At 38.4% G+C, this 57,671-nt stretch carries 41 protein-coding genes and 1 pseudogene (1 of these 42 running past the window's edge); 39 read left to right on the top strand and 3 right to left on the bottom strand.

Annotated elements, in window-relative coordinates; genetic code table 11:
- From Q8M62_RS21515 to Q8M62_RS21460, 12 genes are all read left to right on the top strand, one after another.
- Window positions 1-253 carry the final stretch of an ABC transporter permease gene (locus Q8M62_RS21515; RefSeq protein WP_305668250.1) on the top strand. It extends 2,102 nt beyond the left edge of the window, so only the last 253 of its 2,355 coding nucleotides appear in the window; its start codon lies off the left edge, out of view; it ends in the stop codon at window positions 251-253.
- A gap of 226 nt (window positions 254-479) precedes the next feature.
- Window positions 480-2,858 carry an ABC transporter permease gene (locus Q8M62_RS21510; RefSeq protein WP_305668249.1) on the top strand — a complete coding sequence of 793 codons (2,379 nt, stop codon included), beginning with the start codon at window positions 480-482 and terminating at the stop codon, window positions 2,856-2,858.
- Between the two features lie 577 nt (window positions 2,859-3,435).
- The gene (locus Q8M62_RS21505) at window positions 3,436-4,368 is read left to right on the top strand and encodes a DUF4097 family beta strand repeat-containing protein (protein WP_304899561.1); all 933 of its coding nucleotides are present in this window, start codon (window positions 3,436-3,438) and stop codon (window positions 4,366-4,368) included.
- Window positions 4,369-4,481: 113 nt separating this feature from the next.
- Window positions 4,482-6,899, top strand: coding sequence for an ABC transporter permease (locus Q8M62_RS21500; RefSeq protein ID WP_304899560.1), 2,418 nt, complete (start codon window positions 4,482-4,484; stop codon window positions 6,897-6,899).
- Between the two features lie 163 nt (window positions 6,900-7,062).
- On the top strand, window positions 7,063-9,507 hold the full coding sequence (locus Q8M62_RS21495) for an FtsX-like permease family protein (RefSeq protein ID WP_305668248.1): 2,445 nt from the start codon (window positions 7,063-7,065) through the stop codon (window positions 9,505-9,507).
- Window positions 9,508-9,686: 179 nt separating this feature from the next.
- Window positions 9,687-12,164, top strand: coding sequence for an ABC transporter permease (locus Q8M62_RS21490; protein ID WP_304899558.1), 2,478 nt, complete (start codon window positions 9,687-9,689; stop codon window positions 12,162-12,164).
- A 130-nt stretch (window positions 12,165-12,294) separates the two neighbouring features.
- The gene (locus Q8M62_RS21485; protein WP_304899557.1) at window positions 12,295-14,706 is read left to right on the top strand and encodes an ABC transporter permease; all 2,412 of its coding nucleotides are present in this window, start codon (window positions 12,295-12,297) and stop codon (window positions 14,704-14,706) included.
- A gap of 328 nt (window positions 14,707-15,034) precedes the next feature.
- Window positions 15,035-15,694, top strand: a complete 660-nt coding sequence (locus Q8M62_RS21480; protein ID WP_304899556.1) for a DUF1080 domain-containing protein — start codon at window positions 15,035-15,037, stop codon at window positions 15,692-15,694.
- Window positions 15,695-15,824: 130 nt separating this feature from the next.
- Window positions 15,825-17,174, top strand: coding sequence for a Gfo/Idh/MocA family oxidoreductase (locus tag Q8M62_RS21475; protein WP_304899555.1), 1,350 nt, complete (start codon window positions 15,825-15,827; stop codon window positions 17,172-17,174).
- 314 nt (window positions 17,175-17,488) lie between these two features.
- On the top strand, window positions 17,489-19,888 hold the full coding sequence (locus Q8M62_RS21470; protein WP_304899554.1) for an ABC transporter permease: 2,400 nt from the start codon (window positions 17,489-17,491) through the stop codon (window positions 19,886-19,888).
- Window positions 19,889-20,070: 182 nt separating this feature from the next.
- Window positions 20,071-20,751: an ABC transporter ATP-binding protein gene (locus Q8M62_RS21465; RefSeq protein ID WP_304899553.1), complete on the top strand. Its 681-nt coding sequence runs from the start codon at window positions 20,071-20,073 to the stop codon at window positions 20,749-20,751.
- Window positions 20,732-22,075: a TolC family protein gene (locus tag Q8M62_RS21460; RefSeq protein WP_304899552.1), complete on the top strand. Its 1,344-nt coding sequence runs from the start codon at window positions 20,732-20,734 to the stop codon at window positions 22,073-22,075. Before Q8M62_RS21465 ends, Q8M62_RS21460 begins: the two co-directional genes overlap by 20 nt.
- A gap of 397 nt (window positions 22,076-22,472) precedes the next feature.
- Here the strand turns inward: Q8M62_RS21460 and Q8M62_RS21455 are convergent, their stop codons facing one another.
- The 3 genes from Q8M62_RS21455 to Q8M62_RS21445 form a co-directional block, all read right to left on the bottom strand.
- On the bottom strand, window positions 22,473-23,315 hold the full coding sequence (locus tag Q8M62_RS21455) for an OmpA family protein (RefSeq protein WP_304899551.1): 843 nt from the start codon (window positions 23,313-23,315) through the stop codon (window positions 22,473-22,475).
- A gap of 403 nt (window positions 23,316-23,718) precedes the next feature.
- Window positions 23,719-24,303, bottom strand: coding sequence for a DUF4136 domain-containing protein (locus Q8M62_RS21450; protein ID WP_304899550.1), 585 nt, complete (start codon window positions 24,301-24,303; stop codon window positions 23,719-23,721).
- A gap of 180 nt (window positions 24,304-24,483) precedes the next feature.
- A complete protein-coding gene (locus Q8M62_RS21445) occupies window positions 24,484-25,173 on the bottom strand; it encodes a DUF2490 domain-containing protein (protein ID WP_304899549.1) in 690 nt (229 codons plus the stop codon).
- A gap of 194 nt (window positions 25,174-25,367) precedes the next feature.
- On the opposite strand from Q8M62_RS21445, the gene Q8M62_RS21440 reads away from it, so the two are divergent.
- The 27 genes and pseudogenes from Q8M62_RS21440 to Q8M62_RS21310 form a co-directional block, all read left to right on the top strand.
- On the top strand, window positions 25,368-25,736 hold the full coding sequence (locus Q8M62_RS21440) for a DUF2116 family Zn-ribbon domain-containing protein (protein WP_304899548.1): 369 nt from the start codon (window positions 25,368-25,370) through the stop codon (window positions 25,734-25,736).
- Between the two features lie 204 nt (window positions 25,737-25,940).
- Window positions 25,941-26,750 (top strand): polysaccharide biosynthesis/export family protein, encoded by an 810-nt coding sequence (locus Q8M62_RS21435; RefSeq protein ID WP_304899547.1) that lies wholly within the window; start codon window positions 25,941-25,943, stop codon window positions 26,748-26,750.
- A 2-nt stretch (window positions 26,751-26,752) separates the two neighbouring features.
- Window positions 26,753-29,188: a polysaccharide biosynthesis tyrosine autokinase gene (locus Q8M62_RS21430; protein WP_304899546.1), complete on the top strand. Its 2,436-nt coding sequence runs from the start codon at window positions 26,753-26,755 to the stop codon at window positions 29,186-29,188.
- A 433-nt stretch (window positions 29,189-29,621) separates the two neighbouring features.
- Window positions 29,622-30,170 (top strand): hypothetical protein, encoded by a 549-nt coding sequence (locus Q8M62_RS21425; protein WP_304899545.1) that lies wholly within the window; start codon window positions 29,622-29,624, stop codon window positions 30,168-30,170.
- Window positions 30,171-31,186: 1,016 nt separating this feature from the next.
- The gene (locus Q8M62_RS21420; RefSeq protein ID WP_304899544.1) at window positions 31,187-32,131 is read left to right on the top strand and encodes a UDP-glucuronic acid decarboxylase family protein; all 945 of its coding nucleotides are present in this window, start codon (window positions 31,187-31,189) and stop codon (window positions 32,129-32,131) included.
- Window positions 32,132-32,599: 468 nt separating this feature from the next.
- Window positions 32,600-32,836: a hypothetical protein gene (locus tag Q8M62_RS21415; RefSeq protein ID WP_304899543.1), complete on the top strand. Its 237-nt coding sequence runs from the start codon at window positions 32,600-32,602 to the stop codon at window positions 32,834-32,836.
- Window positions 32,823-33,197, top strand: coding sequence for a PIN domain-containing protein (locus tag Q8M62_RS21410; RefSeq protein WP_304899542.1), 375 nt, complete (start codon window positions 32,823-32,825; stop codon window positions 33,195-33,197). Before Q8M62_RS21415 ends, Q8M62_RS21410 begins: the two co-directional genes overlap by 14 nt.
- Before the next feature lie 510 nt (window positions 33,198-33,707).
- The gene (locus tag Q8M62_RS21405) at window positions 33,708-35,018 is read left to right on the top strand and encodes a nucleotide sugar dehydrogenase (protein ID WP_304899541.1); all 1,311 of its coding nucleotides are present in this window, start codon (window positions 33,708-33,710) and stop codon (window positions 35,016-35,018) included.
- 73 nt (window positions 35,019-35,091) lie between these two features.
- Window positions 35,092-36,636, top strand: a complete 1,545-nt coding sequence (locus Q8M62_RS21400) for an oligosaccharide flippase family protein (protein WP_304899540.1) — start codon at window positions 35,092-35,094, stop codon at window positions 36,634-36,636.
- Window positions 36,629-37,219, top strand: a complete 591-nt coding sequence (locus Q8M62_RS21395; protein WP_304899539.1) for a DapH/DapD/GlmU-related protein — start codon at window positions 36,629-36,631, stop codon at window positions 37,217-37,219. The genes Q8M62_RS21400 and Q8M62_RS21395 overlap by 8 nt, the downstream gene beginning before the upstream one ends.
- A complete protein-coding gene (locus Q8M62_RS21390) occupies window positions 37,191-38,414 on the top strand; it encodes a hypothetical protein (protein ID WP_304899538.1) in 1,224 nt (407 codons plus the stop codon). The genes Q8M62_RS21395 and Q8M62_RS21390 overlap by 29 nt, the downstream gene beginning before the upstream one ends.
- Window positions 38,402-39,577 carry a glycosyltransferase family 4 protein gene (locus Q8M62_RS21385; protein ID WP_304899537.1) on the top strand — a complete coding sequence of 392 codons (1,176 nt, stop codon included), beginning with the start codon at window positions 38,402-38,404 and terminating at the stop codon, window positions 39,575-39,577. The genes Q8M62_RS21390 and Q8M62_RS21385 overlap by 13 nt, the downstream gene beginning before the upstream one ends.
- A gap of 110 nt (window positions 39,578-39,687) precedes the next feature.
- Window positions 39,688-40,776: an EpsG family protein gene (locus Q8M62_RS21380; protein WP_304899536.1), complete on the top strand. Its 1,089-nt coding sequence runs from the start codon at window positions 39,688-39,690 to the stop codon at window positions 40,774-40,776.
- Window positions 40,777-40,792: 16 nt separating this feature from the next.
- Entirely contained in the window at window positions 40,793-41,935 is a 1,143-nt protein-coding gene (locus Q8M62_RS21375) for a glycosyltransferase family 1 protein (protein WP_304899535.1), read from the top strand.
- A 13-nt stretch (window positions 41,936-41,948) separates the two neighbouring features.
- Window positions 41,949-42,962: a polysaccharide biosynthesis protein gene (locus tag Q8M62_RS21370; protein ID WP_304899534.1), complete on the top strand. Its 1,014-nt coding sequence runs from the start codon at window positions 41,949-41,951 to the stop codon at window positions 42,960-42,962.
- Between the two features lie 26 nt (window positions 42,963-42,988).
- Complete coding sequence (wecB, locus tag Q8M62_RS21365) at window positions 42,989-44,113, top strand: non-hydrolyzing UDP-N-acetylglucosamine 2-epimerase (protein ID WP_304899533.1); 1,125 nt, start codon at window positions 42,989-42,991, stop codon at window positions 44,111-44,113.
- On the top strand, window positions 44,101-44,970 hold the full coding sequence (locus Q8M62_RS21360) for an SDR family oxidoreductase (protein WP_304899532.1): 870 nt from the start codon (window positions 44,101-44,103) through the stop codon (window positions 44,968-44,970). Before wecB ends, Q8M62_RS21360 begins: the two co-directional genes overlap by 13 nt.
- 32 nt (window positions 44,971-45,002) lie before the next feature.
- The gene (locus Q8M62_RS21355; protein ID WP_304899531.1) at window positions 45,003-46,202 is read left to right on the top strand and encodes a glycosyltransferase; all 1,200 of its coding nucleotides are present in this window, start codon (window positions 45,003-45,005) and stop codon (window positions 46,200-46,202) included.
- Window positions 46,203-46,351: 149 nt separating this feature from the next.
- On the top strand, window positions 46,352-47,482 hold the full coding sequence (locus Q8M62_RS21350; RefSeq protein ID WP_304899530.1) for a hypothetical protein: 1,131 nt from the start codon (window positions 46,352-46,354) through the stop codon (window positions 47,480-47,482).
- 15 nt (window positions 47,483-47,497) lie between these two features.
- Complete coding sequence (locus Q8M62_RS21345) at window positions 47,498-48,637, top strand: N-acetyl sugar amidotransferase (protein ID WP_304899529.1); 1,140 nt, start codon at window positions 47,498-47,500, stop codon at window positions 48,635-48,637.
- A complete protein-coding gene (hisH, locus tag Q8M62_RS21340) occupies window positions 48,634-49,248 on the top strand; it encodes an imidazole glycerol phosphate synthase subunit HisH (protein WP_304899528.1) in 615 nt (204 codons plus the stop codon). The genes Q8M62_RS21345 and hisH overlap by 4 nt, the downstream gene beginning before the upstream one ends.
- A gap of 2 nt (window positions 49,249-49,250) precedes the next feature.
- Window positions 49,251-50,030, top strand: coding sequence for an AglZ/HisF2 family acetamidino modification protein (locus Q8M62_RS21335; protein WP_304899527.1), 780 nt, complete (start codon window positions 49,251-49,253; stop codon window positions 50,028-50,030).
- Entirely contained in the window at window positions 50,027-52,150 is a 2,124-nt protein-coding gene (locus Q8M62_RS21330) for a bi-domain-containing oxidoreductase (RefSeq protein WP_304899526.1), read from the top strand. The genes Q8M62_RS21335 and Q8M62_RS21330 overlap by 4 nt, the downstream gene beginning before the upstream one ends.
- A gap of 367 nt (window positions 52,151-52,517) precedes the next feature.
- Entirely contained in the window at window positions 52,518-53,798 is a 1,281-nt protein-coding gene (locus tag Q8M62_RS21325) for an alginate lyase family protein (RefSeq protein ID WP_304899525.1), read from the top strand.
- Window positions 53,795-55,012, top strand: coding sequence for a glycosyltransferase family 4 protein (locus Q8M62_RS21320; RefSeq protein ID WP_304899524.1), 1,218 nt, complete (start codon window positions 53,795-53,797; stop codon window positions 55,010-55,012). Before Q8M62_RS21325 ends, Q8M62_RS21320 begins: the two co-directional genes overlap by 4 nt.
- Before the next feature lie 137 nt (window positions 55,013-55,149).
- Window positions 55,150-56,664, top strand: coding sequence for a capsule assembly Wzi family protein (locus tag Q8M62_RS21315; protein WP_304899523.1), 1,515 nt, complete (start codon window positions 55,150-55,152; stop codon window positions 56,662-56,664).
- Between the two features lie 761 nt (window positions 56,665-57,425).
- Window positions 57,426-57,671 (top strand): annotated as a pseudogene (locus Q8M62_RS21310) (undecaprenyl/decaprenyl-phosphate alpha-N-acetylglucosaminyl 1-phosphate transferase); the annotation flags it as partial.

Raw genomic sequence — 57,671 nt, 5'->3', positions numbered from 1 at the left:
CGTGAAGGGATTGGTGCTTTTACTTTCCGGAGAATTTACCAAACTGGTGCTGATCGCCATGCTGATCGGTGTGCCCATTACTTGGTATGCCATGAGCGAATGGTTGGCAGGATTTGACTATCGGATTGAGCTAGATTGGAAGGTGTTCTTCGGGACAGCTCTTCTTGCGTTGTTGATTGCATTTCTAACAGTTAGCTCTCAAGCTATCAAAGCTGCCATGGTGAATCCGGCGAAGACACTGAAAAGCGAGTGAAGGAAAGTATCTAGTATCAAGACATCAGTATCAAGATTTTAGAAGCAAGAAGCTAGAGAAAGATAGCATGAGACAAGAATTTACGAATTACGAAATATGATTTACGAGGGCTTGAATAGATTTTGGCCCTTGACCAAAGGAAACCTTACAATTTTACCTCCTAACCGCTTTCCAATTCTAAAACTTTCAATCCGCGACGACGGATAAGTATTCCCAATTAGAAACCATGCTCAAAAACTATATCAAAATCGCCTGGAGAAATTTGCTCAAAAGTAAAGTTTTCTCTTTAGTCAATATGGGGGGATTGGCTCTTGGACTAACCTGCTGTATTCTGATCCTTTTGTATGTGAAAGATGAATTGTCTTTTGACAGATTTCAGGAAAATGGAAATGATCTCTATCGCATCAAAGTTACCATGGTTTCACCGAATGATTCAATGACTATTGCTAGTACCAATTCGATACATGGTTCCACTTTTAAGGAAGAAATTCCTGAAATCCGGGAGATTGTTCGGACTCAATCTCAGCCATTTGTCATCAAGAAAGGAGATGAATTACTTAATGCCACTGTGCTTTTTGCAGATCCTTGGTTCTTCGAGATTTTTTCATTGCCCTTGATCCATGGTAATCCCAAAACTGTCTTTTCCGACATCGGCTCAATTGTTCTGACAAAAGAAATGGCTGAAAACTATTTCGGTACCAGTGATGCCCTCGGCAAAGTGGTAGAACTTAAGGTCAATGATCAGTTTGAGTCATTTGTGGTAACCGGAGTTGTCAACACTATTCCGCAAAACTCCACCTTGCAATTTGATAGTATGATATCATTTGCCTGGCAAGAGGCACAAGGATGGACCTCCGACGAATGGTTGGGCTTTTACCTGAATACTTTTGTGTTGCTTTATCCGGACGCAGATCCGAATCAGGTTGGAGCAAAAATGACTCGAATTTTTGAAGGTAATGTGGCAGAAGAACTTGCCAATGCTCCCAGATTTGACCAAAAAGTGAGTTTCAGTTTACAGGCATTTCTTGATATTCATATGGATACCGGGCTGGATAGTGATCGGAATGGAATTACACGAACCAGCAATCCGATTTATTCCTACATTCTGGGTGGTATCGGGTTTTTTATCCTATTCATAGCCTGCATCAATTTTGTTAACCTTGCAGTTGCACGTTCCTTGAAACGGGCTAAAGAGATCGGGATCCGTAAGGTTATCGGAGGTCACAGAGGTCAGTTGATCTTTCAGTTTTTGACTGAATCATTCCTGATCACCTTGATAGCGTTTTTAATGGCACTTGTGCTTTGCCAGTTTGTGCTACCTGTATTCAATGTGCTTTCAGATAAGCAATTGTCATTGAGTTATCTAATGGATTTTGAGCTCATAGTAGCCTTTTTCGGTTTATTGATTGTGACTGGATTGGTAGCTGGATTTTATCCTGCATTGGTTCTTTCTGGTTTTGACCCTTATGAAACGATACAAAAAAGGGCTAAGCTTTTTAAACAAAACTTCTTAACCAAAGGCCTTGTAGTCTTCCAATTCACGCTTTCGATTTGCTTGGTGGTAGGTACAATTTTGATTTTCTCCCAATTCAATTTTTTGACATCCCTTGATTTGGGCTATGAGGACAAAGGCGTGATGAAGGTGAATGGATTTCGGGGAAATGCTGCTGCGCTAGATGCTGTCAAACAGGAGCTTCAAACTATGGCAGAAGTATCGTCTGTAGGTGCTTATAATGGCAACTATAACGGAACTTTGGCAAAAGTCAATAATGAAAATATTGAGTTTGGCTATATCGGGGTGGATGACAATTTCTTAAGTACCCTTGAGATCGAATTGGTCGAGGGGCGAAACTTTTCCTCCGCATTCAGCACAGATCCAGATGAATCCATCATTGTCAATGAGGCATTTTTGAAGCAGGTAGGTTGGGCAAGCGGAGAAGGTCAAGAGGTAGATTTTGACTGGAAAAACAAGAAAATGAAAGTGATTGGGGTGATCAGAGATTACCATTTTGCATCATTGAAGGAAAAAATCAGCCCCTTGGTGCTTACACAGGATCCACAATATCAGTTGGAGTCGCTTTTCATCAAGCTTAATGATGGGTATTCAGCAGAGACAATTAAAAAGATTGAATCGGTGTTTCGCACTCATGTTCCTTTTATGCCATTTGATTACAGTTTTGAAGAAGAAAGCAATCTGAAGCGCTATGAACGCGAAGCTAAATGGAAACAAATGATCACTGCGGGGGCATCGCTCTCCATCTTTGTCTCCTGCATAGGCCTGTTTGGACTGGCCGCTTTCAATGCTGAATCACGAGAAAAGGAGGTGGGTGTTCGCAAAGTGATGGGCGCATCGGTAAACAGTATCGTGAGGATGCTATCCTTGGATTTTGTTCTGCTGATCTTATTTGCCATGGTGTTAGCCATACCGATAGCCTATTTTTCAGGCACGATTTGGCTTAAGGAATTCGCCTACAAAGTGGAAATAGAATGGTGGTATTTCGGTATTGCCGGAGTCTTTGCCCTTGTCGTCGCAATCCTAACAGTGGGAATTGAGTCTTTCAAAGCAGCAATTAAGAATCCCGTAGAAACTCTTAAAAATGAGTAGCTGAAAGTGTCGAGTCTTATCTAGAGCCAAGATGAAAGTATCAAGGCAAGAAGTGAAACAAGGTGCAAGTATCTGGTGTCAAGACAGGAAACCGAAGTCGGACGACCGGAGAAGGACAACTCCCCATAGTCTACAGATTTCATTTTGAAAACGAATCTTCTTAAAAGGGTATAGAGGTGATTTTAGTAAAGGCTGGAGGTTTGATTTTAGTTACAAGACGTTAGACACAAGACAATAGAAAATTAGGTGATTGGTTACTTCAATGGTAAAATGTAAGAGTGGAATTTCGACCGGATCCATCAAGGATTGATACTCCGGTTCTTAAATGAAATTTAAAAAAATAGACTGCGGGAATTGAGGTTTAACAGGGTTAAAATTCTTGGGATGGCGGGTCAAGGAGACAATCACATTAAAAGCAGTGCCTACAGGGATCTAAACAATCCGCCCGTAATCGAACAAAAATGTCCGAGCTAACTAGCAGAAATTCTTAAAAAGTCCATTTAGAGTGGTCAATCCGCCTTTTTTAATGGCACAATAGTAGGTAAATAAATAAATAGAACCGAATAACTCCAACATTATGAATCTTCTGAAAACAACCTTCGTAATTACGCTCCTTGTTTTTCTTTCGCTGCAACTCACTGCTTTTGCAGCTGAGTTTAGAGTGGATCCCTACCTCACTAAGAAATTTACTCTCAATGGAGCCGGTAATCTCCATGTAGAAACCTCAGGATCTGCTTTCTCCGTCACTGGAGCAAGTGGCAATAGCGTCGTGGTGGACATGTATGTGAAACTGGACGGGAAAGAAATGGAGACAGAAAATGCCGCAGTAAAAAAGGAACTTGAAAACTATACCATCAATATCAGCCAAAGCGGCAATACTATTTCGCTGATTGTAAAAAGGAAAAATCACAGCATGCGAAGCAAAATTAACCTGTCCTTTAAAATCCAAGTGCCCAAAGAAATGTCTTCCAAATTTCAATCCAGTGGGGGGTCAATTGCGATAGCTGGACTGAAAGGGAATCAAGATATTGCGACGAGCGGTGGAAGTATCACCGTACTCAACAGTGAAGGGAATCTCAAAACCCGAAGTTCAGGGGGATCATTTCGAGTTGAAAACTTCATAGGTGGGGTAGAGGTGCAGACCAGTGGAGGTTCCACCAAAGTCGATGGACTTACCGGAGATTTGATAGTGGGAAGTTCGGGTGGAAGCGTAAATCTCGCAGCTATCAGAGGTAGTATCAATGTAAATTCCAGTGGAGGATCTATCAAAGCGGAGCTCTCCAGCGTCGAAAAATCACTGAGTATGAAGTCCAGCGGAGGCAGTATTACTGCAATCGTCCCCAAAGGATTGGGTATGAATCTAGACTTAAGTGGCGGAAGGGTAAACTCCTCGCTTTCAAATTTTGATGGAGAAATCAAAAAAGACCGGATTTTAGGCAAGATCAACGGAGGAGGGATTCCGGTGACAATGCATAGCTCCGGGGGCAGTATCAACCTCGAGTTTAATTGAAGGGACAAGATGCTAGATTCAAGAGCCAAGACTCAAGACACAAGATCTGATATTTTCAAATAACTAATAACAAATAACTTAATAACATTTACCCAATACCCTTCCAAACCCCCATGCTCAAAAACTACTTCAAAATCGCCTGGCGCTCACTTTCCCGAAGCAAATGGGTTGGGGCGATCAATATTTTGGGTCTGACTATCGGGATGACAGCAGCGTTGCTGCTTTTTTTGGTAGTATCATCCGAACTCAGTTTTGATAAGTTTCAAAGTAAATACGAGCAGGTCTATCGCATCTACACGCAGGATAAAACTCAAGATGGGTTGGAGTACACGCCGGGGGTGGCCAATCCATTTCCCGATGCACTGATGAGCGAAAAGCTCGGCTTCGAAAAGGTGGTACCGGTGATCGTCCACCATCAGGTGCAAGTCAATGTCCAACGAGACGGTAATTCCCAAACTCCCGAGAAACACCTCGCGGAAGACCTGTTTTTTTCTACTGCCGAATTCAAAGACCTGTTTGATTTGGAATTTATTTCAGGAAGTGAAAAAGCCCTAGATGAGCCCGATCAAGTCGTTTTGAAGCAAACTGCAGCCGAGCAATACTTTGGTAAATGGGAAAATGCCTTAGGTAAATCGATTGAATTGACCAACGGAATTTCACTTTTGGTAGGAGGTGTGGTGACTGACATTCCAGCCAACAGCAATTTTTATTTTGACCTGCTCGTATCGTATGTGACCATTCGGTCTCACCAGGATATTTTTGGATATGATCTCAAAGAGTGGGGGAGTACGGGGAGCAATTTCCAGGTCTATGTCTTGACTGATTCAAATGCCGATCTGACCATGCTGCAAAGGCAATTGGATGGATTTTCTAAAAAGCACTTTGAAGGCAGAGGGACCTCAATCAAATCCCACAGGTTGCAGCCGCTAAGCGAAATTCACTTCAATGCTGATTTGGAACCGCTGAGTGGCAGGACTGTTCGGAAGTCCACGATTCAAACTTTGGTCCTTGTTGGTCTATTCATTCTGGTCATGGCATCCATCAACTTTATAAATCTGACCACTTCCCTGGCTATAGGGAAAAGCAAGGAGATCGGCGTCCGCAAAGTGATGGGAAGTTCAAGGGCTCAGCTGATTATCCAATCCTTGGGAGAGACATTTCTTTCTGTGCTGATTTCGGCAGGTTTGGCCTTGATTTTGGCTAATCTGTTGTTGCCATTTTTGGACAAAATTGCTGATGTACCGGCTGAGGTCAATTTATTTCAGCCAGTGATGGCAGGATTTATAATTCTGCTTTTACTAGTCCTCACACTTCTTTCAGGTTTTTATCCTGCACTGATTATTTCGGGATTTAAACCCATTCAGGCATTGAAAAACAAGTTTCAGGGAGCAGAAATTGGCGGTGTTTCCGTTCGAAGAGGGTTGGTCGTCCTTCAGTTTGCGATCGCACAAATCCTCATGATCGGTACTTTGATCGCTGTGCGGCAGATGAACCTCGTTCAGGAAACTGATTTGGGATTCAATAAGGAAGCAGTCTATTACATGGAAGTGCCAAGTGATTCAAAGGAAAACCAAAGAATAGAGACTTTCAAGCAAGAATTGCTTCGGATTCCCGGTGTGATGACTGCGAGCATGCATTCGGATGTGCCTTCCTCAGACAACAACTCCGCTACAAACTTTTATTACGATCAGAAAAGCGAGGATATCCCTTTTCCCGCATTTCTCAAGTTCGCAGATGAAGACTATTTCATCCTCTACGAAATGGATTTTGTAGCGGGAACCGGATATCCAGCAAGTGACACCGTCCGAAATGTGGTGATCAATGAAACCATGGCTAAAAAACTTATGATTCCTTCCGCTGATGAAGCCATTGGAAAATTAATACGCTTGGGAAGTGGGCAATGGGTACCCATTACCGGAGTGGTCAGGGACTTTACGGTAAATTCCCTCCGAGAGGAAATAAAGCAACTGGTAATTACAAGTAGGAATTCCCAATACCGTCAAGTGGCAGTTCGCCTTGGCAAATCTGCCGGTCAGGCAACGCTAACTTCAATTCGGGAGCAATTTGAGTTGGTCTATCCGGAACAGATCTTAACAGCGACTTTCCTGGATGAATCGATTGCGCGATTTTATGAATCAGAACAGAAGCTCGCCTTGGTGTATAAGCTTTTTGCAGGTTTGGCACTGCTGATTTCCTGCATTGGGTTATATGGATTGGTGTCTTTTATGATCGGTCAGAAGGTAAAGGAAATCGGTATCCGTAAAGTGCTTGGAGCATCCGTTGGACAAATCACCTACCTGCTTTCCCGTGAATTTATCATCATGGTCTTTGTTGCCTTCGGGATAGCAATTCCCTTGGCGTATTTCATGATGAAAGACTGGCTGGAAACCTTTGCCTATAAAACCGAATTGTCCGCCGGTTTATTCCTACTGGTAATGTTTGCTTCGCTGGTTCTGACTATCCTTACTGTCGGTTCAAAAGCAATTCGGGCAGCTATAGCCAATCCGGTGGATAGCTTGAAGGATGAGTGATTTTAAAGTATCAAGTATCAAGACATAAGTATCAAGAAATGAGATGAAACGACAAGCAAATTTCGGAATTGGGATTTCGGAATCAATAACTAATAACTAATAACCTCCTGACTTCCCAACCTCCCAACCTCCTGACTTCCCAACCTCCTAACTTCCCAACCCCATGTTCAAAAACTACTTTAAAATCGCCATTAGGAACTTGACTAAGAACAAGCTTCATACAGGAATCAACCTAATAGGCTTGTCTTTGGGTCTGGGAGTCAGCATCCTGATTTTCTTTTTTGTACAATTTGAATTGAGTTTTGATGATTTCCATCAAGAGAGCGAACTGATTTATCGTGTTCAGCGCCATGAAAGGATTGATGGAGAAATAAATGATTCCTACTCTGTTCCAATAATTACTGCCCCCGCGTTGGTGGATGAATTCCCTCAAATCACTCATGTCACCCGCGTGATTGGGGGATCTGCACAAGCCTATTTGGATGAGTCGACAACCCAAAGTCAAAGCTATTTGATGGTTGGTCCTGATTTCTTCAAAATATTCGATTTTGAGCTAATCCAAGGAGATAAAGAGCAAGTGTTGACTGACAAATTTGGTGTAGTTATCACTGAAAAAGTAGCACAAAAATACTTTGCTGATGCAAATCCGATCGGGAAAAGTATCCGAATTCGAATGGGGGATAACTTTGAGGAGTACCAAGTGGTAGGCTTGTTGAAAAATCCACCTGCCAATTCCAGTATTCAGTTTGAAATGCTCATGAATGATCAAAACATGGACTTTTCAATTGGAAAGGAAATGCAAAATTCCTGGTACAATGTGTTTGGTGAAACCTATGTGAAAGTAACTAGACCGGATGTCAAATGGGAAATTGAGTCCGGAATTGATCCGATGATGAAGAAAGTTTTGGGTGAAAATTACGTAAAAGGAGACTACTTTTTTTCTTTGCATGCCATTACCACAATGCATATTTCGGATAATCCAAAAAATGGTATGGTGGAGACCACACGTCCCGATTTGCTTTTGATATTGGCAGGAATAGCTTTTTTGATTCTTCTAATAGCCTGTATAAATTTTACTACAATGGCAATTGGCAGGTCCACGACAAGAGCCAAAGAAGTCGGTGTACGCAAAACTATGGGCGCGGAATTCAGCCAGTTGGTTCTTCAGTTTCTGACCGAAGCCTTTCTGATTACTATCTCCGCAGCATTAGTGGGATTGCTTCTCGCTGAAGTTCTTCTTCCGACTTTCAATGACCTTTTTGAAAAGAAACTGGAACTCGTATATGGACCTATTCAACTTGGAATTTTAATCAGTTTGATACTGGTAATCACGGGATTGGCAGGAGCTTATCCAGCGTTTTTTATATCAAGTCTTCGTCCGATTAAAGTTTTGAAAGGAAATCTTTCGGTACGCTTTGGGAAGCAGGCCTTAAGAAAGGGACTGGTAGCATTTCAGTTCTTTATTTCCTTTTTATTGATTGCAACTACCCTGATTATGGTGAATCAAATGAGCGCCATTCGGGAATATGATCTTGGATTTGATCAGGAAATGGTAGTCTTGGTGGATATTCCCGATGTACCAAGCACCAGTTTTGTAAAGTCAATTTCGGAAGGGTTTCAGCAGGCAGAGAAGTTTAGACAGGCGCTGACAGGACGAATAGAAGTGAGTTCTGCAGCACTTACGATATCCATTTATGGAGATAATGCATTTTGGAATGCTGGTTTTCCGCTGGAGGATGGAAAGCAATTTAATTTCCGGGTAAACTTTGTGGGAGGAGATTACATCAAGACTTTGGGACTTGAAATAGTGGAAGGAAGAGACTTTTTAGTTGAACCTGGAGCAGATAGTAGCGCAATTTTGATCAATGAGAAATTTGCACAAGCGATGAACTGGACCGATGCCACAGCTCAAATGCTTCCGAACACAGATTTTAGTCCCCATCAAATTGTGGGAGTGGTCAAGGATTTTCACCACTCCTCTCTTTATCAGGAAATCGAACCGGTAATGTTGGCTAAAAGTCCTATGACTGTGTTCAGCGGAATCACAAATTTGAGCATTAGCTCGTCCACAAATCCAAAAGTGATGGTAAAGGGTACTGGGACGGATTTTGAAGCTTTCCGGTCCATGTTGGAGCAGGAGTGGGGGAAAGTTTTTCCATCTGAGGCTTTTAGTTTCAGTTTTATGGATGAAGCAGTGGAGGCTCAGTATCGAGCCGATGAAAGGCTCGGGAAAATGGTCTTTTTGGCAGCTGGAATTGCAATTCTGATCGCCGCGATGGGCTTGCTGGCAATGGCAGCTTTGAGTATCGCCGGTCGAACCAAAGAAATCGGAATCCGAAAAGTACTTGGTGCTTCGAGCCTGAGTATTTCTTGGATGTTCAATAAAGAGTTTCTGTTTATTACGCTTGCAGGAGTGCTGATTGCATTACCGTTAAGCTGGTATCTGATGCAAGATTGGATTGCTCAATTTGCTGTCCGAGAATGGCCATCATGGATAAGTTTCATTGTTTTGGCACTTGCTGGGATTGGATTTACACTGGCTATCGTCTCTGCTCAAGCATTCCGTGCAACTCAGATGAACCCTGTCACAACCCTGAAAGATGAGTAGTTGGGAAGTAGCAAGTATCAAGAAATTAGAAGCAAGAAGCGAGATACAAGAAGCGAGACAAGATTTTCGATTTGTGAAATACGATTTACCAGGGCTAAGATAGAGTTTGGATTTTGACCAAAGGAAACCCTACAACTTTACCAACTGACCACTTTCCAACCTCCCAAGTTCATAACCCCATGTTCAAAAACTACTTTAAAATCGCCTGGAGAAATCTGGTTAACCAAAAGCTAAATAGCTGGTTATACATCTGCGGGCTTGCTATCGCACTGATGTGTGTGCTGTTTATTGGAATTTATGTCCAGGATGAGCAAGGATACGATCAGTTTTTTGAAGGTTCTGAATATGTTTATCGAGTGAATATCGACGGGAAAATGGGGCCTGAAGAGTTCGTGGGAGGAACCACTCCACCTCCAGTTGGAAAAGCCTTGGTTGACAATTTTCCAGAAATCGAGGAGTTTACTAGAGTCTATAAATTGGCACCAGAAAATGTGAGTTATTCATCCGGAGGCGATAAAAAGGTCTTTTCAGAAACTAATCTGTATTCGGTTGATTCCAATTTTTTAAATTTCTTTCCATATCAAATTATAAGTGGAAATTTCAAAACAGGACTATCCGATCCCTATTCCATTGTATTGACGGAGACTATCGCACAGAAATATTTTGGAGATGAAGAACCTATTGGAAAAGAACTTCAATTAGATGAATGGAGCAAACCTTTTAACGTAACAGCAGTGCTTGCTGACCTTCCTTCAAATTCCTCCCTGCAATTTGATCTATTAATTCCCAATAGCGCCAATCCTGTGATTGAGCGCTTTGAATGGAGCTGGGTTTGGCTTCAGATGACCACTTTTGTAAAACTCAATCCTGAGTCCGCAAACCCAGAATCGGTAAGAAAGATTGAAGAAAAACTTCCCTCGATAGTGAAACTTTTGGCAGCTGGAGCTTTTGAACGAATAGGGAAACCTTTCGATGAATTTCTTGCCAATGGTGGTCGATGGAATTTGCAGCTTCAACCATTGGAGGAAGTACATTTAGGTTCTAGCGATATTTTCAGTGCGCATATTTCACATGGTAATCCGACTATTGTAAAGACATTCTTATTCATAGGTTGGTTGATTTTGGCCATGGCCTGTATCAATTGTATGAACTTGACTACTGCCAATGCTCTTCGAAGATCCAAGGAGGTAGGAATAAAGAAGGTTTTGGGATCCTCCAGAATGACATTGTCTGTTCAGTTTTTAATCGAATCAGGCCTATTTAGCCTAATGGCTATGGTAATCGGCACCTTTCTGTTTTATGGTTTTCTTCCTGCTTTTAATCAATTGACAGGTAAAGCTTTTCACATCAATGACTTTACCAACTGGAATTACTTCCTAACCATTTCCGCTTTATGGGTTTTGACCACCCTATGCTCTGGGCTTTATCCAGCGTTCTATCTGAGTAGTTTTGCTCCGATGTCCATTTTCAGGAAAAATGCTCAGGCAGGAAGTTTTTTTAGCGAGCAATTCACCAGAAATGGATTGGTGGTATTTCAGTTTGCGATTTCAACTGCATTGATCATTTCATCTCTGGTTATTTATAAGCAACTACGCTATACCCAGGAAATGAATATGGGATTTGATCGGGAACAGGTACTGCTTCTAAGCCAAGTGGAAAAATTGGGAAAATCTGATGAATCACTGTTGGAAGAATTGCGTGGACTTTCCGGCGTAAAGTCGGTGAGTCTGTCCACCGGTGTTCCTTCCAAATATTCTTTCGGTGATTTTTATATACCCGAACCGTCTGATAAATCTCCGGATGTAATCAAAGACATTGCTTTGGGATCTTTTCAAGTGGATGATTATTTTATCAAGACACTTGGTTTCGAGTTGCTCTATGGAAGATCTTTTTCAGAGGATTTTAATGATTCGACTTCCGTTGTTCTAAATGAAACTGCGGTTAAACAGATCGGTTGGACACCAGAGAATGCTGTTGGAAATCATATCGTCTATCCAGGCAATCGAAATCAACGCTTTGAGGTGATCGGGGTAATCCGGGATTTCAACAATGAATCGCTTCATTCTCCAATCATGCCATTTGCTTTTTTTCATTTTTCATCAAAGACCTTCTACCCAAGGCAGCTGTATGTTTCACTCAGACTCCATGAAGGAAATGCGGCCAATACCTATGAATCAGTAGCTTCCCGATGGAATGAACTCAGTTCGGAAGTTCCGCTGCAAATGAGTTTTCTAAATGATGAAATTGATGCACTCTATCGTGAGGATAAGAAAGCGGGTGTCACATTCGGCGTCTTTACCCTGCTCTCGGTTTTGATTGGGTGTATTGGGCTATTTGGATTGATTGCGGCTACTACTGCAAGAAGGATAAAGGAGTTAGGGGTTCGAAAAGTAATGGGTGCCACAACGCTACAATTGGCACAATTGCTTTCTTGGGATTTTATCAAACTGGTGCTTTTAGCAATTCTGCTGGCCTCTCCTGTGGCATATTGGGCAATGGAAACTTGGCTGGAAAATTTCGCCTATCAGACAGAGATTTCATGGTGGATTTTCATTGTGGCAGGTCTAGTTTCTTTGGCAATTGCTTGGTTTACAGTTAGTTTACAAGTCATGAAGTCAGCATTGGCTAACCCAAGTGGCAGCCTGAGAAGCGAGTAATTGGAAGTATCATTTATTTAGTATCAAATATCAAGTCAAAGAAACAAGAGATTTCGAGGCCATTTGAACATTGAACATTGAACCACCAACAATTCAACTAATAGTCAATTAACTGATTCAACAAAAAACCATGCTCAAAAACTACTTCACTATCGCCTGGAGGAATTTGACTCGAAATAGACTCCGAACTGCCATTCATATCCTTGGACTTTCCCTGGGTATTTCGATTTGCTTTTTGATCTTCAATGTGGTCTGGCATGCCAACAGTTTTGACCGCTTTCACCCAGATCGAGATCAGATTTTTCGGATAAATACCCTGACGGAATATACAGGAGGAGCAAGTTATCCCAACTCCGGGACGCCGGGTCCGCTAGGGGAAGTGATCGATTCAGAGGTCTCCGGTATAATATCAAAAGGAAGGCTAAACACACTTTACCAAATTTTGGTGGTGGTTTCGGAGGGAAATAGAGTCATGGGTAGAACTGGCGAGGCTACTTATGCAGACCCTGGATTTTTTAAAATTTTCCCCAGAAAATGGCTTGCAGGAAATCCTGCCAATGCACTTGAAAACCCAAACTCCGTAGTAATTACTCAAAGCAATTTGCAAAAGTATTTCCCGGGAGTCGAACCGATAGATGCGCTGGGGAAAGAAATAATCTGGATCGATAGAGATACCATCCGAACTCAACTGACCGGGGTGGTGGAGGATTATACCGAAAACACAGATTTCATTTTCAAGAACTTTATATCTTTTTCTACCATCCAAACCGAGGAGCAAAAAGAATGGTATGGCCTTCATAGTTGGGGAAATGTCAATTCCAGTTCGCAGCTTTTCATCAAGGCTGAACCTCTCATTTCGGCCGAAATGCTTAAAGAGTCTCTTAATACAGTTTCTGAAAAGCATTACGAAAAAGATCAGGAAAGCAAGACAAGTTTTACAGCTGAGCCTTTATCAGAAATACATTTCGGTCAAAATTATATTGATTCCTCAGTGTCTAAAGTATTTCTCAATGGACTCATCTATATTGGATTGATTATCTTGGCTTTGGCTACACTTAATTTCATTAATCTTGAAACAGCTCAAGCCATAAGCCGCGCCAAGGAAGTTGGAATCCGAAAAACGCTTGGGGGAAGAAGGGTAGAGCTAATTTTACAATTCTTGACCGAAACGTACCTTCTGGTAATCTTAGCAACCGGTGTAGGATTGGTATTTGTGGAGTTTCTGCGTACCCTTTTTATATCTTATTTGCCGGACGGATTTGCTATGGATTTCTTCGCCATTCAAAATGTCGTTTTCTATCTGGTCTTTCCAATACTTCTTTCAATAGTATCCGGGATTTATCCATCGATGATCCTCTCTGGATATGATCCTCAGCGAGCGCTGAAAGGGGAGAAATTGGCACATCAAGGTTTTTCCTTCGGGGTATTTCTTCGAAAAAATCTGACTGTTCTGCAGTTCTCTTCTTCCATTGCTTTCATCATTTTGGTTTTGGTGCTCAATTATCAAATCAGGTTTGTATCCAGTCAGCCCTTAGGATTTGATAAAGGCGCCATCATGTACAGCAGTCTACCATTTATGTCCGATCCGGATAAGATGGTGCAGCTGCAAGATCGTCTCAATCTAAATTCAGCTGTCAAAGGTTCAAGTTTGAGTGGTAGTCTCGTGTCGTCCACAAGCCTTTGGACATCGGATTCCTACATTCCTGTTGACACTACAGAGAAGCAGCTTTATGTGCAAGTGATGAATGTAGATTCAGCATTTATAAGTGTGAATGGAATACCGCTGTTGGCAGGGAAAAGCCAATTGATCCAGACTGATGAGATTTTGGTGAACAAAAACTTTCTGAAAGAAGCAGGAATAACAGATCCGGAAGAAGGATTAAACCTTGAAATAAGATTCGGTGGAGGGCAAAAGAAGATTGTAGGTGTTTTTGATAATTTTCACTCTAGAACATTACGGGAAGAAATTCAACCCATGATCATGACGACCAATCCAAAATTTTTCCAGTCAGTGACGGTCAAACTTGCGTCTGGTCAAAACCTTGCCGCTGCAAAACAGGAGCTTGAGACCATTTACAAGAGTATTTATCCTTATGAAACTGCTGAATTTAAGTTTTTGGATGAGCAAATCGCGCAATTCTATGCCGAAGATCTGCGGATAAGAAATGTGCTTGGTGCCGCTTGCGTGTTGGCTATTTTGATTTCAATTATGGGATTGTTTGCGCTTTCTTCTCATACGATCGCACAGCGATCCAAGGAAATCAGCATCCGTAAAGTCCTCGGCGCTTCCTTGGCACAGATTCTAGGGTTGATTTCCAAAGAGTATTTCTTACTGGTAGGAATGTCCTTTTTGCTGGCCGTTTTTCCGGCATATTACTTTCTCAGAGATTGGCTTGATGGATTTGAGTATCGGGTCGAGATGCCTTATTTCCTTTTTGTTCTTTCGGGTCTTGGCGTCATGTTGATTTGCCTTCTGATCGTGGGGCTTCATTCCTACATCGCTGCTCAAACCAATCCGGCAAAGGTGTTGAAGGATGAGTAGCACTGAGCAATGTTCAATTTTCTATGATCAATTTTTAGGGATACAAAAATGAAGTAGGTAGTTGCAGTGAGTATTTTCAGTGGTCAGTCTCACTGGTCAGTAGGTAAAGTTTAAGTTGAATCTCCTGAAACATCGGTCATCGGTCACCTGACATCGGTCACCTTTAACCTTTCTCATTTTATCCTTCTGACTTAGTCTTCGATTCCACGATTCGGCGGCCCCAAAATCTCCAATCAAATAACCCACAAGGATTTTGAAACAAAAACCGTTGAAAAGTCAATTTGTCCAATAGATTTGTAGAAGACTCGATTCTAAACTTAAAAAGGATATGGCAATTCGGTTTTGGAAAAGGATAACTTTCCTTTGTATTGTTTTTTCACCTAGCCTTCATTCCCTTGCTCAAGATACTGATCAAGGTTTTACTCCACTTTTTAATGGCAAAAATCTGGATGGCTGGGTCGGGAACAAAGAATCCTATAAAGCCAAAGACGGCATGATCGTCATCGAACCCAAAGGTGGGGGAGGAGGTAACCTTTTTACCGAAAAGGAATACGGAGACTTCATCCTTCGATTTGAATTTCAACTCACGCCCGGAGCGAATAATGGACTTGGTATTCACGCCCCTTTGGAAGGGGATGCCGCCTATGTTGGCAAGGAAATTCAGATTTTGGACAGCGAGCATCCCAAGTATTCGACGCTACAGGAATACCAATACCATGGTTCGGTGTATGGCGTAATTGCTGCAAAGCGAGGCTTTCTAAAGCAAGTCGGGGAATGGAATCAACAGGAGGTAATCGTTCAGCATCCAAAAATCAAAGTAATTCTAAATGGAGAAACCATCTTGGAAGGTGACTATTTAGAAGCGAGTAGAAATGGGACATTAGACAAAAAAGACCATCCGGGACTGAAAAGAAGCAGCGGCCATATAGGTTTTCTTGGTCATGGAGATGTAGTCCGATTTCGAAATATTGCCATCAAAGAATTATAGAAAAAGCTGGATGCTTCGACTTCGCTCAGCACAAGCGACTGATGACGGAAGACCGAAGAAACAAAATTTTTATCCTTATTTGGCTGGAATCTATTTGTAATGAAACTGAAAAAAATAACCCAAGAACCTAATGAACAAGAATTTTCAAATCATTGATCGGAGAGACTTTCTGAAAAAGTCCGCACTGGGTGCGGCAGGAGTAGTTTTAGCTCCATCACTTTTAGCGCAAGCCAAAGCGAATGGTCGCCTTAGAACCGCCCATATAGGATTGGGAGGAATGGGAATGGAAGATCTCCGTGCCATTGCCTCTCATGAACTAGTCGATGTAGTTGCGCTCTGTGATGTGGACAGCAATGCGCTCAGCAATGCTACTGCACTCTATCCCAATGCTAAAACCTATGCGGATTACCGACTGCTTCTATCAGAAATGAAGGATCAGATCGATGCCGTAATCGTGTCTACACCAGATCATACCCATGCTCCGGCATCGCTTATGGCCATGGAAATGAACAAACCGGTGTATTGCCAAAAACCCCTGACTCACCATGTCTCAGAAGCACGTGCCATGCGAAAAATGGCTGAGGATAAAAATTTGGTGACCCAGATGGGGATTCAGGTACACTCTTTCTATGATTACAAACTGGCGACCTTGCTTATTCAGTCAGGGATCATAGGGAAAGTACATACTGTTCGTGCCTGGTCTCCTAAAAACTGGGGATTCGATGGTTCAAGTCCTCAGGGGAGCGATCCTATCCCGACAAATTTGAATTGGAACTTATGGTTAGGAACGGCTAAAAAGCGAAAATATAAAGAGGGCGTTTACCATCCCGGCAACTGGAGAAAATTACTTGATTACGGCTGCGGAACTTTGGGAGATATGGGCGTTCATATTTTTGACACACCATACAATGCCCTTCAACTTGATGTGCCAAGGACAATCGTAAACAATTGCCGCAAGCCAACGGGATTTGGTTTTCCGGAAAACAATGTGGTGACGTATGAATTTCCAGCTACTCCTTACACCGCTGAAACCTTGAAGTGGGTATGGTATGATGGACCTGGGGCACCGGCAAATCACGAAGACCTGAAACTCCCAAATGGCGACGCATTACCTGACCAAGGAGCGATGTTTATGGGTGAAAAAGGGAGATTGTTATTGCCTCACTTCCAACAACTTCCCCGCTTGATTGTGGATGGGAGATATGAAGTTTTTGATGTAGAACCATTCAAACTTGGTGCTCCTGTCAAGGATTACGCCGGTGAAAGTAAAAAGCATTACCATCAGTTTGTCGATGCGTGTCTTGGCAAAGATGAGTGCAGTGCACCATTTGAGTATTCTGCTCGATTGACAGAGACAATCCTGTTGGGAGTCATTGCTGGTCGTTTCCCGAATCAAACCTTGAACTGGGACAATGAAAAAGCGCTCTTCGCAGAGAAAAAAGCCAATAAGTATTTGGGAGGAAAGTATCGGAAGTTTTGAGTAAAAGTACGAAGTACCAAGTACCAAGTATCAAGTACTGACACTTGAAACTTGAACATTGACCATTGATCATTGGTCATTGTCTTCGTCCGCCAGCGAACAAAAATGTTCGACAAAGTAAATGGTGTAAATGCATAAAATAGCCTCAGGAGCGCATTCTGAGGCTATTTTTATGGCATAATAGTGGAAAAGGGGATAGGGAATTTGAAATTGGAGATTTGAGGGATTTGAAATTCTCCAGATGTCCAAAGTTTAGATTTGATTTCACAAACCTTGCAACCTTACCACTTTCCAACTTTCCAACCTTTACCAAAATGTGGAAAAATTACCTGAAAGTCTCCTTTAGAAACCTGAAAAAGCGGAAGCTTTACTCAGGAATCAATTTACTCGGCTTGACAATAGCCCTGGTTAGCTTCTTTGTGATTTCGCTCTACATTCATCACGAGTGGAGTTATGACCGAATGTATTCCAATGCGGATCGGATTTATAAATTCAATCAGGAGTTTGTCTCAGGTGGAGAAAAACAACTGGTCGGCACGACACCTTCCAGCTTAGTACCCACTTTAATTGAGGAGTTTCCGGAAGTAGAAACAGGAACGCTCGTTTTTGATTTGAGTATATTTTCATCCGTCATGGTGAATGCCGGCGAGGGAAATCAGGAAGAATCCCGCTTTGCCTTTGTGGATGAAAATTTTTATCAAGTCTTTGACTTTAAGATTATCGCTGGACAGCGCGCTAGCCTTCTCAATAATCCCAATCAATTGGTTTTGACTGAAAGTACTGCCAAGCGATACTTTGGTTCTGCTCAAAATGCAGAAGGAAAATCTTTGAAAATCAATGATCAAGAATACTTGGTCACAGGTGTGATGGAAAATTTCCCAAGTAACAGTCATTTGGACTTTGATTTTTTAGCCTCCTTCAAGACTCATCGCCATGGAAAAAATCCGGAGTGGTCACCCAGCAACTATTACAGCTATGTAAAATTGCGAGCGGATGCGGATTTGGAACAGTTTAAGGCCAAACTGCCAAAGATGGTGGAGAAATACCTTGGTGAAGCTCAAAAAGAGAATGGTTTTGAAACTGCTTTTTATGCACAGCCTGTCACAAAAATTCACTTAGGCGATCAGTCGCTGAGTTCTGTAAAACCGGGAACTGACATCAGGTACCTTTATATCTTTGGACTTGTAGCTTTACTTTTGATTGCTATTGGGATCATCAACTATGTAAATCTCGCTACAGCAGAGGCTACCGAGCGAAATAAGGAGGTAGGACTACGCAAGGTCATGGGGGCTGACAGATTGCAACTATTCGGTCAGTTTGTTTCGGAATCATTGATTTTGACGGCTGGAGCGGCAGTTTTGAGTTTGTTGATTATTTATCTGGTAGCCCCGCAGTTTGCCAAATTGGGGGGAGTTCCACTGGACTTAACTTTGTTGTTTTCAGTGCCGGGCATCTTGGCTTTGGCTGGGTTGGTCCTGACAGTTGGATTTTTGTCCGGGCTGTATCCATCGGTCATCCTTTCGGGTTTGGAGCCAATCAAGGCCTTGGGCAACAAAGTAAAAATCGGAGGTGGCGCATGGGTTAGAAAGTCCCTCGTAGTGTTTCAGTTTTTTGTATCCATAGGATTATTGATTTCCACTTTTGTAGTCAAAACCCAATTGGATTACATGCAAGAAGTCAATTTGGGATATCAAAAGGAGCAGGTGGTAGCCTTGCCCTACCATTACAACATGCGCAAATCCATTGAAACTCTTAAGCAGGAAATGCTCCGAACCGGCGCTGTCGAATCCATTGCCTTGGCTTCGGATATGCCGATTTTTATCAAGGCAGGATATAGAATTTTTCCGGGAGGAGACAATCAAAATGAATTTATGATCACGGGTTATTCCGTAGACAAAGACTTAGTCAAAACCATAGGCTTGGAAATTTTGGAAGGAGAAAACTTTCTGGACACGGATCTTTCCAGAACAATGGCCTATGATTCCTCAATGGAATACCCCGTCATTTTAAATGAATCTGCACTTCAGCAGCTGGGTTGGAATGCCGGGGAAGCTATCGGAAGAAAAGTGAATTTTGGAGGAGGGATGGCCCATGTCAAGGGTGTTGTTAAGAATTTTTACTTCAATTCATTGCACCATGGAGTTGGTCCCCTTGCGATATTTATTGATCCTGAGCAAGCCAATGTTTTACTGCTAAGACTTCCTGCAGGGAATCCTGCTGTACATCTTGCAAGGCTTGAGCAAACCTGGAAAGAAATGGCTCCTGACCGACCTTTTAATTACAAGTTTGTCGATCAGGAATACGCCCAATTGTATCGCTCTGAAGAGCGCGTTGGGGCAGTGTTTGGACTGTTCTCCGGAATTGCGATTTTTATCGCCTGCATGGGATTATTCGGTTTGGTGTCTTATGTCGCCTTACGGAGAACCCGTGAAATAAGTATTCGGAAAGTACTTGGAGCAACGCAACATGACGTCCTCTCCGTCCTTTCCGCAGACTTTTTCAGGCTGTTGGGATTAGCTGCCGGTTTGGCTATAGGCTTTGGATTGTGGTTTACCGACGCTTGGCTTGCAGCCTTTGCCAATAAAGCCTCCATCGGAATCTGGCCGTATCTGTATGCTGTTTTGATCGTCCTGCTTTTGGCATTGATCACAATCGGGTACCGAAGCTGGAAAGTGTACACCTTAAATCCTTCCAAAACTTTAAAGAGTGAGTAATTGATGTTTGATGTCGGATGACCCATGTTTCCTAACCTCCAAACTCCTGTGCTGAGCAGCTTGCCCGCAGAGGTGGGCAGTCGAAGCATCCAAACATCCAAACCTCCTTACTTCCATACTTCCTTACCTCTAACCTTTCAACTTTACAACCTTACAACTTAACAACCTTACAACCTTACAAAATGATCCAACTCAAAGAAATTGATAAATACATCGAATCGCGTTTTCAGCGGGTATTTATCCTCAAAGGAATTAACCTTACCATCAACGAAGGGGAATTCATCACGCTCATGGGCCCATCTGGAGCAGGAAAATCTACGCTCCTTAATATCCTCGGTTTGCTGGATGAGGACTATGCAGGTGAGTATTTTTTTGGAGATAAAAGTATCCGAAAAATGAAGGATAAAGAGCGCTCCAGCCTGCATAAAAGTGAGTTTGGATACATCTTCCAGGCCTATCATCTGATCGATGAACTCACAGTTTATGAAAATATTGAAACGCCATTGCTCTACCGTAGTGTCTCCTCCACTGAGCGAAAAAGCATCATTGCCAATCTCTTGGACAGATTCAATATGGTGGCCAAAAAGGATCTTTTTCCTGCGCAACTCTCAGGAGGTCAACAGCAATTGGTAGGCATAGCCAGGGCAATTGCCGGACGTCCCAGAGTGCTTTTGGCCGATGAGCCAACAGGGAATTTGCACTCAGGACAGGCCAGAGAGATCATGGAGATATTCCAGGAACTTCACGCCGAGGGAACAACCATCATTCAGGCAACCCATGCCCGTGAAAACGCCGATTTCGGCACCCGATTAATCAATTTAGTAGACGGTAGAATAGAAACTGATGAAGCGATTGCAAAATAAACTCTCCATTACCACGCTTTTAGGCGTCTTCCTGTTAATCGGAACTGTCAAAGCTCAAGATACCATTCCTTTGAATTTTGAAATGGCAGTGGATCTTGCGCTGAGCAAAAATCTGGACTATAAAATCCAGGAAAACAATATGTCCATTCTTCAGCGGGAGAAGCAAGTAGCTTTTCTTTCCCACCTGCCCAATGTGGGGGTCTCCACCAATTTTGCCAGGCAAAGTGGTCAGCAGTTCCAGCAAATCGAAGGTGAAATTGTGGTGACCAATGTGACCAATGATATCGTCGGCGGCAACCTAAGCATGAACATGCCTTTATTCAATTCCGGTCGAAGAATTCTGGATACCCAATCCGCCAATCTCGCCTTACAAGCGGGAGAAAAAGGACTAAACCGGGCTAAACAACAAGTGATCTTTGATGTGTCTCAAAGATATCTCCAGGTATTGTTGGATCAGGAATTATTGCGAATAGCAGGCGAAAACTTAGACAATCAAAAGCAACAGCTTGCTCAAATCGAAGGTTTTGTCGACGCAGGCTTAAGAACCATTTCTGATCTATACAATCAGCAATCCGAGGTGGCAAGACTTGAATCTGTAAAAGTCGATGCAGAGATTCAACTGCAAAATGACCTTTGGTTATTGAGCGAATACCTCCAATTGGCCCCCGGTGTGGTACCGGCAATAGAATCAGTGGAACCTATCCGCGAGACAGGTTCTTTCGATGGCTTGGACATTGTTCAACTCTATGAACTGGCAACATCCAACCGTCAGGATTTAAGTCAACAATCCTTGCTTGCTACATCTTTTAAAAAAGACATGCAAGCCTTGAAAGCGATGTATTTTCCGAGATTGAATGCTTTCTACAATTACAACACTTTCTTTACCTCACTTGACAGTCGTTCCCTTCGGGAGCAGTTTTTAAGGATTTACCCTCAGAATACGCTGGGTATTGGATTAGTGATTCCTATTTTCACAAACTTCCAAGCTCGGCTTGATGTCACCCGCAGTCGCGCGGCATATGAAAATCAACTACTTCGCAAGGAATCGATCGAGCGAAAAGTCTACCAAGATGTGAAATTGGCCCATCAGAATTACTCTGCTGCCCTACGAAAGGAGAAAAATTCCCAAGTCCAGGTTTTGGCTGCCGAAGAGGCATTTAAGGCCGTGAGCGAGCGTTTCCGGCTTGGGCTTTCCAGCTTTGTAGATATTTCAACAGCCAATCAAACGATGGTGAGAGCGCAAGCAGATCTTGCGCAGGCGGTTTATACCCTTTATTTCCAGGAGGTCTTAATGAAATTTGCATTGGGTACCTTGGAGTTTTGATCAACATGAGCAGGAAGAATTTACTACAGACCTGCCTTCGGTAGTCAGGGTCTGCCAAGGTTTGTTGCTACAAAGGCTCGAATGAACAAAGAAGAACTTCAAGGATAACAATAAATTTTCACCACAGAGGGCCACTGTTGATTCAATGGATTTTAAAAAGCAGTCCGAAGACTGCATAATTATGGGTCCAAGCCCGCCTGCATCGGGCAGGGCTGAAGTCTTGAACCAGTTGGGGATCGAAGGCATAAAAGTTTTCTGACAAATTGGAAAATTTCAAATTCTAAATCCCCTTAATTTTCTTAATGGTTAAAAAGACAACAATGGATTTTCATAGGCAAAAAAAAGACAAGCCTATTAGGCCTGTCTTTCAGTTGGTTGAATTGTGGTAGTTGGTGTATTACAGCATTGAGAAGAACATGTCCAAATCCGGGATAAGGACGATACGGGTTCTTCTGTTCAAGGCCATATTGTCTTTGCTGTCATTTTCAACCAAAGGCATGTATGAAGATCTACCGGCAGCAATCATTTTTTCCGGTGCAACTTGATATTTCAGTTGAAGCATCCTGACGATTGAAGTAGCTCTTTTAACTGACAGGTCCCAGTTATCCTCCAAAGCCGGGGTAGAGATTGTTCTTGAGTCAGTATGTCCCTCTATCATGACTTGTAAACTTGGTTCAGCGTTGATTACTTCAGCAAGTTTTTTAAGCAAAGGTTCTGCCTTTGAATTGATTCGATAGCTGCCTGTGGTAAAAAGTAATTTATCCGAAATCGAGATCATTACTACTGTTTTGTCGATATCAATTTGAATGTCATCAGCATCCCCTCCCTGCTCGGTGATATTCTGTCTGATATTATGTCCGATGGCAAGGTTGACTGAGTCCTCCAAAGTTTTGGCTCCGGCAAGCAAGCTTGGATCTACTTTGGTCAGGGTCTCTTTCATTTTAGTTTTGGAATTTTTTGACATTACAGCAGCACCTTCAATACTCAGCATCCCGCTGTTTTTCTCGGACAATTGATCATTGGTCTCCCGAAGCGAGTTGATTCTGGAATTGTATTCTGCTACGCGAGCTTCGATGGCTGACATTTTTTCCTCCAATTCAGCTTTCTCTTGATTGGTGACGGCTAGTTCTGTTTGAGTTCTAAAAAGGTTGCTTTCAAGTTCCGTGTATTTCTTTTTTGACACACAAGAGACTGTCAGGCTTAGGCCAATGATGCCTGCAAGAATTAATGATGTTTTCATCTGATTATAGTTTTTTTTTAAGGCTAGATGGAATCTCGCTTGGCTAGGAATCGTCTTAGTGTTTGGCGTTTTTGTTCTGCTCGATTTCATATGATTATAATTTGTTTTTCAAAGGCCATTTGGAATCTCGCATGAAGGAAAATCATTACAGTGTGTGACTTTTTTTCATGCTCGATTTCATGGCATTTAGTTTTTGATTTCCTCTTTTAATCCAAAAAAGCCGCCACATCAGTAAAATTTGCTTGTGATTAACATAATAGGCGCTGAAAAAGTCCTTCAAAGCTTCAAATCAGCTAATTTGAATTTTTCAAATAGGAATTGGGCAAAAAAAAATGTCCCGATTTCTCAGGACAATTTTGGCATAAGTGCTGATAAACTCCCCAGTATGAGGAGTTGATTTAGCTTATTCGCTCAATCTATTGATGATTTTGAATTCATTCATCACCCGATAGGCAGCCCTTGTAATGTCAGATTGAAAACTAGGTGATTCCTGATCAAATTTAGCAGCGGTGTATCCTTGCCATATCGTGCTGCCCTTTTTAGAGTCAATGACATAAATAACCAACATGCCATTGTTTTGGGCGTATTTGACCTGATTATACGTTTCATCTTTTTCCTGCTCTCGCTCGATTTCGCCTTCCTCATTGCGATAGGTCATCCCTGTCCTGTTGAGCCAATAATCAAACTCAGGTTGCACATACCCCCGATAGCGTATCGAGTCAGAAAAAATTTTGTAACTCACCAGCATATCCGGTTTGTTAAGTTGCTCCCGATAACCCTGTGAACCCAATCTTGCCCCTATGGTAGCATTGAGAACACTCGATAAGGGCGAGGACTCATTTTCACCCGACTCTACAAACGCAAAAGTCCTATATTTTTTAAATGACCCAGTATAATTGTAGTCGTAATCGGTTACATAATCTTTGGAGGAAAAACAGGAGGCTGTAATCACAATAAGGATTAGGAGGAGGGCAGATGAAATTTTCATGGGTTACTAAGATTTGGTTGTTCGGGATATCTACATAGCTATGGCGGGGGTTTAACCCTAGGATCTGAAATTTTGTTTTGTCAAGTCTTTATTTTTCAGTGTTCTAGCAAATCTAATTTATCACAATCTGTTCAAAAAATGTGTTTTTTTTCAGAATCATATCAAAAAATCACCGAGAATTCATTTTTTGGAGAATAGCTGGTGAAAGGCACTGAATTGGAGTTGGGTCTTCGAACGGAAAGTACTTGTTTGTTCCATCACTCCAATTTGCAATGCCAATTTCGGTGATGTACGATATCCCAAGCCTAAATAGATTCTGTTACGATCAAAAAACTGAGAATTTTCTGTTGGCTTTTCTCCATTAATGAAAATCTCATCATATACCTGCAGGTAAATGGCGCCTTTATCACTCAGCTCTTTGGTATTGAGGGGAACATTCACGAAAACCGCATAGCGATAGCGGGTCCGAAAGTCTGATTCTTCAATCCATCGCTGCTCGTATCGATAGCGGTGCGTAAGGCCGATTTTACCAAGCTTCTGTCTCAAAATAACCTCTTGATAGATCCTGTTTTCATGGAAATCTTCCCTGGATTCTCCCAAAGTCCCTGTGTTAATGGATGCATACCCTGCAAGGAAACTTACTTGGCCTGATTTCAAATTATACTGAAGCCCCGTTCTGATAAGCAGTTGCTCAAGATCACCAAGGACATTGTGATTACGATGCTGTAATTCCCCATGAATTGCCCAAGGAGACTCAGTAAATCTGAAATTCCCAAAATACATGTACCAAGCTCCCAACTCGCTTTCCTCTTGGGAAAAAGCAGGAATGGAAATCAGTACAAATAGGATAAGGATCAGAACTTTCTTCATGTGGGAAAAATAGTAAAATAGTGTCAGTAAGTTAGAGTCAAGATGACAGATGTCAGTGTTTGTACTTCCACAAAAAGAATTGACTGTACCAATAACCAATCAACCTATAACTTACTAACCTCTAAGCCCAAATTCAACCTCTACCTACTGATAAAATCAAACTAATCCTGTAAATTGATTTAAACTTTTTAGATATGAACCAGGAAAAAAGAAACTGCCTACATTGCGGAAAACCGATTCAGGGTAGGGTAGACAAAAAATTCTGTGATGACAGCTGCAGAAATACTTACAACAATCAACAAAATGCCGATAGCACCAACCTGATCCGAAATATCAATCATACCCTAAAGAAAAACAGAAATATCCTTCAGACATTGATCCCACTAGGGGAGGATCTTTCCAAGACAACCCGGGAGCGACTGATGCGAGCAGGGTTTAATTTCAAATTTTTCACCCATAGCTACCAAAACAAAAAAGGTAACCTTTACCATTATTGCTATGACTTCGGGTATCTCGAACTTGAAGGAGATTGGTTTTTGATTGTTAAGGGGAAGGAGATTTAGTGGGATTTTAAAAAAAAACAATTAGTTAAATTATTTGTTTCCGCAAAATAAAGCTTGATCCTTGGCCTTTGGCTTAAAGGTTTAATCCTTAAGGATTAATAGGATCAACAGTCTTTAATTTTTACGATTTTACAAAAAACTCCGTTTTTTAAAGGAAATCGCTAAATTTGCCCATATTTTGATATCAATTATTTAAACTTCTATATGCGTAAACTCGCTAGTGCATTAGGTATTGGACTCCTTTTTTGGGCTTCTATGGCCTGTGTTTCCAATGAAAAAATCATCTACCTGCAAAATCTTAATGACAATCAGGTAATTTCTGAGGATGAACTGATTTCGTATGATATACCGGAGTACAAGCTTCAATACAACGACATTGTCGATGTCAACATCCAAACCGAACAAGACTTTCTTTTAAACGGATTTAATAATAAGACTGCTGCTGCTAATCAGCAAATGCAAGTGGCAGGTCAAAGTGGTGGAGACATCTACTATATGACTGGATACACAGTTGATAGAAACGGAAATATCCGCCTTCCAATTGTCGGAGAGATTCAAGTTCAAAATAAATCATTGGAGGAAGTTCGGATGCAAATTGAATCTCAGCTTAAAGAATATGTTAAGACTGAAGTTTATGTCAAAGTCAAACTCGGTGGTATCCGATATTCAGCTTTAGGAGAATTCAAAAGACCGGGTAAATTTGTGGTATTACAGGACAGAATGACCATTTTTGAAGCAATCGCCAATGCAGGTGATCTTACCAATATCTCCAAACGAGATGAAATTTTACTCATCCGTCAATATCCTGAAGGAACAAAACTTCATCGCTTAAACCTAAATGATCGTCAGCTGATTCGATCCCCCTATTATTTTATTCAGCCTAATGATCAGATTTATGCCGAACCCATGAAAGTTCGTGAAGTAGGAGCAGGTGAAAATGCTGCCCAATCTTTGGCCCTTATTATTTCTGCAATAACGGCAGCAGTCCTAATCATCAATGTCGCTACTCGATAAAAATGTATCCGAATTCTCCTCAAGCTAACCCCGGTCAGCAGTCTCCCTTTATGGTAAATCAGGAAGATGAGATTGATTTAAAAGTCATCCTTTTTAATTACCTGCAATATTGGCCTCTTATAATTGCATTTGCCTTTTTAGGTTTGCTTTCAGCTTTTCTGTTTAATAGACTCACGACCCCTATTTACAAGGTGGAATCGACAGTAATTGTCAAAGACGATAACGCTTCCCTTGGTTCTGATCTGTTTGAATCTGCAGGGCTAATGGGACTGCAAGGAAAAAGTAACATCGAGAATGAAATCGGAATTCTCAAATCTTTTTCATTGGCACAGGCCACGTTGGATCAACTTAACTTGAATGTCAAATACTACAAAGAGGATTTTTTAAAGAAAACTGAATCCTATGGTAATTTCCCAATCTATGTAAATGCAGACTGGACCAAATCCCAAGTGGTAGGAGGACTCTTTAAGGTGGAAGTGGTCGATGAAAATACTTTTCTACTCAGTGTGGCAGAAGATGAGTTTTCAGTCTTTAACCCAAAAGACCCTTACTATAAAACCAAGTTAGAAGAACTTGCCCTGAAGCCTGCCATCCACCGTTTTGGCGATCCGGTGAAAGGTGAATTTTTCGAGTTCATAGTCGAAAAAGTGTCTGCCCTTCCTCAGGAAGTCTTTTATTTTCAACTGATTGACACGCCCTCACTAGCTCTATCTTTCAGGGAAAAACTCTCCGCGGCACCATCCAACAAACAGAGTTCTATTGTCATACTAAGTCTCGAGACCCCGCTCAGGAGATTGGGAGAAGACTACCTCAACAAGCTTATGGAAACTTACCTGCAGCGGGAGTTGGATGATAAAAACAGAACGGCCGAAAACACCATCCAATTCATCGATCAACAGCTAAGTGGCATCACGGATTCATTGAGAGGTTCTGAAAATAAACTTCAAAAGTACCGCTCCGAAAATAAAATCTTTAACCTTTCCCAAGAAGGCTCCATCATTTTTGAACGACTTTCTGAATTTGAAAAGGAAAAAGGAGTAAACGAAATCAACCTCAAGTATCTCCAAACCCTGCGCAATTACCTTGCAAGTGGCCAGGCAGGTGAAATGGTTGCACCCTCAATAGTCGGTACAGCCGATCCGCTTCTTAATACTTTGGTTCAAAGTCTATCTGAAATGCAAGCCGACCGGGTAAGACTCACAGCTAATTTTTCAGATCAAACTCCTCAAGTCCGCGATATCAACGCCAGAATCCAGAATACTACCAAAGCCTTGCAGGAAAATGTGAATTCTGCAATCGTGAATACCCAAAATGTCTTGGCGGATTTGAATGGTAGAATCCGAACCATCGAACGGGAAATTAATTCACTTCCGGCGACCGAACGGCAATTGTTGAGTTACACCCGTCAGTTTACCATCAACGAAAATATCTACATCTATTTCCTACAGAAAAAAGCTGAGGCAGAAATCACACAGGCATCCAATATGCCGAGTAACATGATTTTGGATTATGGTAAATCCGGTCAGCTGCCTGTAGCGCCAAAGCGTTCCCTTAACCTCCTGATTGGACTGATCTTAGGGCTAATTTTACCAATTGGCTTTATCACAATTAAAGACTTCCTCAACACCAAAATTGAGGATCCAAAAGAGCTTGAAAAGCAAATAAAAGTGCCCCTGATTGGTATGATCGGAAGAAACAGTTCGGAAGATGCACTGCCGGTGTTTAACAGCCCAAGATCATCTGTCACTGAATCTTTTCGCTCCCTCCGTGCTGATCTCGCATATTTGAGTCCCCAGCGCCAAAGCCTTACACTGCTTTTTACCTCTTCGATTTCTGGAGAAGGGAAAACATTCGTTTCCATGAATATGGCATCGGTCTTTGCGCTAATGGGTAAAAAAACAATATTGATTGGCTTGGATCTTCGAAAGCCAAGGATTGCCCAGGACTTTGGCCTGATCAATGACAAAGGAATGAGTACCTGCCTGAGCAGTGACAAATCTTGGCAATCAGTCGTAAAGCCATCTGGATACGAAAATTTAGATGTGATCCTTTCCGGACCGATTCCCCCTAATCCCGCAGAATTACTTCTTCAGGATAAATTCAGAACCATTATAGAGGAAATCAAACTCGAATACGATGTTGTAGTATTTGATTGTCCTCCGGTTGGCCTGGTTTCAGAGACAAAGGAATTATTTGGATTTGCGGATGTGAGCTTTTACGTGTTCCGTCAAGGATACTCCAATAAAGCGGATGCCCAAATTCTAAATAATTTAGTGGAAAAGGGTGGAATCACTAAGATCTATGGTATTCTTAATGACCTGCATATTGATAAAGGATATGGCTATGGTTACGGCTATGGCTATGGCAGCAATTCTTATGGATATCACGAAGAAGTCTACCTCCCCTGGTGGAAACGGGCACTCAGAATACGCAAGTAATTCTTGGTCTTTTTGACACATAAAATACCCTAAGAAGTCCTCCTGATTTTTTAGGTCATTTATTAATAATATTTAATCGATTATCGGAAATATCCTGATTTATTTACTATTAAAACTCCGCTAAACCTTTGAAACCCCTCAGGTCTAGACCTTTAAAAGGCTTAAATTTTTCAAAAAATGAACTTTTTTTCTTAACTAATAATTTATTATTTTTTGAATGACTTAATCCATGAAAAAATATAAAATTTCGTATAAAATTTGTATTATTTACTAATTTTTTTTTACGCCAACTATTTTTAAAGTGGAGTTTTTTATTAATTTTGTTCTAGCATCGATTGTTATTTTGGCTTAAGATTTGTGTCCAAGTTACCTCCTCCTTAACTAACTTATTTTAATTGATTGCAATAGTTTAATTTTTAAAACCCAAGAAGAGATGGACTATTTTAAGGGATTTTTGACAGGACGCACCTACGTTACTAAAAGAGTAGCCGGAGTTAATTTCCGTTATTCGTATTCGGATAAGCCGGTTTTTTTCGACCCCTTCGGTATGCTTGATGAGTTCAAGCAAAGGTCTTCAGACAGTTCTGTACAACGTATTGAATTAAAAACCTCATTTTCAGAACCTTTTCCAGGCTTTATTTATCCTGTAGCGAAGGATTCCCCATCTGTTCAATGTACTTGTTCTAAAAATGGACAAGAACTAAAAACCACAAGATTTACCTTCAAAAATGGAATCTATCCGGTAAGCTTTTACCGGTTCGAACTCAATGGAAATTTGGTGGGAACATTTAGACGGCAATATGACTATGGTGCCCAATTTCAGACTATTGGTCTCCACCTTGCCACTATCATCCAAAGTGCAATGGATCCGGAAAAAGAAAAATGGCTTTGGGAAACTGAAAGTGGTGCCCAGATTTTTTTGGAGAATTTTGGCAACTCTCAGCTTTGGGTTTTTCAGAATTCAGAGCTCCTTGACATTTAAAAATAGGCTGTATAAATGAAACGCAACACACCGCATTTGAAAATTGTAAACCTTATTTCTGGAAGTAAAAAGCATTTTCTTGAATATGAAAAAAACAATAAAAAATTGGATATTAAATGAGTTCAGAAACAACTCAGTTTCGTACCTTTAATCTTAATACTTACATAAAATGGATTAAATCTTCGATTTGAGGCTCATTTTTTAAAAAACCGGTAAACCTAAAATAATTGAGTCTTCTGTGACTCAGTTTCAAATTCACAATCAGCTAAGACTAGCGCGTAAAGAGCATTTAAAAAAGAAAATCAGCCCATACCCGGATAAAACAATCCATAGTTCTAAGGCTGATTCATTTCTTTTTTTTCGCGAAGCTGGGACTGAAAGGGCGAAGCTGTATCTCATACTGTCTTGTGAAAGGGTTGTTTATTTGATTTAACTTTCTCACAAAATTCCAATTAGGCCATAGCTACTGAGCACTGACAAACGCCAACAGCTGATTAATTCTCCGAAAACAGTTTGGATCCTGTTTCAAAGTAGAACGCTGTTTGGAAAGCTTCCAAAATCTGAATTCAAAGTATTCCACGGTATCAGCAATCCTGTAAATATAGTTTCAAGTAACTTTAAACTGGATCCTTTTAAATTGATTCTTCTGATCTTTTCCGATTATGTCCTCAGGGAGCGCTCCCGAAAAACAGAAGTTTTCCATTCAGATTTTCGCTGCTTGGAAATGGCTTCTTCTGAATCCATGGATTACCTTAAAAAATCATTCAAAAACTTTTAAAACAAGGATTTGAAAGCGATGAAAACATAGAATCTATTAAAATTCTATACCTTGCCAAAGGTTCAAGCACCTGGCTCAGATCACTGTCCTTCCAAAATGAGAGCTGCTACTTATTAAACAGAAACCTTTAAAAAGGAAAATAAATAATCTTGTTCTAACCTTGAAGTCAAGTGGTTCCATAGGATATAAATAACACTAACCCTTAACCAATTAACTCTCAAACCTTCAATACCCAACCATGAAACGAATACTAGTCACCGGAGGCGCCGGATTTTTGGGATCTCACCTTTGTGAACGATTACTGAGTGAAGGCAACGAAGTGCTCTGCGTAGACAACCTTTTCACAGGAAGAAAATCCAATATTCACCATCTCCTCGATGATAAGAATTTCGAATTTCTGAGGCACGATGTGACTTTTCCTCTCTATGCTGAGGTGGACGAAGTGTATAACCTTGCCTGTCCTGCCAGCCCTGTTCATTATCAGTTTGACCCGGTTCAGACCACCAAGACATCCGTAATTGGTGCCATCAATATGCTCGGCTTAGCCAAAAGGCTTAGAATAAAAATCCTTCAGGCCAGTACTTCCGAAGTTTATGGCGATCCGGAAATACACCCCCAACCCGAATCCTACAAGGGCAGTGTAAGTACCACCGGTATCCGTGCCTGCTACGATGAAGGAAAGCGATGTGCCGAGACCCTCTTTTTTGATTATCACCGACAGCATAAAGTTGCGATTAAGGTGATGCGGATCTTCAACACCTATGGTCCAAGAATGCACCCCAATGACGGCAGGGTAGTCAGTAACTTCATCGTTCAGGCCTTGAAAGGTCAGGACATTACAATCTTTGGAGATGGCACCCAAACCCGGAGCTTCTGCTACGTGGATGACAACATCGAAGGGATGTATCGCCTGATGAATTCCCGGGACGGATTTACCGGGCCCGTGAACATTGGCAATCCCGGTGAATTCACCATGCTGGAACTCGCCCAATTGGTCATCGAAATGACCGGAAGCAAAAGCCAACTGAAGTTTTTACCACTTCCTCAGGACGATCCTATGCAGAGACAACCTGTTATCGATTTGGCAAAAAAGGAACTCGATTGGGAACCGAAAGTAGATCTCCGAACAGGATTAGTGAAGACGATAGCCTATTTTGATAACCTGCTGAAGGTTGGATATTAGTTAATTGTTACGCGGTGGCGGTATGTCAGTCCGAGCGAAGTCGAGGACTCCCTTCGGTCGGTGAGATAGGGGGTTCACACGGAATGGACCACTATAATGCAGTCTTCGGACTGCCATCCATTGGAGATTTCAGCAAACTTTACACTCCAGGGTAAATAATTCTTTAACCGCAAACCTGCCTGCCGGCAGGTAGGGAACACAAAGAAGCGCAAAGGATTTTCACCACAGAGTTCTCAGAGAGAAGGAGTTTCTAAAATTTGATCTTAAATTGGACTTAATTGCTACTTGGCTCGACCTGCCTTTTCAAGCTAACAAAGGCTCTTCGCTTCGCTCTGCAAACTGATCACTGCGACTGATCACTGATCACTGCGATTGCCAACTGCACACTAAACACTACTCCTAAGCACTACGTATGCAGAGTGGAGGCAATAAGTATATGACATTCATTATTAAGGAAAAAAAAATGATATGGAAACATTAATTGTTAAAGTTGATAATAAGAAGAATCAAGCCTACCTAAAGGAGTTGCTTCTTAAACTAAATTTTGTAGTAGAAGTTAATACTGAATCTTTCTCCGAACAAAATCAATTATCCGGATACCCAAATGTTGCTGGAAAATTGCATACATATTCAGATGCAAATAAATTGAAGGAAGAAGAAACAATTTGGAAGAAAGTAGTTACTGAGAAGCATGGCATTCATTGATGCAAATTATATCTTGAGATATCTGCTGCAAGACAATCCAAAGCAGTTTTTGATAGTAAAGGAGGTAATCGAAAATCAGGAAATTTCCCTAACTGACTTTATTTTCGCTGAAGTAGTTTATGTTCTTGAGAAAGTATATTCGGTGCCCAAAAGTGATATAAAAGAGTCTTTGGGAGGGCTCATAAAGTATAAATACTTATTCATGGAGAATAAAAATGTTATTCTTAAATCCCTGCAAATTTATTCCGAGAATAAAATTGATTTCGCTGATGCGCTACTCATTGCTTACCATCAAGAAAGTTCCAATACCATCCTTCATACCTTTGATAAAAAGATTCTCAAAATAATATCCTTAGAATAACCGTTGAATTCGTACACTCTTGAGACATACGGGAACACTATAATGCAGTCTTCGGACTGCTATCTATTGGAGTTTTCAGCAAACTTTCCACTCCTAGGTAAGTAATTCTGTAACCGCAAACCTGCCTGCCGGCAGGTAGGGAACACAAAGAAGCGCAAAGGAATTTCCCCACAGAGATTCTCGGAGAAAACGAGCTTCTAAAATTTGATCTTAAATTGGACTTCATTCCTTCTTGGCTCCACCTGCCTTTTCAAGCTCACAAAGGCTCTTCGCTTCGCTCTGCAAACTGCCCACTGCGACTGCAAACTGACTATTTGGTAAAAAATCTCTGCGTTCACAGCGCCTCTGCGGTGAATCATTTTTTCACCACAGAGTTCTCAGAGAGAAGGAGATTCTAAAATTTGATCTTTAATTGGACTTCATTCCTACTTGGCTCTACCTGCCTTTTCAAGCTCAGAAAGGCTCTTCGCTTCGCTCTGCAAACTGACCACTTACAATTTACCCACAGCAATGCTAACCCCAATACAAGACAGTAAAATCGCCATTATCGGCTTAGGTTATGTCGGCCTTCCGCTTGCAGCTGCTTTTGCAGAAAAATTCAAAACCATTGGCTATGATATCGATCCAAAGCGGGTAGATGAACTCCAAAAAGGTCATGACCGAACACTGGAAGTAGAAGATGCATACCTCCAAAAAGTTTTGGCCAAAACATATCTGGAATTAGAGGAAAAAGGAAAGGGTTTGATGATAACGGATGCAGTTGGACCAATCTCTTCTGCCAATATTTACATCGTAACTGTTCCAACACCGACCGATAAGAACAACCGACCTGTTCTGACTCCTATGCTGAAAGCCTCAGAAGCGATCGGTAAAGTCTTGAAAAAGGGCGACGTGGTGATTTATGAATCCACTGTTTATCCCGGAGTGACAGAAGAGGAATGTGTTCCTGTATTGGAAAAATTTTCGGGTCTGAAATTTAACGAAGACTTTTTTGCAGGATACTCACCGGAGCGAATCAATCCGGGTGATAAAGAACATACTGTCACCAAAATCCTGAAAGTAACCTCCGGAAGTACCCCTGAAATCGCGGAATACGTGGACCAGCTTTATAAGTCCATTATAACTGCCGGGACTTTCAAAGCTTCCTGCATTAAAGTGGCCGAGGCAGCCAAAGTGATTGAAAACTCACAACGTGATATCAATATAGCCTTTGTCAATGAGTTGAGTAAGATTTTCAATTTACTTGATATCGATACTCAGGAAGTATTGGCAGCAGCAGGTACCAAATGGAATTTCCTACCATTTAAACCCGGACTTGTGGGTGGACATTGTATCGGAGTGGATCCGTATTATTTGGCCCAAAAGGCTCAGGAAGCCGGTTATCATCCGGAGATAATACTGGCCGGTCGTCGACTCAATGACTCCATGGGAAAGTATGTCGCTACTGAGGTGATCAAACTAATGATGCGCAAAGACCTGAAGGTCTTAGACTCCAAAGTGCTGATTTTAGGTTTTACTTTCAAGGAAGATTGCCCGGATGTCCGAAATACCAGAGTAATAGATATTTATAATGAACTCAAGTCTTTTGATATGGATGTCTGCGTCTATGATCCTTGGGCAGACCCGGCTGAAGTCCTGCATGAATACGGTGTAACGGTCATCAATGGCGGGACCAAACCTAATTTAGAAGATTATTCGGCCATTATCCTGGCAGTAGCTCACCAGGAATTTCAATCCTGGCCGATTCAGAAATCCGGAAATCAGGTGGTGTTTGATGTTAAATCGGTTCTGGAAAAAGATAACGTAGATGCAAGACTTTAGAAGAACAGAAATAATTTATAGGTAGTTATTTTAAATGTCTTGATAATAATTAATATATCTATATTTAAAATATATGATTAAGCCTAAAAGCCTGTTTTCAAATGCTCTTTGGAATATTTCCGCTACTATTTTAATGGCTTTAGCTGGATTTCTGATCGTTCCTGTATTAATTAAAGAAATTGGAATAGAAAATTTTGGAATTTATGCAATTATATTAATGGTAGGTGGTTTTGCTCAGCTTCAAAGTCTCGGTCTTGGAGAAGCGACATTAAAATATGTGTCTCAGTACTACGCAAAAAATGATATTAAAGGTGTAAATAGAGTTCTTGGTTCTACTTTAACTGTATATATTTTTTCAGGTACTATTATAAGTGGTCTGATTATTTTATTTTCTACATATATCATTGGTTTATTCAAATTAAGTCCCGAAAATTTTTCAAATGCCTCGTATGCATTGCGTGTTTCAGGGGCATCATTTTTAATTACCATGTTTAGTTCTGCATTTAAAACGATTCCAGAAGCAGTTCAAAGGTATGATGTTTTAAATAAATATAATCTGATAATGATGATTCTTCGTTATACCTCAATGTATTTTGTTGCCACTTTAGGTGGTGGTATAGTAGGATTGACTTACCTAACACTAGTTAGTGCCATTTTTGATGTTTTTATTTACGGGTTTTTGGCAAAAAAAATGATACCGGAGATTTCTCTTTATCCAAACTTTCAGAAGCACGGGATTCATGAAGTTTTTGGCTACGGAATTTTTTCATTCTTAAACGACTTGATTCAAAAAATTTCTACCTACGTCGATCAATTTGTTTTAGGAGTGTTTTTTAGTGCTGCGAGTGTGGGTTATTTAACTGCTCCAAAAGATCTGATTATTAAGGCTCAAGGTTTAACGGGAGCAGTCTCTCAAGCTTTATTTCCTAGGTTTAGCTCAATGGAGGAGGGTGAAGAAATGAAAAGGCTATATGTGACAAGTTTATGGGTTTTAACTATTTTTTCAATTATAATTTTTGTTCCGTTAGCTATCATTATTCCATATTTCCTATCTAAATGGTTAACCCCTGCATTTGCTCAAAATGGATCATCATTTGCAAGACTTTTTTGCTTGGGAGTTGCGTTTAATGGTGGTGTTTCAGCTTATTTTGCATTATTGAAAGGAACAGGTCGAATAAAATGGTTAACTAATATTATTTCCACCTTAACCGTTATATCAATCTTTTCATCCTTTATATTAGTTTATAAGTTTGGCATTATAGGATCCGGTATTCGTATTCTTCTTTTCTCATGGGTCGGAAGCACACTTTGCATATATATAGGTAAAAAAGTATTTTTGGATTTTAATACCTTAAGAGTAGCCTTTGAAACAACAATTGTACCCGTATTTTTGAGTTTAGTTTTTTTTTACATGGCAAGTTCTGTTCTTCACAATCAAAATATTAGCACATGGTGGGAAATTATTTATTTTTATACAATTTTATTAGGTTTATTGGTCCTCATTCAATTTGTAGTGAATTGGTTGATTTATAAAGAGGAAGCAATATCTCTTATTTTAATAAATAAAATTAAATATCAAGCATCCAATTTAATACTTAGATTACACAAAAATGTATAAATACTTTAGATGGTTTTTTGGAAAAATTTACCGGATAATTGTTTTTGAAATAAATTTCTGCGGAAGTTTATTATTTCGGTTATTGGAACTATTTGTGCAAATCTTTCCGGAAGATGCAAGAGGTTGTAGGTTAAGAGGATTTATTTATCGTCCTTTTTTAAAGAAATGTGGTAAAAATTTTCAAGTTGGAATTGGTGCAAAACTTGAGCATATAAATCAAATTGAAGTTGGGGATGACGTCTATATTGGTCATAATTGTTGGATAAGTGGAATCAGAGGTGGGATTACTTTCAAAAGTCAAGTAATGCTTGGACCATCAGTAAAAATGGTTAGCAGTAATCACACAGTTTTAAACAAAAGTTTTCGATTCGGTCCAGGTTTAGGTGGTCATATTACAATAGGTCCAGGGACATGGATAGCAGCAAATTCTGTTATTACAGCTGGAGTACAGGTTGGTGAATGTTGTCTAATTGCAGCTGGTTCAGTAGTAACGAAAAATTTTGCATCCTTTAAAATTATAGGTGGTGTTCCAGCTAAAATACTAGGAGATTGTTATGATAGATATAGTATTAATGAAAATTAAAAGCGAGCTATTGTTGTTAATTGAAAAAGCACTACTTACCCCAGTGGAAGTTAAATATTGTAGTCAAACAATATATGAAACATTATTAGGATGTTTAAGACTTTGGGATTCGACTAAAGATATTAAATGGAAAGATCGCGCTACACATGTTTGCAATATTTTATTAAGTATTCAAAGACCAGATGGTGGGTTTGATATAGGATATGACTTTAATTTTGGCAGGTTGCACCGAAAAGGGCAATCCACATCGCCTGAATTAGTTAGTTTAGTAGCTATTGTTGAATATTATAAAAGGTTTCAAGGAGATGATGTAAAAAAAGCTGCCGAACTAGCTTCAAATTGGATTCGAAACAATTCAATTAAAATATCTGATGAAAAATGGGCAATACCTTATGCCCCTTATAGTACAAAAGAAATTATGGTATATAATGGAACTTCGTTTGCTGCAGGAGCGATTGGAGTATATATATCCGTTTTCCCTGATGCTGAATTAGAGATTATTTATCATGGAATGATAAATTATTTATATGGAGTTTTAAGTAATATACCCAATCAGCCAGGAAAATTCTGGTACTATTCTGACCAAAAACGAATTGACCTTTCTGTTATTCAAAAGGATAAAGTTGATTACTATCATCAAATGCAACAAGTTGAGATGCACAGTATGGCTGAAACTTGTGTTAATAGTCCTTTACAATCCAAATTAATTAGTTTTGCCTCAGAACACGTTGCATATATGCAAAACAATGACGGCATAATACCTTATTTAAACGTTAATATGGATATTCATCTCTGGGGTATTTGTTCCTGTGCATCTGGATTTATATTGGCTGGAAAAGTATTAAAAAACAAAAGAGAGGAATACAATGCAAGGGCAGAAAAAATTTTAGATTGGATAGTAACCTATTCCTGGAATGGTGATTATTTTTATCCGATAGTTTCGGAAAAAGGTCTAGTAATCAACAAAGATTTCTATGTGAGAAGCGATGCTTGGGTTTTTAACTCTTTTGCTTTGGCTGTAAAAGAAAAGATTAATGATGAAAAATATATATTGATTTGTGAAAAAAGTTACTGTAAGATGGAATCTGTCAATTTCTCAGGAATAGAAAATCATGCCTCAAATGTAAGAATTAGAACAGTAAATAGGATTTTGCTATATTTCGCAAATATTAAAAACAAAATATGGCGAAAATAGCAATATTATATGAATTACTTGGTAGATCTAGAGGAGGCATTGAGGCTTACATATATCATGTGACAGAAGAATTGCTAAAACAAGGGCATCATGTCACTCTGTTTAATGTTCAGGATATTACACCCTTTGATGCTGCCCCAAAAGGTGCAGAAATAATTACCTTAAAACAAAACAAAAAAGTACCTTTTTTTAATTTTTATAGTAAAATATTTAGTTTAAGGAGCCAGTTGAAAAAAAATCTTACAGGTTTTGATCTAGTGTGGGCAAGATCTTTTACGATGGCTTTAGCGGCGATTAAAATAGTTGGTAAGAATAATGTTGTTTATATAAATGCAGCTCCATTTTCTTTTTATGGACAAACAACTTTCAAAGAAAAATTAAGAAACACAAAAGGTTTTATAAGCGTTTTAAGAACAATTTCCTGGGAAATTTCTATTATATCCGCTTATAAATTAGAGCGTAGAGCAATTCTTAATAGTAAAAATGTCTTTCTGAGCAAAGCCAGAATGGAAGAAACACTTTCGTTTTTCAAGTTGAATAAAAATAGCTCAAAAATTTTAATAGTCCCTCCTGGAGTAAATACTCAGCGTTTTAAACCTAAGGATACTTACAATAGTATCGACAATACCTTAAATTTAATTACAGTTTCCCGTTTAGTACCTGATAAAAATATTCAATGCGTTATATTGGCTGTCAAAAAATTAAACTCTTTTAGTATTCCGGTTAAATTGACTATCGTTGGAGAAGGGCCCTATGATCAAAGTCTTAAAAATTTGGTTTTAGAATTAGGGATAAATAGGATTGTTGAATTTGTAGGTCGTCAAGAAAATGTTGAGGAATGGTATCAACGAAATGATTTATTTATATTACCCTCTTTATATGAGGGCTTTGGTAGTGTTTATATTGAAGCTATGTCCAGTGGTCTTCCTTGTATTGCTATAAGTAATAAATCTGGAAAATATAGTGTTGCAGCAGATGAAATTATTGATCAGGGAATCAATGGTTACCTGATGTCTGAAAATGATCCAGATGAGCTTTTTTGTTATTTAGAAAAGTTATATCGAAGCAGTGAATTAAGATTTGAATATTCCAAAAATGCTAGACTCAAAGCTGAAACACAATATTGTTGGGAGAACACAATTATTCAATTGTTTAAAATCTAATATTTTTTATGAATTATATTTTATCTGAAGTCGATATTAAAAATTCATAAAACATTACAGAATATCATTATGTTTTTAATAATAATTGAATTTTTTAATCCTTAATAATAATGATTGGAGCGCTTTATTTTAATCTACTTTCTTTTTTGATAATATATTTTTCTAAATCAATAAATCGATTGATGGGACTGTTTTTTTCCGTTTTTTGCATCTTCATATTTTTAGCTATCCGATATGATTATGGCAATGACTACTTTAGTTATTTAGATCAATTTTACGAGATTCAAAGGTACTCAAGCTTTTCAATTTCTAATTTTATAATAAAAGGCAATGAAATTGGTTGGGTTTACTTAAATTATTTTTTTGGACCTCTTGGTTTTTTTGCAATGCAAATTTTTCTTGCAGCTTTTTCCTGTTTTGTCTTGTACAGATTCATCAAAAATTATGTTTCTCCCAAATATTATTGGTTTGCAATCTTCATTTATATTTTTCAACCCTATCACATGCTTGTACTTAGCTCTGCAATGAGACAAGCTGTTGTTGTTTCTCTTTTTTTATTAGCGATTGATTTTTTAATTAAAAAACAATCAATCCACTACATTGTTGTTGTTTTGTTAGGATCACTTTTTCACTCAACAGCATATTTTCTTTTACCATTAGTTTTTCTTTCCTATTTTTCTATTCAGTTAAAATTTAAGTATATAGTAATTATTGTTGTTTTATTTATCGGCTCTTTTTTTTTTATAGGAGAAATATTTTCGCAAGGTCAACAATTTATTTCGCTTTACTTTGAAAAGGAATATTCAGGACATATAAATCAAAGTGTTGAAAAATCGACTATTGGATTGGGTTTTATATTGAATTTCATAATTTATATTATACTGTTTTATTGTACACAACATCAAAATTATCTCGGGAAAGTAATTTTTCTTAATATTGTAGTAATTTCTTTTTTAATCATACCTTTAACATTTAGTTTTCCACTCATATCAAGACTCAATTTCTACTTTACTCCTCTGCTAATGGTCGCATATCCTATAGCCTTTGAAAACATTCAAAAACGAACAATTAGAATTGGGTTTATTATATTGATTAGTATTTCAACGCTTTATGAATTCTTTTCCTTTTTTTATTCTGAAACATGGATAAATCATTTCTTCGAGTACAAAACTATTTTTTCTGCCCCTAACTTTTTGTGATTAAAAATACAAATAAATGAAAGTACTTGTTTATGGTGATATTGGAGGTAGCGGTGGATATTACCGCTATTGTAAGGGATTATTTTCAAGCGGCGTAATTCCCGAAGACATTCTAGTTTATTTTATCACCTCCGAAAGCTTCCATGAAAAGTTAGGAGATCTTGATCATAATGTCCAGGTGATCAAACATAACTGGATCGATAGTCCTTCTCGATTCAAACGGTATATGTGGCATTTGTGGGTTTATCCACGTCTTGTTAGGAAACTCAATCCTGATTTAGAATTTTATTCTAATGGTCAATTGCGTGTCTATATGAGGAACGCATTAACAGTTGCTACTTGTCATAATCTCCTACTATTTGATAATTTTGAGTTAAATAGAGTATTAAATGTTGATGAAAAAATATATTTTCTCAAAACGAGGAAGAGGCAAGTTAAATCGTTTAAACGAAGTGATGCTTTAATTTTTTTATCTCAACATTCTAAAAATGTTATATTGCCTGAAATTGATTGTAATAAGACCAATAGGATTATATCACATGGATTAGATTCTAAGTTTTTTCTGAATAATGTTAGGAACTTTACAATCAATCAGGAGGTTAAAATCCTTTATGTATCACCTATATTTCATTATAAAAATCATTTAAATGTTGTTCAGGCAATTCATAAATTGAACGAAGAATTGGACTTAAATATTCATTTAAATTTGGTTGGCGGTGGAGACTCTAGTGCATTAAATGAACTCTTAAATTACATTTCAAATAATCAATTAGACAATTCTATTACTATTAAACAGTTTGTTGATACTAATGGATTGTTAAGCGAGTATATTTCCAATGATATATTTTTATTTGCCTCATCAAGTGAAACTTTTGGAATTACTTTATTAGAGGCTATGGGAGCAAAATTGCCTATCGCTTGTTCAAACCAAACTGGACTACCAGATATATTAAAAGATGCAGGTGTTTATTTCGATCCTTTCGATGTTTTAAGTATAGTTTCGGCATTAAAAGAATTAATACTTAATCCAATAAAAAGAGAAGAATTAGGTAAAAAAGCATTTGAATATGCTCATTTATATACTTGGGAAAAATGCGCAAAGGATACCTTTGAATTCTTACGATCCGTTTATAATGAATCTTTAAAGAAAATCAATTAATATAAATAATTTAATGGAAAACCAACAAAGCATTTTTAAAGGCAAAACTCTTTTGATTACCGGCGGAACAGGTTCATTTGGAAATGCTGTATTATCTCGTTTTTTAAATACTGATATAAAAGAAATTAGGATTTTCAGTAGAGATGAGAAAAAACAAGATGATATGAGACATCATTTCAATAATGCTCGACTTAAATTTTATATTGGAGATGTTAGGGATAGGCAAAGTATTGATGTGGCTATGACAGATGTTGATTATGTATTTCATGCCGCAGCTTTGAAACAAGTGCCCTCATGTGAATTTTTCCCACTTGAAGCCGTTAAAACAAATGTTTTGGGAACGGAAAATGTTTTAACTTCAGCTGTTCAGCATAATGTTAATAAGGTCATTGTCCTTAGCACTGACAAAGCTTGTTACCCGATCAATGCTATGGGAATAAGTAAAGCGATGATGGAAAAAGTGGCTATCGCAAAAGCCCGTTCACTATCAAGCTCGTCCAAAACAGTTATATGTTGCACCAGATATGGAAATGTTATGGCAAGTAGGGGTTCTGTAATTCCTCTTTGGATTGATCAAATTAATAATGGTAAAAACATTACCATCACAGATCCTGAAATGACCAGATTCATGATGTCTCTTAATGACGCTGTTGACCTGGTTTTATATGCATTTCAAAATGGGTTCAATGGTGATTTGTTTGTGCAGAAAGCACCGGCTGCAACTCTTAATGTTCTTTCAAAAGCTTTACATGAATTACTAGATGTTAAAGAAAATGTTCAAATAATTGGAACAAGACATGGAGAAAAATTACATGAATCTTTAGTGACCAGGGAGGAAATGGCTAAATCGATTGACCTAGGTGATTATTATCGAATACCATGTGACGGTCGAGATTTAAATTACAATAAATATTTTGAAGAAGGTGAGGAAAAACGATCTTCATTTGATGATTATCATTCTCACAATACACACAGATTGAATGTTGCTGAAATGAAAACGTTGTTATTAAAATTAGATTTGTTCTAATTCTAACCAAAATTGAATTATTGACCATGCTTAGAGTAATGACTATTGTGGGAACGCGTCCCGAGATAATTAAATTGAGTCAAGTTATTAAAGAATTGGATCGCTATGTCGATCACATATTAGTTCATACGGGTCAAAACTTCGATTATGAGCTAAATGAAATATTTTTTGAGCAATTAGGACTACGGAAACCGGATGAATTTTTAAATGCCGCAGGAAAAAATGCAGCTGAAACTATTGGTAAGGTGATAATAGCAGCGGATGTTGCATTTGAAAAGTATAAGCCTGATGCCGTTTTGCTCTATGGAGATACGAATTCCTGCATGGCGGTGATTTCTGCTAAACGGCGAAAAATTCCAATTTTTCATATGGAGGCGGGTAATCGTTGTTTTGATCAACGCGTACCAGAGGAAATCAATCGCAAAATTGTCGATCATTTGAGTGATATAAATATGCCACTATCGGAGCATGCTCGAAAGTATCTTGAAAGGGAAGGGTTACTTCCTGAAACAATTATTAAAACCGGTTCTCCAATGACGGAGGTGTTAAACTTTCACAAAGAGAACATTGAAAAATCGACCATACTTGAAAAAGAGGGTTTACAGAAAGGAGAATATTTTATTGTAAGTACTCATCGTGAGGAGAATGTAGATTCAGAAGAGAATTTTGGACATTTATTAGAATCTATTGATGCGATAACGATTAAATACAATAAAAAGGTAATTTTCTCAACTCATCCTAGAACACAAAAAAAATTAGAATCAATTGGTTTCACAAATAAAAATACACTGATAGAGTTTATGAAACCCTTTGGTTTTCTCGATTATATAAAGTTACAAAAAAATGCATTCTGCGTAATTTCCGATAGTGGAACGGTCACAGAAGAATCATCTATTTTGCGTTTCCCAGCAATTACCATACGTCAAGCTCATGAACGTCCTGAAGGTATGGATGAAGGTACTCTAATCATGACTGGTCTGGAAAAAAACCGAATTATAGAGGCTATTGAAGTTGTGACTAAACAAATCAAAGAAAATCCCTCGGTTATTCATCGTGTTGGGGATTATGAAACCGATAATGTTTCAAAAAAAGTATTGCGTATTATTTTATCCTATACAGACTATATAAATCGTACAGTATGGAAAAAGTAAAAAAGAGATTATTAATACTTGGTTCCACCGGGATGCTCGGGCATATTGTATTTAATTATTTGAATCAACAAGATGAATTTGAATTGTATGATATTGTTTATCGGAATAAACTAAGAGATGAATCCATAGTATGTGACATTTCCAACTTAGGTCAGGTGAAAGATACCATTAATTCAATAAGACCTGATTTCATTGTCAATTGTATTGGAATTTTAATTAAAGGTTCGACTAGGAATCCAGCAAATGCCATATTTATTAATTCATATTTTCCACATTTATTAGTTCAAATCGCTGATGAACTAAATGCAAAAGTAATTCACATAAGCACAGATTGTGTGTTTTCAGGCACGAAGGGTAGTTATAAACAAACTGATTTTCGCGATGCAGATGACACCTACGGTAGAAGTAAAGCTCTGGGAGAAATCTTCTCCAATAGACATTTAACTTTGCGTACTTCTATAATCGGACCTGAAATAAAAACTGATGGTGAAGGTTTATTTCATTGGTTTATGAATCAAACTGGTGAGATAAGTGGATATACAGAATCCTTCTGGGGTGGTGTAACCACGTTCCAACTTGCTAAAAACATAGAACAATCAATTCAAAATAATTTAACAGGATTGTATCATGTAACAAATGGCGAACCTATTTCAAAATTTGAATTACTCAATCTTTTTAATATAATTTGGAAAAGAGATTTTGTTTCAATTGTTCCTTTTCCAGGGAAATCAGTAGATAAGTCCTTAGCGGCTTCAAATGATTTTGATTTTCATGTTCCTTCTTATTCAGAAATGCTATTAAAACAATATGATTGGATGAAAAAAAATGAGGATTTCTATAGATTTTTTTATGATTAAATATAATTTGTCAATTCATTCAAACAAAACCAATGGTAGGTAATAAGATTAATTTCCATTTTTTTAATACTTTGTGTTCTAAAAAAACTCACGAAGTGCTCTTTAAGCAATATAATGTTACTTCAGGAAATGCGGCCCAAAATTTTTTTGGATTAATCGCTGAAGGGTTAAAAAATAACTCTAATACAACTGTTTTTGTAAATTCTGTTCTTCCCATTAATCACTATGATCAAAAAAAAATATTCTGGAAATTATCAAATGAATTAGAAAATGATATTCATTATAATTACATTCCTATAGTTAACTTGCCAATTCTAAACAACTTTATAACAAGCTTTTTTATTTTTTTTCAAATTCTATTCAAAAATTATTATTCAGAATCAAAAGATATAATTATTGTAGATTTTTTGAGATTTTCTATTAATCTACCTGTTATTTTGGCTTGTAAATTAAGAGGGATTAAAACATTGGTAATAGTAACAGATCTCCCTGGTGAAGGAATTCTGCAAACATCTTTTAAAACAAAAATTAGAAATTTGTTTATTTTTTTACTCTATTATGATTTTTATGTATGTGTTACGAATGAATTAAATAGAGTTGTAAATAAAAAAAATAGACCTTTTTTAATTATTGAAAGTTTTGCTAATGTAAAATTCAACAAGTTAGAAAATTCAATTGAAGATAAGTTCAGCGAAAAGGTAATAATTTATGCTGGGGGTTTATATGAAAGATATGGCATAAAAATGTTAATTGAAGGTTTTAAAATGATTCATGATCCAAATGTTCGTTTATGGTTATTTGGAGTTGGCCCATTTACAGATGAAATAATAAAATATTCTAAAATCGATAATAGAATAGAATATAAAGGAATTATTCCAAATGAGGAGTTAATTGGAATTTTGAGTAAGGCTACAGCTCTAATAAATCCAAGGCCTTCTCATGAAAAATATACAAAATATTCCTTTCCATCAAAAAATCTAGAATACATGTCAATTGGAACTCCTTTAATTACTACAAAATTATATGGAATTCCCGGTGATCATTATCCATATATTTACTTAATAGAAGATGAGTCAAAATTTGGGATATTTACAACTCTTCAATCTATCTTGGAAAAAAATAAAGAAGAATTGCATCAATTCGGTTTGCGTTGCAAGTTATTTACCATGAGAGAAAAAAATAATATTGTTCAAACAAATAAAATTATCAAGATGATTAATGGTAGCTTTTGAAGTGATTTAGCTGTTTTTTTCTTTTATAAATTTATTTAGTTTGTGTTTTAATTTTTGTTTATAATTCTGTTTATAAAGTAATATTATTAATTTAAATATATTTTTGGTTGTTTTGTATTAAATATTATTAAAAAGAAATTAATTGTTTAATGAATCAAAAGAATATATTGGTTATTTTGCCCACATTTGGAGACACCAAGGACAGCAAGCGGATCAAGCTTTTAAAAATCTCAGGTTTTAAAATAAACGTCGCCTATTTTATTAGAAATCAATTTCTTTCGAGAGAGCCTGTTGCTGACAGTTTTGTTCAATTAGGGAAAGTGACTGATGGGAAATACCTTACTCGATTAGTGGTATACATAAAATCAATTTTTGTTTTAAGGAAATTATCAAAACACAATGACCTAATTTATGCTATAGGAATTGATTTAGCTATACTTTGCTTCTTTGCTTCAATTGGTTTAAAAAATAAGTTTATAATCGATGTCGCAGATATTAGACCAATACAAGTATCAAACTCATTGTTTGGAAAGATTTTAAGATATATAGAAATTTTTATAACAAAAAGAGCTTCCTTGATTGTCGTGACATCGAAAGGTTTTATAGATTATTATTATAAAGAAATACTTGGGCTAAAAAGTATAAAATATTTTCTTCTCGAGAATAAAGTTGACTATGAATTTCACAATGTTGAACTTAGTCGTAGATTAAAAAATGATAAAATAGTTTTAGGCTATTTCGGAGTTCTTAGAGACAAATGGACTCTGATGTTTATAAATAAATTAGTTGAAACATACCCTGAAAAGTTTGAAGGAATAATTGCAGGAATAAATTTGTTGAATACTAAAGATTTTAGTAAACTGATATCAACTAGTAAACAAATCAAATATTTAGGTCCATATAAATCACCTGAGGACTTGTTCCAATTGTATGATAAAATTGATGTTATGTTGGTATTTTACCCTGAATTTAATTCGTCAGACGATTGGTTTAATGCGAAAAAAATATGTCGCTCAAACAGGTTTTATGAAGCAGGCTATTTTAAAAAGCCATTGATTTCGTTCTCCTTTTCTGGTGATGGAAAAGAAATTGAAAGAATGGATATAGGTATGACCTTGAATAATTATGATTTAGATGAAGCAGTTAATGTGGTTGGTTCAAAATTAAATTTTCAAAATTTAGAAAGTTGGAAACAAAATTTCTATAAAATTTCTAATAATACTTTCCAATTTTATATGGAGAATGAAATTTTAGCTAAGAAAATTAAAGAAATAATATAATTCAATAAAAAATCAATGGGATTTAAAGAATATAATATTTGCACAAATTGTGTTATGGACACAACTGATTCTAAAATCTCTTTTGATGAAAAAGGAGTCTGTGACCATTGTAATACATTCTCCACTAAAATTCAGCCTTTTTGGCACACTGATGAACTTGGGAAAAAGAACCTTGAAGAATTGATTGCTAAAATCAAACAGGAAGGTGAAGGTAAAGATTTCGATTGTTTGATGGGGATGAGTGGTGGGATTGATAGTTCTTACTTATTGCATGTAATGACGAAGGAATTTGGATTAAGACCTTTAGTTTTCCATGTTGATGCGGGTTGGAATTCACAAATTGCTGTAAATAATATTGAAAGGCTTGTGGATGGACTTGGTCTCGACCTCTATACTGAAGTGATAAATTGGGAGGAAATGAAGGAGCTGCAGTTGGCGTATTTCAAATCAGGGGTTCCTCATATTGATACACCTCAGGACCATGCATTTTTTGCTACTATGTATAAGTTTGCATCCAAACACAAGATTAAAAACATACTAACCGGAGGTAATTATTCCACAGAATGTGTAAGAAACCCTCTCGAATGGATGTATTATCAATCTGATTCGATTCAATTGAGGGATATATTTAAAAAACATGGAAATGGAAAGTTAATCGATTATCCCGTTACCAATATTTTGTGGCACAAAGTTTATTTGCCTTATATCAAAGGCATTAAGTTATATAGACCTTTGGATTATGTTCCCTATGATAAAGATGAAGCCATGCAATTTCTTGTAGATACGTATGGTTATCAAAAATACCCTCAAAAGCATTTTGAATCTCGATTCACACGATTTTATGAAGGGTTTTGGCTATCAGAGCGATTTGGTTTTGATACTCGTAAAGTTCAATATTCCAGTCTGATTTTAACGGGTCAAATGACTAGGGAACAAGCAATTGAGAATCTGAAAACACCAGTTTACACCCCAGATCAAGTAAAGGAAGATTTCGAATTTGTTTCAAATAAACTTGGAATAACCACAGAAGAACTTTGGTCATATTTTAATGCGCCGAAAAAAACGTTTAAGGATTATAAGTCTCAGGAAAGTATTTACAATCTTGGTGCCACAGCAATGAGATTTTTAGGTTTAGAAAAAGGAGGAAAGAGGTGATCGGTATTGTTAATTACGGTTCGGGTAATATTCAAGCTATTGCCAACATATATAATCGATCAAATATTCCTTTTCAAATTATTGAAGATCCTAATTTGTTGAAAAAAGCAGATAAATTAATTCTTCCTGGTGTGGGTTCGTTTGATGCTACCATGCAACAACTCAATGACTCCGGCTTAAAGTCCGCACTTGACGAGGAAGTTTTGGTAAATAATAAGCCGGTTTTAGGTGTTTGCGTAGGCATGCAAATCTTGAGTGAAGGAAGTGAAGAGGGAGTTTTGCCTGGTTTAGGATGGATAAAGGGAAAAGTAAAGAAATTTGATATCAGTAAAATTAAGGAAAAGCCATATTTGCCCCATATGGGTTGGAATACGGTAATTCCAAAAATAAGTCACGATCTTTTTAATGGAATAGATCAAGAATTAGGGTTTTATTTTGTCCATTCTTTTTATTTTGAAACACTTCGTCAAGAAGATATTCTCGGCACTACTTTTTATGGAGGAACTTTTTCCTCAGCCGTCCTTCACAATCAAATTTTCGGAATGCAATTCCATCCGGAAAAGAGTCACTTCAATGGAATCCAGTTGCTTTCCAATTTCGCCAAACTTTAAGAATGCTTAGATCAAGAATAATTCCCTGCCTTTTGGTGCATAAAAAGGGTTTGGTTAAGACCGTAAACTTCAAAGATCCTAAGTATGTCGGTGATCCAATCAATGCCGTAAAAATCTTCAATGAAAAAGAAGTTGATGAATTAATGGTTTTGGACATCGATGCCACTGTTGAGAATCGGGGCCCTAACTTTGAGATGATCAGAAATCTTGCTCAGGAATGCCGTATGCCTTTTTGCTATGGAGGAGGAGTCACTACTGTTGAACAAGCAAAAAGAATCATCGAATTGGGTGCAGAAAAAGTGGCCTTGAGTACTTCCGCGGTGAAGAATCCCCTTCTTCTATCAGAAATTGGAAAAGCCGTTGGTAGTCAAAGTGTAGTTGTGGTGATAGATGTAAGGAAAAAAGGAATTCTTTCAGGAGGAGGTTATGATGTGTATATCAAAAACGGGAAAGAAAAGACCGGAATTAAATTGAAGGAGTTCATTCAAGAATTGAATAAAATAGGAGTAGGTGAGATTGTAATTAATTCCATAGACAAAGATGGGACGATGAGTGGCTATGATCTTCCTCTAATTTCCACAATCAGAGAGCTTACTGATTTCCCAATGACTGTATTAGGCGGAGCAGGAAATTTAGAGGATATAAAATTTCTTATTTCAAAGTTTAAAATCATAGGAGCAGCAGCTGGAAGCCTCTTTGTATTTAAAGGAAAGTACAAAGCTGTTTTAATTAATTATCCGAATAGAGAAGAAAAGTCAAGACTTTTCAAAGAAATACAATGAAACAAATCATACAAGATCTTAAAGTAGGTAATACAATTTTAGAAGAAGTGCCGGCACCATTGGTGAAAGCAGGTCAAGTGTTGATTCAGACGACAAGAAGTTTGGTTTCCTTGGGTACTGAGCGGATGTTGGTGGAATTCGGAAAAGCTAATTTTCTTGAAAAAGCCAGGCAACAACCTGATAAAGTCAAGGAAGTGCTTAATAAAGTAAAAACGGATGGGCTTCAGCCTACCATCAATGCGGTGTTCAACAAACTTGGACAGCCTCTGCCTCTTGGATATTGCAATGTGGGAAAAGTGATTGCTATTGGTAAAGGGGTTGAAGATTTTGCAGTCGGAGATCGTGTTGCTTCCAATGGAGCCCACGCAGAATATGTGTCCGTACCTAAAAATCTTGCAGCTAAAATTCCTGATAATGTTTCTGATGAAGCCGCTGCCTTTACAGTAATTGGAGCAATTGGATTACAAGGGATTCGGCTTGCAAATCCTACTTTTGGGGAAACTGTGGTTGTTGTTGGCTTAGGACTGATTGGTTTGATTACCTCACAGTTGTTAAAGGCCAACGGTTGTCAGGTGATTGGATTTGATTATGATCCGGCAAAGGTTGCCTTAGCTAAAACTTTTGGGATTCATGCCGTCAACCCTGGTGAAGGAACGGATCAGGTAGCTTTTGTAAACAACTTTACCCATGAGGTTGGTGCGGACGCCGTTATTATTACAGCTTCCAACAAGAGCAATGAAATCATATCACAATCAGCTAAAATGTCTCGTAAAAGAGGGCGAATTATCCTGGTTGGCGTTATTGGACTGGATCTTTCCCGAGCAGACTTTTTTGAAAAAGAATTGACGTTTCAGGTTTCATGCTCCTATGGTCCAGGCAGATACGATGAATCCTATGAACAAAAAGGACAGGATTATCCACTCGGTTATGTGAGATGGACAGAAAAGAGAAATTTTGAAGCGGTCCTGAATGCGATTTCAACAAAAGCCATTCAAACTGAGCCCTTGATCACCGAAAGGATTCCACTTGAAAACTATCAGCAAATCTATGGTGATATGGCTGGAAGTAAATCCATTGCTTCCATTTTGGTTTATCCTGAAAAATCCGGTGAACCTCAACGATCTGTATCCATCGGGTCGAATTCATTTACTCCGGGTAAAGGAACTGTTGGGATCATTGGAGCTGGCAATTTTACTTCAGCAATGATTCTTCCGTGTTTGAAAAAAACATCTGCCAAACTGAAGTTTGTATCAAGTTCAGGTGGATTGTCAGGCACCACATTAGCCAAGAAGTTCGGCATTTCTAACTCAACCACGGACAATACTTTAATCCTAAATGACCCGGAGATAGATTTGGTAATGGTCACTACCCGACACAATGCTCATGCGAGATTGGTTATTGAAGCGTTGAAGGCTGGGAAACATGTGTTTGTAGAAAAACCTTTGGCCCTAAATAAGGAAGAACTAGAGCAGGTAATTAATGCATATAAAGAATCAGGAAAGACAATTTCGGTTGGTTTTAACCGGCGTTTTGCTCCGCTTGCCATCCAGATGAAGAAGGCATTGGGATCAGGAAATACGCCAATGAACATCATCGCGACTATGAATGCTGGTTTTATTCCAGCCAAAGTATGGGTGCATGATATGGAAATAGGTGGGGGAAGAATCATTGGTGAAGCGTGTCATTTTATTGACCTGATTACATACCTGTCCGGTTCGAAGGTAAAGGCCGTTTGTATGAACGCAATGGGAGCGAATCCAGAAGAAAATACAGACAACGCAACTATTCTCCTGAAGTATGAAAATGGTACGAATGGTGTGATTAACTACTTCTCAAACGGATCTAAAGCTTATTCCAAGGAGAGAGTAGAAGTCTATCACCAGGAGAGAACATTAATAATGGACAATTGGCGCAAACTGAATGGTTTTGGTTTCAAAAACTTTAGTTCGGCCTCTTCCGGACAGGATAAGGGACATCAAACCCAGTTTAATTTATTAATCGAATCCGTTCAGAAAAGTGGTCATGCAATGATTCCTATGGAAGAGTTGGTAAACACAACAAAGGCTAGTTTTGCTGCGATCGAAAGTTTGAAAACGGGAGCTTGGGTAACGATTGGTTAATCATGTTCAGTAAGGTTTAATAAAATTTTCCACCTAAAAGATTGACTTACCTATATAAGTCAAGATAGTGTCTTCAGCATATACCTTCTTAAGAACAATTTCTTTTCTAAAACCAATTCAGGCGTTTTATCAGGTAAAATATAAGCTAGCGACAAAAAAACCGCTTTCAGCCTATAAGCTTGATTTTAAAGAAACCTACCCGCTCTCTTTTTTTCAGTTTCCTTTTCAAAAAAGAATTCTTGAAATACAGGATCAAAAATTTTCCTTTTCATTTTTAAATCTTACCTCCTTTTATGAAGACCAGATAGATTGGAATGATCAAGTACATGCAAAGCTGTGGAATTACAACCTCCAATATCTTGATTTTTTGAAGCAGGAAGATCTTGAAGTTGCCATGAAGGCAAGATTACTTCAAGATATTTATTCCTGGCTTTGGGATGGGAAACTTCCGTTGGAACCCTATCCGGCTTCGCTTAGAATAATGAATGTGATCAGGTTTTTGGAAACCAATCAAATTTCAGAAGTTGATAAGTCAGCAATACAAACCTTCATACTCGCCGAACTCAATTACTTATCCCAGAACCTTGAGTATCACCTTTTGGCTAACCATCTCCTCGAGAATGCCTTTGCTCTTTGGATGGGAGCATTGTATTTCAAGGACGCAGGTTGGAAAAAAATGGGAGAGAAATTACTGAAGGAAGAGTTAGAGAAACAGATCTTACCGGATGGTGCCCATTTTGAATTGGCACCCATGTACCATCAGATTATTTTGTTCAGGGTTTTGGAATCCTTTCATCTGACTTCTGAACAATTCCCAGTAAAGATACTTCTAAACGAAAAAGCAAAACTGATGTTAGGTTGGCTAAAGCAAATGACATTTGAAGATGGAAGTCTTCCTCATTTCAATGATACCACCGAGGGTATTGCACAGTCCGCCAACGAATTACTGTCAATCGGGGAACTGCTTGGAATAAAAGCAAAAAAGATCAAATTGAAAGAATCAGGTTACAGAATTTTTCAAATTCAAAATCTAAGATTGATAGCTGATGTTGAAGGAATCAAACCAAGCTATCAGCCTGGACACGCTCATGCGGATACATTTTCGTTTGTGCTGCATGAGGGTATGATTCCTTTGATTGTAGACCCCGGCCTTTCAACCTACAATATTTCGGGGAGGAGAGATTGGGAGCGCTCCACCAGAGCGCATAATACTCTGACCATTGATGAAAAAAATTCCTCTGAAGTTTGGGCTGGATTTAGAGTGGGTAGGAGGGCAAAAGTTGAAATACGAGAAGATTCTGAATTCCAGGTAGAAGGAATTCATGATGGATTTTTTCCTGCTCTCCATTCAAGAACATTCCAAATTGAGAATTCAGGAATTTCTGTTATCGATGAAGTTTCAGGTGAGATCAGTCCCGAATCCCAAAAAGTTATTCGGTTTTACCTCCATCCTACAGTTCAACCTGAACGGATAAATACTAACTCAGTCAGGCTGACGTCTTCTTCACATATTCAATTCTCAGGTGCTGATACAATTGAATTTTCAAGCTATGATTATTGTCAGGGTTTCAACCACTTGGAAAAAGCCCAGGTAATAGAAGTAAGGTTAAAAGAAAAAAGTATTAAATCCCTGTTTATCAATAAATGAAAATCCTTTTTATCACAGATAATTTTCCCCCGGAAATCAATGCTCCCGCTAACAGAACCTTTGAGCATTGTCAAGAGTGGGTTAAGCTTGGGGCAGAGGTGACGGTTATCACTTGTTTTCCTAATTTCCCAAAAGGTGAGGTGTTTGAGGGCTATAAAAATACCTGGCGAAAAGAGGAATTGATATGCGGAATAAGAGTGATCCGGGTTTGGTCCTATATTTCCGCTAATTCCGGATTTGTCAGGCGGACATTAGATTATATAAGTTTTGGTGTTTCATCTTTTTTACATGGACTTTTTATCAAATCCGATATAGTGATCGGTACTTCCCCTCAGTTTTTTAGTGCCATGTCCGCTTGGCAGATATCTTTATTCACTAGGAGGAAATGGGTAATGGAAGTAAGGGATCTTTGGCCCGAATCCATCATTGCTGTGGGAGCAATAAATAACAAAAGGATAATCAGTTTCCTGGAATGGATAGAAATGAAAATGTATCGGTCTTCGAATCGGATTATTGTGGTGACGGACGCTTTTAAAGAAATAATCACCTCCAAAGGTATTGATCCTAATAAAATTTTCATTTTCAAGAATGGAGTAGATCTTTCCAAATACTACCCCGGCCCAAAATCCCGAGATTTAGTAGAAGAGCTAGGTCTCCAAGGTAAAATGGTTTTTGGTTATATAGGGACCCATGGAATGGCTCATGGTTTAGATTTTATTTTAGACCAAGTGAGAAAATTCAATCTCTCTCATAAAAAAGATATTCATTTTTTATTTTTAGGAGATGGTGCCAGTAAAGCTGCACTGGTAGAAAAAGCTACAGCAGATAAATTGAAAAATGTGACTTTCTTGGATTCTGTGAATAAAGAGGAAGTATTGACTTACCTTCAATTAATGGATATTGCTTTAGTCAATCTTAAAAAATCTGATACTTTTTTGTCAGTAATTCCTTCCAAGATATTCGAGGCAGCAGCAGTTCAAAAACCTATTTTACTAGGACTTGAGGGGGAGACCAAAGCAATTATAGATTCTTATGGTGCTGGATTATGTTTTGAACCTGAAAACTCAACAGATTTTATAAGAAAAGTTCTCGAATTTTATGAAAACAGAAAAAATTTAGAATTTTATAAAATTGGCTGTAAGAAATTGGCATTTGATTTTGAAAGAAAAAAAATTGCTAAGTCAATGTTAATTGTGTTAAAAGAATTGGTTTGAAAATATTACTTTTTTTAGTTTTTATATTTCTTTCATTTGAAACCTTCGCCCAAGCTTTAGGACCGGCTTTTTGGCAAGTTGAATTCCAAAGAAGGAGGCAGTTAGAAGGTGAGTTTTCTGATATCAATAGCTATTTTTTGAGACCTTACGAAGAAAATAAAGCAGATAGTATTTTAAAATCTATTTCTTTTCCCAAAGGAATAGATGGTTTGGAAGTTTATCTTAGTCCTACTTTCGTCAATTCCAGAATAGCGAATAAACGGCCAATTGGCAATGGTGATTTTGGTATGATCCCGACTCCAGGCATACAATTTTCAGTTTTTACTGGTTTTTCGATTAGATATAAATTCCTTAAAGTTGATTTTCAGCCTGAATTCAATATTTCTTCAAACAAATCTTTTCAAGGATATGATCCAAGTTTAGGTTCTATTATAAATGGTGATAAGTTTTATTTCTGGAACAATTCTGATTATCCCGAGCGCTTTGGTGATGGGCTCTATTCTAGATTAGGTTGGGGTCAAAGTAGTTTTACGGCTAGTTTTGGTGCTTTTGAGGCAGGATTTTCAACTAAAAATATTTGGTGGGGCCCAGGTCAATGGAACGCTTTGATTTTTTCCAACAATGCACCTGGATTTCCTCACTTAAGTATTCAAACCCGGAAACCTGCCAAAACTTTTTTAGGCTATTTTGAGGGACAATTGATTTCCGGAAGATTGGAAAACTCAGGATTTGATGCGATTCAGGATCAGGAGTTAAATGATCTTTTATTTCGAAAATTCACTGGCGATTGGAGGTATTTAAATGGGATTACACTCAGTTATAGTCCTAAATGGATAAAGGGATTATCCTTTGGTTTTAGTAGAACATTCCAAGTTTATAAGAAACAAATGGGAGACTCTTTTAAGGATTACTTTCCTATTATATATCCTTTTCAAAAAGAGAGTTTTTTTCAAAATGGTAATACTGTAATTTTTGATGGAAATGGGCGTGATCAGCAAGCTTCAATTTTTGCGAGAATTTTTTTACCGAAAGAAAAAGTGGAATTTTACTTCGAATACGGTAAAAGGGATCACAACTTTAACTGGCGAGAGTTTATTTTGAATCCCGAACATGCAAGGGCTTACATTTTAGGTTTTAATAAGCTTTTTGATTTTGGATTTCAGGAATACAAGTTCCAATTCAGATCTGAAATAACACACCAACAGGAATCAGTAAATCGAATTGTAAGATATGGACCTAAAGGTGGCCTTTCTTGGCATACTCATACTAGAGCCCGAGGATTTGGCCATTTAGGTCAACCTTTGGGAGTAGGTTTGGGCATTGGATCAAACTCACAAACTACCGAATTGGCACTAGTCAATGGATTAGAAAAAATTGGAATTTTAATTGAACGGATTGAAAATCATCAAGATTTTTATTATCGAGCTTTTGGGCGACAGTCTGAACGCAAACCCTGGGTAGACCTTTCCCTGGGCTTCCTCTACGATAAGAAAGTCGAAAACCTACTCCTTTCCTCCAAGCTCCAGCTGATTCACGCCCGGAATTACCAGTGGCAATTAGATCCAGCCAGTACGCCCGACTTCCCAAAGGGAGAGAACCTGACTTCCCTGATGGCTCAAGTCAGTGCAATTTATTTTTGGAAGAAGAAGTAGCGTTATAGCGATGGCTTTCGTCATTGCAATGGATAGGGCAGCAGAAACTAATCAGAAAGTATGGTTTTAATTGTCATGTAACATTTTACAGGAATTCAAGAAAAAAATTAACATTCGCTACTTCAAAGTAAATTTCAGACAGCTTGACTATAGTATTTCCCATTTAGAAAAAAAACTTGCCTCTTTCTTGATACTACAGCATAGCAATTCCCCATCAATACGCCATCAGTCCCATAGCAGTCCCATAGCAAAGGCATAGCTACTTAACCTTTCTGACCCTTTCAGAATGCAACGCAAGTGCACAAATTAAAAAATTCTATGTTTTTTTACTCTTTTACTCCAAATCTTACCGCCTGTAAATTCCTTTTCATTTTAAATTTTCAAACCCTGACTTCACAATGTTTTGGATTCGGGTTCAGTTTCTTGAAAAGTACTTCAGCCGGGTCAAACTATTTGAGAAAAAATCAAAAAAAACTATAGTTTTGAAACAGCCTTGATTACCTTTGTGGTATAATTCTTCACTTTTCAACAGTATGTTGACTTAAGAAAAAAAAAGTTTTAGCAATACCCCTAAAGTTGAAGATTTCTTATCCAGTAAAAAAAGTATTTCAAATCAAAATTGCTGTAAAATAAATCGAAATTGTTTGTTTTTTGAATTTTTCAAAGATGAGTGTTGTAAATTATTTTATCGATAACATGTAGGTATAATAATTGCTTAATTTTAAATTATATCGATTTCCGTTTTTAAGAACCAACTTATTATGTACTTTCTTTTAGCTACGATTACTGCTTTTTCTATAGGTTTTCTAATTACCCCGATTGTCATTTCGGTGCTCCGGAAAGCAAACATAGGAGACGCTCCGGGTGGGCGCAAAATTCACAAGAAATTCACGCCCTCGATGGGAGGAATTAGTTTTGTGGTCGCCACCTTCGTCACCCTTGCGATTTGGGGATGGCAGTTTCCACTTCCTGATATTCGATTTCTTCTTGGTGCTATTGCCTTGATG

It is taken from the genome of Algoriphagus sp. (assembly GCF_030694375.1).
Taxonomy (GTDB): Bacteria; Bacteroidota; Bacteroidia; order Cytophagales; family Cyclobacteriaceae; genus Algoriphagus.
Note: the sequence above shows the minus strand (reverse complement) of the source record. Positions and strands in the feature narration are given on the sequence as shown.

Coding starts and splice junctions, on each gene's coding strand:
- Q8M62_RS21510 (WP_305668249.1), top strand. CDS start 480: ATGCTCAAAAACTATATCAAAATCGCCTGGAGAAATTTGCTCAAAAGT.
- Q8M62_RS21505 (WP_304899561.1), top strand. CDS start 3,436: ATGAATCTTCTGAAAACAACCTTCGTAATTACGCTCCTTGTTTTTCTT.
- Q8M62_RS21500 (WP_304899560.1), top strand. CDS start 4,482: ATGCTCAAAAACTACTTCAAAATCGCCTGGCGCTCACTTTCCCGAAGC.
- Q8M62_RS21495 (WP_305668248.1), top strand. CDS start 7,063: ATGTTCAAAAACTACTTTAAAATCGCCATTAGGAACTTGACTAAGAAC.
- Q8M62_RS21490 (WP_304899558.1), top strand. CDS start 9,687: ATGTTCAAAAACTACTTTAAAATCGCCTGGAGAAATCTGGTTAACCAA.
- Q8M62_RS21485 (WP_304899557.1), top strand. CDS start 12,295: ATGCTCAAAAACTACTTCACTATCGCCTGGAGGAATTTGACTCGAAAT.
- Q8M62_RS21480 (WP_304899556.1), top strand. CDS start 15,035: ATGGCAATTCGGTTTTGGAAAAGGATAACTTTCCTTTGTATTGTTTTT.
- Q8M62_RS21475 (WP_304899555.1), top strand. CDS start 15,825: ATGAACAAGAATTTTCAAATCATTGATCGGAGAGACTTTCTGAAAAAG.
- Q8M62_RS21470 (WP_304899554.1), top strand. CDS start 17,489: ATGTGGAAAAATTACCTGAAAGTCTCCTTTAGAAACCTGAAAAAGCGG.
- Q8M62_RS21465 (WP_304899553.1), top strand. CDS start 20,071: ATGATCCAACTCAAAGAAATTGATAAATACATCGAATCGCGTTTTCAG.
- Q8M62_RS21460 (WP_304899552.1), top strand. CDS start 20,732: ATGAAGCGATTGCAAAATAAACTCTCCATTACCACGCTTTTAGGCGTC.
- Q8M62_RS21455 (WP_304899551.1), bottom strand. CDS start 23,315: ATGAAAACATCATTAATTCTTGCAGGCATCATTGGCCTAAGCCTGACA.
- Q8M62_RS21450 (WP_304899550.1), bottom strand. CDS start 24,303: ATGAAAATTTCATCTGCCCTCCTCCTAATCCTTATTGTGATTACAGCC.
- Q8M62_RS21445 (WP_304899549.1), bottom strand. CDS start 25,173: ATGAAGAAAGTTCTGATCCTTATCCTATTTGTACTGATTTCCATTCCT.
- Q8M62_RS21440 (WP_304899548.1), top strand. CDS start 25,368: ATGAACCAGGAAAAAAGAAACTGCCTACATTGCGGAAAACCGATTCAG.
- Q8M62_RS21435 (WP_304899547.1), top strand. CDS start 25,941: ATGCGTAAACTCGCTAGTGCATTAGGTATTGGACTCCTTTTTTGGGCT.
- Q8M62_RS21430 (WP_304899546.1), top strand. CDS start 26,753: ATGTATCCGAATTCTCCTCAAGCTAACCCCGGTCAGCAGTCTCCCTTT.
- Q8M62_RS21425 (WP_304899545.1), top strand. CDS start 29,622: ATGGACTATTTTAAGGGATTTTTGACAGGACGCACCTACGTTACTAAA.
- Q8M62_RS21420 (WP_304899544.1), top strand. CDS start 31,187: ATGAAACGAATACTAGTCACCGGAGGCGCCGGATTTTTGGGATCTCAC.
- Q8M62_RS21415 (WP_304899543.1), top strand. CDS start 32,600: ATGGAAACATTAATTGTTAAAGTTGATAATAAGAAGAATCAAGCCTAC.
- Q8M62_RS21410 (WP_304899542.1), top strand. CDS start 32,823: ATGGCATTCATTGATGCAAATTATATCTTGAGATATCTGCTGCAAGAC.
- Q8M62_RS21405 (WP_304899541.1), top strand. CDS start 33,708: ATGCTAACCCCAATACAAGACAGTAAAATCGCCATTATCGGCTTAGGT.
- Q8M62_RS21400 (WP_304899540.1), top strand. CDS start 35,092: ATGATTAAGCCTAAAAGCCTGTTTTCAAATGCTCTTTGGAATATTTCC.
- Q8M62_RS21395 (WP_304899539.1), top strand. CDS start 36,629: ATGTATAAATACTTTAGATGGTTTTTTGGAAAAATTTACCGGATAATT.
- Q8M62_RS21390 (WP_304899538.1), top strand. CDS start 37,191: ATGATAGATATAGTATTAATGAAAATTAAAAGCGAGCTATTGTTGTTA.
- Q8M62_RS21385 (WP_304899537.1), top strand. CDS start 38,402: ATGGCGAAAATAGCAATATTATATGAATTACTTGGTAGATCTAGAGGA.
- Q8M62_RS21380 (WP_304899536.1), top strand. CDS start 39,688: ATGATTGGAGCGCTTTATTTTAATCTACTTTCTTTTTTGATAATATAT.
- Q8M62_RS21375 (WP_304899535.1), top strand. CDS start 40,793: ATGAAAGTACTTGTTTATGGTGATATTGGAGGTAGCGGTGGATATTAC.
- Q8M62_RS21370 (WP_304899534.1), top strand. CDS start 41,949: ATGGAAAACCAACAAAGCATTTTTAAAGGCAAAACTCTTTTGATTACC.
- wecB (WP_304899533.1), top strand. CDS start 42,989: ATGCTTAGAGTAATGACTATTGTGGGAACGCGTCCCGAGATAATTAAA.
- Q8M62_RS21360 (WP_304899532.1), top strand. CDS start 44,101: ATGGAAAAAGTAAAAAAGAGATTATTAATACTTGGTTCCACCGGGATG.
- Q8M62_RS21355 (WP_304899531.1), top strand. CDS start 45,003: ATGGTAGGTAATAAGATTAATTTCCATTTTTTTAATACTTTGTGTTCT.
- Q8M62_RS21350 (WP_304899530.1), top strand. CDS start 46,352: ATGAATCAAAAGAATATATTGGTTATTTTGCCCACATTTGGAGACACC.
- Q8M62_RS21345 (WP_304899529.1), top strand. CDS start 47,498: ATGGGATTTAAAGAATATAATATTTGCACAAATTGTGTTATGGACACA.
- Q8M62_RS21335 (WP_304899527.1), top strand. CDS start 49,251: ATGCTTAGATCAAGAATAATTCCCTGCCTTTTGGTGCATAAAAAGGGT.
- Q8M62_RS21330 (WP_304899526.1), top strand. CDS start 50,027: ATGAAACAAATCATACAAGATCTTAAAGTAGGTAATACAATTTTAGAA.
- Q8M62_RS21320 (WP_304899524.1), top strand. CDS start 53,795: ATGAAAATCCTTTTTATCACAGATAATTTTCCCCCGGAAATCAATGCT.